Raw genomic sequence first — 54,684 nt, 5'->3', positions numbered from 1 at the left:
ATTTAAAGGACAAAACGACAAGATTATATGGATATTAGTGTTGTTGTTGGGTGGCCCGTTAGGGGCGATTATATACCGTTTTGTCGGGCGTGGTCAAAAGAGGGCTTGCGCATGAGAAACATTGCGGCAACATTTCTTTTTTTGGCGCTCATCGTCTCTTTATCCTCTTTTTCGTTTGCCCAAGACGCTTGCCCTCAATACTTTGCAGGCGGGCAGGCACCTGTTTTGGTCAATCCAAAGATGGCGAACAAGTATCGTGTGCTTTGCAACTCGGGGTTTGCCAACGGCCACTCGGGCTTAACCCGTGGGCCATTGTGGGGTGCCGAGTTACTGAATAAAAATGATCTGGACGAGGGGAGGGGAGTCGCCCGTCACGACAATTTCCGGCCTGACCCACGCCTGCCTTCAGACGAACGGTCTGAGCTCCGAGATTTTCAGCACTCTGGATTTGACCGGGGTCACTGTATAAATAATCGTGATATGATTCCTGAAAACAGGGATGGTACATTTCTCCTTTCTAATATGATGGTTCAGGATCATTCCAACAACACCGGTCTCTGGAGTGCTATTGAGTCAGCAACTCGCTACGAGGCCAAACGGCGTGGGCAACTATATGTCATTACGGGCCCTCTTTTCCGTGGGCAACTTCGGGCACTAAAGGGCAGAGTGATTATCCCTTCAGACATCTTCAAATGTCTATACGACCAACAAAGGCAGCAAGCCGGATGCTATGTCACACCCAATGCACCTGGTGATCAGTATAATGTGGCCAGTGTGGCCGAAGTTGAACAGGCGGCGGGGATCAACCTGTTTCCTGCAATGCCAGTGCAAGTGAAAGCGCAAGCCATAAAACTCTCAGCTCCCAAAATGAGGCATTAAAATGACAGCTGATGGAAACCACATTGATGCCGAGCAATCTGAGTCTGCTTGTGGCGATTCAAAGAAAATAGAAACAGAATCTGAAAAACTTCAATACATTCTTTACAGTCTTAGACTTACTCAAGTGAGCTTTGCCCAACACCTTGGTATTTCGCAGACCTATGTTAGCGCGTTACTCCGGGGTAGTCGGCAGCTAAGCAAAAAACTAACAAAAAAAATGTTCATTGTTTTGCAGATCAATCCGGATTGGTGGAATAGCAACACCGGTGATCCGTTTCTTTATGATGTGCCTGACGTACCTGCAATAAGAAAACTGATACATGCGCCTATTGAGCCGAGGGTTCGACTTACAAATGAATTGACAAAAATATTTATAGAAGAAACCGATAACTGCTCATTCGAAGAAGAGATTGCTGCCTTTACGCTGGTGGCCAAATATCTCCGGACACTTAAAACTAGAGGCATATTGAAGGTTGCTTATGAAGAAAATTTTGATGAACTAATGTACAAAAACACAAGAGAGGACACTAAATGACTCCATATACAAACGAATCTGAAGTAATCCAGATCAACGGCCTCTCAATCGAAAATAGACTTGATCGAGTCTCATTTTACGGCTCAATCGACCTGACTAAAGACAGTATCGGCCTTGACCATGCCCGCAAGATAAAAGGGATTATTGATGCTGTCCTTACGACACTGGAAAAAGAAGATAAGAATGGTGCTTTACCAGGTGAAATCGAAACAGAGCCGACGATTGCCGTAGAAAATCCTTTTGTGGAGCCCTGTTAAGGTAGTAATAAGGCAATATAACATGGCAAGCAAACTAGCAGTAGCGACATACAATCCCCAATCAGCAGAAGTTATCCCGGCTTTGCGAGAGGATTTTCTTCAAAATGCGGCCGACTGGTTTGGTAAAGATGTAGCCAATGGCGATGCGTGTGCAGACACCATTAAAACCTATCTTTATAAACTACGTCTCTATTTTAACTGGTGCTCAGGCCGCGGTCTTTCTCCATTTGACGCTACCAGGGATGACATTAAATCATATCGACAGGTCCTGATATATGGCGGGACAATGCCAGACGGGACGCAGCTGGAAAAGCAGCAAAGATCAACAATACAATCAAAATTGGCGATCATCCGGGCCTTCTACGCCAGTGCTCTTTCACGAGGCCTGGTCAAAGAAAATCCAGCAGCAAAAATACTGGCACCACGTAATCGGTCTGCACAAAAGTCCATTAAGCATTACTCTCCTACAGAGGTAGACCAATTAAAATCCGTTTTGCCTCAAGGAACAACTGCCCAAGAACTCAGGGATTTTTCAATTTTTATGTTGTGCATGGTAGAAGGGGTGAGGCGCGTGTCAGTATCTAAGGCAAATGTCGAGGATATAGAACAGGCCGTTGATGGCCCGCGTATTCTTGTCCACGGCAAAGGCAAGGATTACCACATTTACCCGTCAGCAGAAACCATGCAAGTGATCAATCAGTACCTGGACGTAAGCGGACTCTCATCAAAAAAGGGGACTACTGAAACGCCACTTTTTATGTCTTTTCACAAAGGGGGGCAGGATAGATCGGCCAGGATCTCACGTAATGGTGTGAGTGATGTTGTGAACCGCTATCTCATGAAGGCAGGTATCAAAACGCAAGGCCGGTCAGTTCACGCTCTTCGGCATACATGCGGCTTTTATGTGTATCAACTCACCAAGGACGTGAAAATGGTTCAGCAGGTTCTTGGTCATTCAACTTTGGCAACCGCAGCGATTTACAGTCATACAGAAGATATGGCTGCAACAAGAATAACAGGCCGGATAGCGGCATTCAAAAACCTCATGGGTGCTTAAGATTTGGCAAAAGGAGATTTTACTTCTATGGACACGGCACAATACTCAACTACTGCAACGAGCGTAGCGTCCCTGTCAAGCTTCTACCGGCAGGTCTATGGCAAGATGACTTTTGGTCTTTTCCTTACAGCTTTTGCCGCATGGTTTACCGCAAGCTCGCCAGCTCTTCAGCAGTTGGTGTTTGGTAGCAAGATGACTTTCTATGTTCTCATCTTCGCAGAAATTGGCTTGGTGATTTGGCTGAGTGCCGCCCTGCGCTCTCTCACTGGCACACAAGCGATGATCCTATTCACTTTATACTCCGCACTGAATGGGGTGACTCTTTCAGTTATCCTTCTGGCCTACACAGGGCCATCAATATTCATGACGTTCGTGGTGACGGCTAGCATGTTCGGGACAATGAGTCTTTATGGCTTGTTAACAAAGAAAGATCTGTCCTCTTGGGGGAGTTTCTTTTTTATGGGTCTCATAGGTGTGCTGATAGCATCTGTTGTAAATATCTTCCTAAAAAGCCCAGCGGTTTATTGGGTCAGTACACTTATTGGTGTCATGGTGTTCACCGGACTTGCAGCCTACGACAATTTCAAGTTGAAGTTAATGGCTACCGCTGCCGGCGAAGACGAAAGGGCTATTTCTGCCGCATCAACTGCTGGAGCTCTTCAGCTCTATCTGGACTTTATCAATCTGTTTCTAATGCTGCTGCGCATCCTTGGTGTGGGGAACAAAAAATGAAACCCTTTTTTGCTTACACTTTGTTGTTCTTGGCTTCTTTATTCGCCTGCCATACTCCGAGCGAGGCGTCAGAGGCCTCCGCAACTACGCTTTACTGTAATATTGACTCAAAAGGAGGGGTGTTCCATTATGACACCCGTGGGGCACTATATGAAGGGTTTGGTAAAAATTTTGGTACGAATTGCTTCACGCATGCCCTGGAAGAGGTTAAGTTCAATTGCGCAAGCTATCCAGCCGACTTTGTAGTGCGTGAGTCAAAGATTGCAGAAGTAACGGTCGGCTTTTTACGCGATAACCAAAAATTCGACCCAAAAACAATTGTTTTTTGCCAAATAAATTCTGAGATGGCTGATTTGTGGAAGCGCACGTACAACAATGAGCTTCCTACCACGTTACGAAAACTTGAGGACGGCTCATATTCATCCTCGACTCGTCATGGGCAGGTATTTATTTTCGTACACCAAACTGGCGGACTCAAATAAATAATGGAAAGCTATAGCCCCCCAATACTTGTAGTAGTGTCTGACGACTTAGTCCGGACGGAACTCGCCGCCTGGATCCAAAGTGGATATGCAGGCGCGGTGTACTCTGAGCCAACCGGGCAAGCAGCTCTCCACTCGCTGACTCATTTGTACGACGTAGGAATTGTGGCGGCTGAAGAATCGGCCTTAATGCCGAATGGTAGCCATGTATTGAGTGCCATTCAGCAAATATATCCTGATTTCAGGAGGGTGTTACTGCTATATGATGGCTCTAAACACGAGCAAGCGCTTGCGCTACTAAACGGTAGAGAAATTCACGACGTTGTTTTTGAACCAAAGTCTCGGGCTGACGTGTTAAAAATGTTGGACAGACAAGCCCCGATCCGTCGTGAGCTTGAAAACAGACGAATTGAAATTATAAATGCGGCCTCCCAGCTTAATATGGTTGCTCTGTCACCGTCTCAGCTTAACATGATGTTGGATATGCACCTCAAAAACTCTACGTCCCCAGGTGTACCTCGAAACATTCAAAAACTGACAAGACATATCCGCACTCTTTGGGATACAGAACGTCGTCGCCTTGCGGCAGACATCCATGATGAACTTGGCCAGCGACTTACCGCAATACAATTAGGGATATCATCTCTAATGTATCAACCCATACCGACTGACTGTATTAAAGAGTTGTATCTGGTTCAGGAACAAATTAGCGAAATGCACAAATCTGTCCGCAATATTTTAAACGGATTACGTTCAGAAAGCCTTGAAACGCTTGGTCTTATACCTGCTCTGAGACAACTAGCTACTAACGTCGCCAAATTGTCACAGATAAAATGCAATTTCATCTGCAATGTTGATGAAATTAGTATTAAAGACCAAGATGTTCTGGATAGCATCTACCGCATTGTTCAAGAGTCCCTTACAAATGCCATAAAACATTCGTGCGCAGAGAATGTCAAAGTTGAACTTTCATGCCCGCTTGATGGGCATTATATGCAGGTTACTGTTGCTGACGACGGAGTGGGGGCCAACCTAGAAAACATCGACTTTACTCCTGGGTACGGAATACTTGGGATGAGGGAACGCGCAGAGTCTTTTGGCGGGAAGTTTGACATCACCTCAACTCAGGGGTATGGGACAACGGTTATTCTTATTTGTCCGCTGTCTATTTAAAAGGAGATTACCTGCAATGCAAAAACTGCCCATGTTGGATGGCAACAATGCCAAGATTAACACCGTCTCGCCAAGAATTCTTTTTGTGGATGATCACTCCATCGTCCGTCACGGGGTTTCAGTCCTTTTGAATGGGGCATTTGGGAACCACATACAAAAATCCGAAGCAGGGTCAGGACTTGAGGCAATTGAAATCCTCAAACAGAAGCAATTCGACTTACTTATTGTTGATATATCAATGCCGGGTATGAATGGGCTTGAGTTGCTGGCAGAAATAAAGAGTAAAAAACTTTCTGACGCACCAGTCATTATCTATTCAATGTACACGGAGGAACAATTTGCAGTGCAGGCATTCTCTCTTGGAGCCGCGGGGTATGTGGCAAAACATGCTGCATCAAAGGAACTTGTAGGCGCTGTCAAAAAAGTTTTGAATGGCGGCAGATATGTAAGCGAAACTCTTTCTCAACTCCTTCTGGACCATTTGACTGGAATTCCGGCGCAACCAAGACAGCTGGTCCAACAACCTTCATCTCCACAGTCAACCCAGCCACTCCCTGCAGCGGCAAATAAACCAGAACCCCAAGCATCTGCCATTCATAAGCTTTCAAAAAAAGAGATTGAGGTGCTACTCCTTTTTACTCAAGGCCTTACACCAAAAGAGATAGGGGAAAAACTTGGGCGAAGCGAAAAAACCGTAAGTGCCCATAAACTATCAGCCGTCAACAAGCTCGGTGTTGACGATTTTTCAGATGTTTTGAGCATTGTGAAACAAGCTAAACGCGATGGACTTATTTAAGCTATAGGATTTTTTCAGTTTATGGGGCCAAAACAGGCCTAAAAATGAAATTTTCTGCGTCTTTATTACTGCACATAATAAACAAAATGTGAAGTAATGCTTGACGACTAACAGCTTAATATGATAAATAATAAATACAGTTGTTTGTATACAACTGGGGGCTGAAATAAGTAGATTGTGCTTGTTGATGAAGTCGAGAAAGGGTTTCCGATATGTTTAGTGGCTTGCCGAGAAAAACGGTATGCGAAGAAACAGGTTCTGTACTTAGCCAGGACAACGGGTTCCAGAGAGAGATAAGCGTACCTGTTTACGCGGTGCCCGGTCTTTTAGAAGCAGTAAAGCTGGCATACCGCAAACATCATTTGGATGATGATATGGTAGGTTGGAGTGAACTTAGTGATAAGCTGTGCAATGCCCTTTGCAATGCAATGGGTGACGCAGGGTTTCAGATATGGCTTGAGATACAAGGCAAATCGCCTGGTGGTGCAGAAGTATCGTCGATAGCTCCTGTCGGATCCCAATACCGGCTGTTGACTGCTGGTGATATTATCGAATCCAGCGATGAATTCCTCTCCGACGATTGCGAAACATGGGTTTCTGCCCATGATCAGGTTATGGCTGGCAGGAATATAAAATATGACGCCAGTCGTGATGTGCCAATGCGTAGGAAATGTCACGATTCAGGCAATCAGCAGACAATGCCTGGTGACGGGGACTCGGCCTCTTGTGATTCTGGGATGCTCAATCTGGAGCCAGAATATACTGCCGGGATATGCAAGGTGGGTGGCGTTGATTCTTACGTTGTTGGGAAACTCGGCACCACGGAGATTCTGGCGATTACCGGCCAGGTTGGCGATAGTGAATACGGTGAAAAGTCAAAATCTGATGCTATCCGTATTGCGGCGATCTGGAATGCCTGCAGAGGGACAAGCATCGAGAGCATTTTGAAACATGGACTGGCGACCCCCTCGCAGACTCCAGCAAACGGAGCAGGTGATGCTGGCGCAGAGGCGGGAGAGCTTTGCTGCCCAGACCCTACCCCGCTTTTGTCGGTTTTGGCCGGGAGGGAGCCTACTGCTGAAGATCAGCTTAATCTTCTCCGTGTGGCTACTGCAGCTGCTGTGTGTGGTCTCTATGAGAACTATAAAGAAGATGTCCTTGCAAGATTCACAATAGAGGAGCTGCAGGCTGTTGTTGATATGACCGCTGCTTTTAGGGACTTTACCGTTGAGCATATTTACCATGTTGCATTGTTCGGGAGATAACAATGATCAAGCATGCATCCATTTGGCGGGTGCATAGCACATTGGTTATCCTTTTGGGGTGCCAACGCGGAAAGAGGAGATCATGAGCGATACAAACCAAAAATCACCGATAAAATCAGGCTGGCGGGGGAACATTAATGGAGCCCTGGAAAATACTGACGGTTCGGGCGTTGAGGTGTCCGAAATTACATTAAAACTCGACCGAGTAACAGCGTGGGCATTATGCAACCATCTGACGGACAGGGCTATTAAGGATGCAAATTCCGTCGAAGGTGCGCAGATTGAAGCCTTATCAACATTAGGTGCCGCGCTGGGTCGGCTGATAGATCACCACTCCGCCAACAATGGTGGCCGTGATTTGGTGAAATGACAACGGTTTGAATTGAGTCTAAATAGGCTTGGATGGTTGGTTATGGTCTATATATGGCCCAAGACCCTAAGTAGTGCTGTTGTCGTGCCTTCTGCGCATGCAGGTTGGATTATTTTCTCTAACCTTTATCATCAGATGCATATAGAGAAAAAAATACGGGGAACCCATGGAATACCGTAAATCAGACTGGCGAACAAGGTCCTGCCTGACTGCTGGTCAAAAGGGCACCCTCAAGGAGTCTCACGAGTACGGCGACGCCCTGGTCGCGGTCCGGTACCGGTATGACGCAAGCTCCGGGCGGCGGATCAAGACGGTGGAGATTGTTGTGGAGGAGAAAGCTGTCCCGCCAAAGATAGAAGGGGTCGGATTGCGCCCCAAGCGGTACCCATGCCGGGATTTTACGCCGCACTATAAGTCTATCCAGACCTGCTCAAACTGCGGCTGGCCACGGCAGGACCATAGAGGAGAGAAGGGGAAACCATGAAAAGCTTGAGTAAACTAGAGGCTGCTATTGCCGGTGGATGGGTTGTTGGCATGACTATTTTGGTTGGCTGGTTTTTAATTGACGGCTATCAGACTATAGCACCACTGATGTTAATGCCAACGCTTCCGCTGTCGATTGCCAAATTGTCTCTTTGGCCATTGTGGGCAAAAGGTACATTTATTGTTTTGGCTATATATGGCTTTGCGGGAACGATTTTGGGATTACTGCTTTCTAGTTGTAAAACGTCATGACTGGATTGCGGCTGGCCACGACAGGACCATAAGAATCAGGTAAAAATAGAAAAACTGGAGGTTTCCCCATGACATTTAAAGGATGGTTGTTTTCTTTTTTGGTCACATTGGTTGCAACGCCGCTGATTAACGGCTTTGTTATGAGCGTTCTATGGAAGTGGTTTCTTGTTCCGAAGTTTGGTTTCCCGGTTATTAACTGGGCAATGACTGCCGGGATTTCGCTGATTTTCCAATTTGTCAAAGGGGTTAATATTTCAGGAGACAATGCTCCAAAGACTGACGCTGAAGGCTTTATCTTGGTATTTTTGAGGCTGATCGTCGCGCCACTACTAGGTCTGTTGATTGGGTATGTTTTGAAAAGCTATGCAGTTTAATGGGGGGACGATGAAACACGTCATTTGGGTTGTTTATATGATTTTTTGCCTTCTGATTTTCGGGCTGCCGTTGTTCCTCCGTACAGCGCATATCGAAAAAGTCGCCGGTTTTCCGGAGGCCTGTCCTGCAGGTTACTCGTTTGACATAACTCGCAGCGCATGTGTCCCTTTGGACCCGCCTTCAAGCACGGCGCCAAACGGTGCCGCATTGTGCGATGATGGCCGGATACTGTTGGGCAGGTCTGAGTGCGGGGCCAGCACTCTCCGCTGGCTCAGTTGTCCGGCAGGCACCAAGATCCATATTGAAGAAAAGTCATTGCCAACGGTCTCAGATGCTCTGGTGATCCCTCCGATCGGCAAGTACGGCAAGCGGTATGTCTGGTGCGAGATAAAATATGAAACTGAGCAAGTATACAGCGGAGGCAAATCCCATGCAAACTAACCTCTCTGGTAAGCTCCGGTTTTTATAGGCATAATGTGGATCTATTTTGGTGGTGGCGTAGGGTATGCCGCATTGGCTACGCCGAGGTTTGGTGTCATGGCGTGGCTCCTTTCAGCCATTATGACTGCAGGCGGTGCATTTTTGTGCTGGATAACGAGAAAAGGACGGTAGATGAAATGAATATGACAATGGGCCGTTGGATGGCTGCGGGCGTGATCGGTTGTACTGCATTATTGGCACCAGTGTTTTTAGGTGCGGCTTATGGGCTGTGGGCTAAGACTGACCCGCGGATAGGCAGCGCCATTATCTTCATCGGCATATCCTGGACCTGTTTTTGTGGATGGAAGGCGGGTAAAGCCCATCTTAAAAATGTAGAGGAAACTGTCAATGAATAACGATTACCCGGCCACAATCTATCCACCAGCCAATCAGCGTAGTTACAACAACGGTGCGAGATATGACTACAAACCTCAACCAGGAGATATGGTGAGGGTGCTTGCAGTGCTGAAGGATGATTTGTATGCGTGCGATGAGAGGATTAAGCAGGGATGGGTTATCCAAATAGAGAATTCCCCTGCTGTACAAACTGCTACATCTGCAAGGGCTGACTTCTACAGATTCACATTTGCAATTCCAGAGAATGAGAGCACAGGCAATATTGCTAAATTCTTCTGTGTCGAACCAGTATAGTTTATTGAGGGGAAACCTATGAATAGCAACCGCAATCAACGCTTTTTAACAATCTGCCGGCAACTTTTTAGCAGCTGCATGGTGATGGGAATGGCCATCGGCGTCTTGACCCATGCTGGGCGGATATTTCCTTTTTTAAACACAGTGAGGACTTTGTGAACGAGACTAACCACATTCCAATCACGTCGGCATTCAGAACGGTCGAAGATAACAACCGGGTTGCAACGCAGTCGTCACCAAGCCTGCACTTTCCTTCCCTTGGCATGCGCCGGAAACGGACATATTGGAATGCCGCCAAGCCAGTGCAACCAACGATAATCTCCCGGTCGGACTCGGACACTGTTCAACAGGATTGGTACTTCTCTTGTAGCGATAGCAGTATCTTCCTGTCCGGGTACCGGCGCTACGAGCGGGACGCTGGCGGCAACTGGTTCATCGCGGCCCGCTGGTACCCGGATGCGCATGCCTTGGACAATCTGATCCCGATCGAGGAAGTGCCATTCCCGGACGATGTGGTGAAGGAAGCTATCGAGAAGGGATATGGACAAGCCATGCCGGAAGGGTTTGAGGTGTTCAGGCGGGGGCAACATGTGTTGGTGATGGTGTCTCCTGAGAGACACATATACCAAGAAGTCTTGCAGGAAGGGGAAGATACGGCTACCGGAGGCCGTCACTTCAAGGAAGCGTGGTTTCCTAGAGGGAAGCTCCCGACGTTTATTCTGGGGAATAAAGCAGATTGACTTTTTACTCTGATGGGGGACTCCTTGTGAAAACTGTAATTATGACCGTGCTCCTTTGTGTAGTAATTTTGACCAGTGTGACTGGCTATGCTCAACCTGCGAAGGAAAATGAATATGGCATTTTTGGTGTGACAATTAAAAAGACAGACAAAATACTAACCAAAAAGGTTGTCCGTGCTGCCAGTGACGCTGCAGAAGCGTTTGGTATCCAAAAACGGCATACCATCTCCGTTGTGCCTGGGGATCATCTTGTCTCAATATTCAACCCTAAGCTACTTACCGAGACTGAGCGCAAGGAGTATGTCAAAAACCGGGACATGGTTTGCCGCGACCAAGGGGGCAAATATATTGCCTGCCCATCACGTGTCCAACCGTCATACATTTTGGTAAAAGGGGTTTTCGACAATGGGTGTATAGCCACCCCTACATGGTCACTGCCTACGTGGTCTGATCCCGCCAGAAAACATCCGGTTAAGCCGAAGCCTGATGGGGTTACAAACATGCACTGCTCTAAATCAGAAGAAGAGTTCCAACGAATATTGCACGTTGTTGTCGGCCTTGATTGAATGATAACCGCCGCACGCTACCTTGAGCTCCACGCCGCTGTTGCCGAAGGCTTTGCCCACGAAATTGAGTGGTCCGAGACCCGCCAGCCGGTGTCAGATCCGCTCCCCTTCTGGTCTGAATACGGCTGGGTGGTGATGAACTCTGGTATGAAGAATCAGATCGCCCGGAAGATATGGGAGAAGGTTCGGCCTCAAGTTCTGGCCGGCGGCAGTGCCCATGATGTGTTTGGGCACAAAGGCAAGGCGTCGGCTATCGACCAGGTATATCGCGATCGTGAGCAGCTGCTGCAGGAGTACCTGCAGGTACCGGACAGCGAGAAGATTGCTTGGTTAAGAACGCTCCCCTGGATAGGGAAGATTACCTGCTGGCACCTGGCCAAGAACTACGGTTTCGATTGCGCCAAGCCCGATCGGCACCTTGTCCGGATTGCCGGCGCTGAAGGTGTCCACGAGATGTGTGCCCGGCTGGCCCGGGAGACCGGGTACCGGATTGCTACTGTGGATTATGTGCTCTGGCGGGCGGCGAATTTGGGAATGATTTGAGATGAATGACAACACCACCGCACTTCCAGTGCCAGTACCTCCAACAACAGATTTCAGCCACGCAATCGAAACTTGGCTTGAGCTGGAGATTGCCAACGGCGATGCTCGCCCTGATACCATCTACAACTACCGCCTCTGGATTGAACAGTGGTTGACATGGTGCCGAGTGGCCGGCGTAAATCCTGCTCACGCTACCCGTCAGCATGTCGAGCTGTACCGGCGTGAGATGGTGGAGGCAAAAGCCAAAGCTGGTACGATCACCAATAAGCTGACCGCTGTTCGGCAGTTTTACCAGTCTGCAGTGAACCGTGGGCTGCTGGAGATTAACCCTGCTGCAGGGGTAAAGCCGCCTGTCGATCGGAAGGTGAAAGAGAAGAAGAAAAACCTCACGCAGAAGGAAGCGCAAAGGCTGCTCTCTGTCCTCCCCTCTTCTCTTAAAGACTCGCCCCATTGGCTCAGGGATCGGTCAATTATTGCGTTAGGGCTACTGGAGGGACTGCGCCGAGTGGAAATCTCTCTGGCCAACGTCGAGGATATTGAGACCTATGAGGTAGAAGGTGAAGAAGAAGGCGACGAATCGGTCATCATGTCACGAATCCTTGTGCATGGTAAGCGCCATGAGCGCTATTGCTATCCCCGGCAGGACACAGTGGATCTGCTAATGAAGTATATTGCGGCACGAGGGCCAATCAAGCAGGAAGAGATAGTGGTTGATGGCGAGCCTGTCATGGTCACCCCTCTTTTCTGTGGTCAAAGCAAGAAAGGCTTGGAAAGTGGCCGGATCACCCGGAGGGGCCTTAATTGGGTCGTGGATGGATATCTGAAGAAAGCAGGGCTGAAGTCCAAGGATATCTCCTGCCATGCGTTACGGCATTCCTGCGGGTACCTGACGTACAAGGAGACCAAGGACATCAGGGCAGTGCAGGATGTGCTGGGCCATGCCAATATCAATACATCGGCGAACTATGCGGCGAGCGATCATAAAGAGAAGCGGTATACTGAGAGGATTAAACTGAAGGCGGAGGAATAATCCATGCAAGACAGGAAGCATCATACAGCGGTAACCGGGCGAACAAGCGATTGTGGCGTGCGGATTAGTAAAGGCGTCGGCCAGAGGTTGAAAGAAATCAGAGAGGCTGTAGGCGAGGATGGGTGGTTTGGCAAAGGGCGGTTTGCCAAAAAACTTGGCATCAGCCGAAAGGTAATCTCCCAAGTAGAGGGTCTTGATCTGGCGCCAACAGAGCACCTGCTTGGGCAACTGGAATACTTCGGGTTTAGGCGGGAGTGGGTATTAAGTGGTTCCGGTGAAATGTGCCAAGACATTAAAACTGCCAAAATGATTGATGCAAGCTCAAATAATCCCGCTCTTTTGGACCAAGTGATACTGGCAGTAGACGAGTACCTTGCCGAATGGCGCGAGCAGCTTATGCCTATCGAGCAAAAGAGAGAGTTGATCCTCGCTCTATATTTTGTCGCTACTGAAAAAAGTTCCGATATTGATAGCGACAATAAGGTGCCTATTCTCAGTATCGGCCGAATCAGTAGCTTGTTTTGCAAACAGACTTCGCAGGCTGCCGACCACCTAAGAGGTTTGCGCGTAGCTGCTGGGGGCCGTGTATGGAAACGTCTTGACGAACACCGGGAGTTAGCGGAACTTATTACTTGTAAAGCCCCGGATCTGCTTAACGAACATCCGTGGATTGCACAGTGGTTCCGTAATCAAGACATTTTCCTGATGGCAGCCGCTGAGTTGAGTCACGTCCCAGGGCAAGATGATGCCGATAGAGACCGAGGCGTAAGAAAGCCCCCTGCCTGGATGAACCCAAGCGTTCTCGATCAGTATTGGCTGACCACCGGTGTCCAGCTTTGCACTAAATGTCATCCAGCCTATGGTTGCGGACATGATCATGGCTGGTTGGTGCATGACACCGGCACATGCTCTGTCTGCGGAGAGACTGGTGAGGTGGTTAACTGTCGGCTGGCAAACTTGGCGCAGAAACTTGGTATCCCAGATGAAGACGTATGGCGGCATCTGCCACGGCTGATCAGAAAAAAGAACCTTTCTGAGGTGGAAGAAAAATACATGGCGTTTGCGAGTTTGAGAGAACAGGACGGGGACATTGCCTCTCCCTGACCTCGCCCTCTACGCCGCCCTTGCCTACATCTATCAATGGTCCTCCCGGGCCGGGTCGTTCTGGATGATCATGGCCCGGCTGCCGGCGACGCTGGTTCACGAGCTGAGCCACCTGATCACCGCTCTGCTCCTCTCTGGGAGGCCAACCGGTTTTTCTCTCTGGCCAAAGCGTAATGGTGACGCTTGGCAGCTCGGCTCTGTCTCCTGTTCCAACGCAACATGGTACAACACCTTTCCAGTGGCGATGTCCCCTATCCTGCTCAACCTCCCTCTCGCCTGGTGGCTGCATGGCCAGTCCGGTATCTGGTTTAAGGTTGCGGCGTTTGCCTTTCTCGCCGGCTCGATCCCCTCTTGGCAGGATCTGAAGGTTGCTCTTTCGAGTCTGGTTGGTGCTGCGGCATGGTTGGCTGTGATTATTGGCGCAGTGAGTCACCGCGAAGCAGTCCAGCTGGCAGCCTATAATATTTTGAATCTTCTCCGCTGATTTATCCTTGCAATTCGCGGAACAATACTCCATTATTACATACATGATTCAGCGTATCCTTACACCGCAGCTCGACAGAGCTCTTGAATATTCCCCTGCAGTTGCCTTGCTTGGCCCACGTCAGGTTGGTAAGACCACCTTGGCGCTTGAGGTTGGCAAGAAGCACGATGCAATCTACCTGGATCTGGAGTCGGAACAGGATCGGGCTAAGCTCAGTCAACCAGAGCTGTACCTTGCCGACCACCAGGATAAACTCGTGATCTTGGACGAGATCCATCGTGCCCCCGGCCTATTTCCCGTGTTGCGTGGGCTGATCGATCAAGGGCGCCGTGCGGGGCGCAAAGCCGGGCAATACCTGTTGCTGGGATCAGCGTCGCTTGATCTGTTGAAGCAATCCGGCGAAACGCTGGCTGGTCGGATTACCTACCTTGAATTAACACCATTTCGGGTGCTTGAAGTTAGTCCTCAGTCTCTGGAACAGCTCTGGATACGCGGCGGCTACCCGGAAAGCCTGCTGGCCGTAGATGATGCCCGCAGTCTTCGTTGGCGGCAGGATTTCATCAGGACCTATCTGGAGCGGGACATACCTCAGTTTGGGCCACGTATAGCAGCTGAGACGCTGCGCCGCTTCTGGGGGATGTTGGCACACCATCAGGGCGGCCTGCTCAATACCGCCCAGTTTGCTCGCAACCTGGGGGTTGACGCAAAAACAGCCGCCAGTTATCTGGATCTGCTTGTTGATCTGCTGCTGGTTCGGCGTTTGCAGCCGTGGCATGCAAATTTGGGCAAGCGTCTGATCAAGGCCCCCAAGGTGTATGTCCGGGATAGTGGGCTTGTTCATGCACTCTTAATGATCCCTGACAAGGAAACCCTGTTGGCACATCCTGTCATCGGTCAGAGTTGGGAGTGCTTCGTGATCGAGAACTTGCTGGCCGCTGCATCAGAGCAGGTAACCGGGTATTTCTATCGCACCAGCGGCGGTGCGGAGATTGATTTGCTACTGGTCTGGCCCAATGGTGCCAAGTGGGCTATTGAGATCAAGCGCAGTCTCTCTCCAAAAGTCGGGCGAGGGTTCCACTCTGCCTGCGAGGACCTGCAGCCGGAACGAAAATTTGTGGTGTATGCTGGTAGTGAGCGATATCGGCTGAACGGTGAGGTAGAAGCAATATCGTTATTGGATCTATCAACACTACTACGAGAAGGCTGTTGCTGAAAGGAATTGTCATGAGAAAATTGCTATCAAAGAACGGCTACGAGGTTTGGGCTCAACGCGATGGGACTGCAGGTGTCATCGAGCTTTTCACCGATCCAGAGGGCGTTGGATATGTTGGGTGTGCGGATAACGATCAAGAGGCTCTAGCTGTTGCTGAAAGCTGGATCGCTGAACAGGTGGCACTATGAATCCAATAACCCCAGAAGAATACGCCAAGGCTGTTGCTCACTGCGTCGAGATTGCCCAACAGGGTACCGGCGGCGGCAGGGTGATGGCGCAGGTTCTGCTGTCTGCCTACAACGGCGATCACTTTCAGCTCGATATCACCGATCTCTGTTCACTCGATAGTTCCAACTACCCTTTCGCTGTAACGGTGATCAGGGGGCGCTATGAAGTCCGACGCGAACCGCAGGAGGTGATCCCCAACGGCAGTGAGATATTCAGGGAACTGTGGGGTCAGTGGAAGCGGCTGGAGCTGGTTGAGCGGGCGAAAAGGTCCTGCCCTGATTGCGACGGGGGGCGGATCTATAAGGACGATAATGATGAGGTCGGAGTTGAGTGCTCCAGGTGCGGGGGCGCGGGACGAATCTGCGCGTGTGGGAGGCAGTAGTGGAATCGTATTATTCGATATCCCTGAAGGTTACTCAACTTGCCCCAGAGAAGATGTTCCGCCAGATCGAGAAGGGGGAACTCTTTCTGAGTCCCCACGGCCTGCTTGCAGGCTTCAACAAGATGGCCTGCCTGGATAGCCGGGAGTTGGCGAAGAAGTTCCTTGATGCGTACATGCCTAAGCTACGGAAACGGTACGGTGCTGATGTCGTGGTCAGTGTGGACGTGTGGAAACAAAAGAAGTTATCAAGGCACGAGATAGCCAGGATTAAGAGGGATAGCGATCTGGCCAGAAAAAGGCTGGAGACCGGAATACTGGCAGCAAACCAGAGTCCGGTCTCTACGGTGAACAGCGAGGGATAAATATGCCAACTAAGAAAGCAGTCATACTATTTTCCTGTGTTTTTTTCCTGATTTTTACAATTGGCTTTTATCTCGACAAAAAAGATGAGGAAGCTCAAAAGTCAGAGGAAATGGGTGCGACGGTACCTATTACTTCGCAGGACAGGATACTTCCGGATAGGAATGGCAATCCAGTGAACGTAGTTTTGCCAAATGGGACTGTAATGAAGATTTACTTGAAAGACGGTAAACTTTTCAGACACCCGCTCTAAAGAGATTTTGCCACCAACGACTTATGATTAGAACCAAGGAAATTGATGCCGGTTACCTGGAGAATACATACAGCGATCACCAAAGACCGGGCCGGCGAAGTTTGCGCCTTTCTGTCTGGACTGGGGGATAAAGTACAATTGGTTGCTGGCCATACAGACTTCAACTCGTTGCCCTACCCTCCGGGCGAAGATGAAATAACTGGCGTTGCCCTCACGACAATCCAGGACGCCACTTTTGTCCTAATGACAGTAGACAAGGAGTTTGCCAAGCTTTGGCAGTTCCCTCGCCTGCTATATTTCAGCCGGGAGCGCTACAAGGTGTCGTATTGGATGCCGATGATCGAGGAAAAGGTGCCGGTCCTGAACAGAGGATGTCTGTTTGTCCCGGCCGGGGCCATAAAGTTCATCAAGGCGACGTTGCCGGGCTTGGATCTGGAATCCAAGAAGGCTGGATTGTTTGTTCGCCCGGACTCAGGCCTCAAGCTCTTTACCGGCTTCGTGCTCAACATAACCCCGACCGATAGCTGGGAGGAGATCTACCGGGCTATCTATCAGGAAGCCCACCCTTCAGACAGGACAATGGTCTGTATCTCATTGGCCAGAGGCCTTGAGCCGGTCGAATGGCGCTTCTGGATCGTCAACCGTAAGGTTGTGGCCAGCTCGCCGTATTCATGGGATGACTCTATGCCTTGGTCGGCACCACCAGAAGGTGCGGTCACGGTGGCAGAGGCGATGGCCGCCAACCCTTGGCAGCCGGATCTGGCCTTTGTGGTGGACGTTGTGCAGACGAAGGATGATCAGAAGTTTTGGGTTAACGAGATCAACGCTGCTTCAACTTCAGGCATATACAACGTGCCGCTTGAAAATCTTCTGCCTGCTTTGCGGGACATAGCAATTCAAGAGGCCACTGGTGAGGTCGAGTTCTCTGAGGCCTGCCGACTTTCGCCGGATGAGTGGTTGTACTGAGTGGCGAATAAACTCAACGTGGTTTGGTGAGGAGATTATATGACCGACAAAGGTTATTCAGGTTCTGTTTTTCATTTTACCCTTACTGAGGTGGCGAAGCATAACGCTGCCATCCGGAAGTTATGGGTGGACTGGAAAAGCAAAAGATCTAATGGGATTTAAACGCTTGAGTAATCTTCCTGTAAATCGCCAAAAGATTAAAGACGATCTTCTGTCTGGGGCCATAACGGCCAAGCAGGCCGGTGAAGCTCTATCGAATCTGCCTCCTATCTGGCAGTCGGCCAAGTGGAAGAAGAAGCGCGATGAGATTATTGGAAATGTCTGCGCTAAATGCGGGATGTCCGAAGGTGTCATGGTTGCGCAGCACCATTGGCATCCCAGGAAGATCCGAGACATCATGTATTGCTTGGCGCAAGACGCAGGTGTCCTGCTAGAGTTTTTTATTGAGGAAGAACGACGATGTGCAGGGTTTGAGGCTGAAGCTGACATTTTGAGGGAATGTTGTCCTAAGTGCAAATCCGTAAGTGTGACTTACCGCAAAAAGGCCCAGACGTGGATATGCCATGGCTCGACAGGGAGTGTGATGTCACGTCGAGGTTTGCGTGTTTGTGGTCATGTCTTTGAAAAACCGGAAGAGATAATGGCCCCGAGCAAACAAGCCAAACGGGTCCACGCGGAGCAAAAACGGCAGGTTTACGACAAAGCGAAGGCAAGGTGGTGGGCTGAGGTTGAAGTCCGATTTGCTCGCCAGGCCGTTTTGATTAGTCTTGATGAAAGCGAGCGGTATTTGAGTCTGGTTGATGTGAAGACTTATTGCAAAAAATGTGCGTTCAAAGAAGACAAGTTTGGGTGGCAGGAGGAGTTGCGGGAGATGATTACCTCCGATCCAGAGGTTGCTAAACTGCTCGCTATTAAGGAGATGTACTTCCAGACCTTGAAGCAAATAGGCAACGAGAGTCACAGCTGATTATTGCGGCACTTTCGATTTGTCTATGATTGTTTTTGCTCTATTGTTTTTTCTTTTGCTGGTTTCTTGCAGTGGCTGAGGACAAAAAATTGTTCACGGCATGATTTGAGCGTATTAACGATAAATATATGCTCGGTTATATATACAGTCGGAGGGATGATTCTGGTCTGTATGGGTATTCTGATGTCAATCGGCATTGAAATTTGACCCACCATCGGCGTCCAAAATTGGCCCACCTCAGCGGTTAGTTTTAGTCTGAATTTCTGGTTTTGATTCTCCAGCTTTCATTCCCTGTTTCGACGATTTCGCAGTGATGGGTAACCCTGTCCAGAACAGTTGAGTACAGTCTTAGAAGGGAAGCAAAAGGGAATCAGGCATCATGCAGTAATCCTTTCCGGGAAAGGTATTTCATGGATTTTTTTGGCATCACTCCAGCCTTGCATAAAATCTTCTGTTTGAGCAGCAAACACCCCGTTGCCTTTCATGTAAATATTAACCCCTGCTAAAAAATTTGAGTATCCTCGAGCATATTCAGAAGTCCAATCAGGATGCATACCCTTGATTTGCTGCACCAATTGGTTTTCTGATTGTAGAATTTCCTCATCTGCAGATATCGCGGTAAACTCTTCTACGTGCTTTGCAGGGGATTTCCCTGACTCCCATGATTTGTAAAGCTCAGAATATGATGCCATGGCCATAAATGCTTTCTCCGGATCTGTCTCGCCTAAAGAGACAACAGCATTTTTAACCTGCTCAAGCCAGCCAGGGTATTCTACTGTCGATCCAGCAATAAAAACCCCGCTATACTCCTCAGCCAGGCAGCGCAAAACCGGTTGACCGAGCTCTACCCTCATATAAAGCTTGTGTACTTCTTTTGAGATAGACTTGACAGCGTACATTTGTGTTGAAAATTGTTTAGGAAGTGGCGCAATGCTGTAATCAGGTCTTACAACAATTGTTATGCTAACCATCCAACCCAACTCAACGGCCATGTCGCAGAGCATCACCACATCCTCTGGAGAGTGTGCTACTTGACAGTGGTATCCAAGATGCTTGGCTGCGTATTTTGAAATATCAAGCCAGCCCCTAAGGGTTTTACTATCCCAATCCTTGGCTATTTTTGCAAAATCGTCCACAACAGCAGAGTGCTGATTTACAAGGAATTTTGCATTGTCTTCCAGATACAGTACGTTTGACATATGCCCTCGTTTGTTTTTCTTATTTATATCTCACAAACAAATTCAACCGAAAACGTGTCTTGCAGATATGGAGAAGCGACAAACTTCCAGTTTATGACGTACTAACTCCTTTGCAGCAACCATTGAGGCGGCCGCACTCATTGGGTTTGCAATCGACAATCTTGCCCCCGACAGCACCGCAAAACTTTTTCCCGTATGACGATGATCTTTCTTCCGCTCTTTTTCTTGCTTTGGCCAGGACATCACATGGACTCATCTTTTCTTCCTCCGTAAGGGATATAAAATCTGTAAAGCTCAATCAATGTTTGTCTTGCAGGAAAATACCTTGTAACTGCTTACATACGTTTTCAACTCTGGGCCAGAGCAATCCGCCGGCAAACAAACCCAATCCGAGACAGAGTGTTATCCATATAGCTATAGCCATTCCGGGAGAGTTAGTGTTTAAAACCAACGGCTTTATCAAAGCCCCTATGGAGTTAACACCCCAAACGCCCGCCGCACCCCCCTGCCCTTTCGGGCTAAGCCCGTAAACCATATAAAACGCGCTAAGTGCGAAACCTACCCCTATGCTGCGTACTACCTGGTTCATTTTGCTTACCTCCAAGCCCGCAATACACTTCCCTCTACTAAGTATATGTCCGCCCCCTGTGGCACAAAACCATACATTCAAAAAACTAAAGGCACACAAATGCGCTGAGTTTGGCTCAGGGGACACAGAAGAAAGATAAGGCCGCTTGAGCATGAACCCAAACGGCCTTATTGCGGAATATCCCTTAGTGCATAAACTTACATTTTTCCAGACCTGTCTTGTTTCTCTTTTGCGGACTGCTCCGCAGAAGACTGCTTGTAAACACTCATCAGACCTTTACTTATGTACCTGACCTCCATGTCAAAAGACAGGTGGGGCGCGTCTATTTGGCCTAAACCCAACATTCGTGCAACCAAGCGCAAAGTAGCACTAAATATTCTTTACAACATAACGGTATTACTTACTTATTCCTCGCCAGTGCATACATTTTTTGCTGAAGGTTACTCGTTCAAGCCGCAAGCGGCAGCCGAGCCTCCATATCCAGCTCAAATCGCCCATAGGGGTTTATATGCAGGGTAATTAGAGGACTCAGCGCTGCCAGGTCACGCGGTGTCATCCGTTCCACCCATCCCGGTTCTTTCAGCACCTGCTGAATCATCAAGGTATTTATGTAGACCATGCTCGCTTGCAGCAAGTGCAGACAAAGCAGGCCCATCTCCTGGTGATCCTTTCGGTTCGTCGAAATCTCACCCCGTTTGCCGTAGTAAATGAAGCCATTGGTGCTGTTCCAACTCTCAACCACGTTAAGGCCCTCGTGGATCTCTCGCCGCAGTTCTTCTGAATTCAGGTACCGGCAAAGGAAGATGGTCTTGATGGCTTTCCCCAACTCACCCAACGCCTTATAGGCAGGGTGCTGACTGTTGTTTCGACAAAACCGCCGTAAAAGGCTCTCCGCATCGGCCATTCCCATTTTCAGGGCAACGGCGTGCTTTACCATGGTATCCAGTTGCTCTTCGATCAGTTCCCAGTTGATCGCCTTGTTTGCTATCACCGCGTTGATGTTCGGAAAACTCTGACCACTCTCTGCCTTGTACAGTTTCTGCCGGTTGATCCCTTTGAGCCGAGGCATCAGGTCGAACCCCAGCAGTCGGCAGAACGCGAAGGCCACCGCATTCTGTCCGTGGCTGTCCACAAACTGGCGGTCAACCTCCATTTCGGTGCAATGCCGGAGTACCCCCTGGATCATTGCCGCGGCTTCCGATGATGAAACCCTTTTGAACTGCGAGTAGATACAGGTTGCATTCTTCTCGACGTGCCAGTAAACCATGACCCCCCGACCGCCATAGCGCAGATGCCATTCAGTCAGGAGGTTCTGATCCCAGGCCCCGAACTGTTTTGAATCTGCGGCGCAGGCTGTCGTGGCATCCCCCCATATCCCCGGTTGCCGTACCGCCAGGGTGGCGTTCACCACCTGGGCGATGGACTGGCGCAATCCTTCGCTTGAAATGAACCGGCGGCGAACGTAGAGCAGGTCCTTATAGTCATCGTCCGGCAGCGACTCCATACTCTTGATGCCGGTATTGGTACCCATTCCGAACAGGGAAAGTAAGAGTCTGCGTTGAAGGGTGGCCTTGTCCATGTGGCTGCGTTCGGTGCCGCTTTGTATGAACCGGGTAAAGTCAGTCCTCAGGTCAGTTTCTTTCAACATATCGAGCAGGCTGGTTCCGGACCAGCGATGGGTAATCTCCCGCTTGAGCGTTGCCAGGTTCTCCGGTTCGGCTTGTGGTTCGAAGGGGGTAATCGATATTTTGTGGCCATCCTTCTTGGAGACGATCTTCACCTTGGGGTTAGAAGATATGCCTTCGTCAAGGGTTTTCAGGTGGTTGGTCAACTCCTCCCGCAGAGAGGCGGTGAACGTCTTTGCGTCCATCGGGATATCCAGTTCCGCGAAATAGTATTCCTTGCGATCCTCAAAATCCTGAGGCAGGTCCTCTTCCGGATTGCGGTACCGCCGGCTGCCCACCACCCAGATTTCCCGGCAGCGAAGTTGCTCGCGTAGCGTCTTCAGGACGCAAATCTCGTAGGCGATCCGGTGAACCTTTCCGTCCTCTACGACCAGCGGCATCCAGTTTGCCGGTACGATACCTTTCAGTGGGATCTCAACACCTTCCGGAAAGAAGGGCTTCCTGAGTTCCATCTGTGATTTTATCAATACAAGAGCCTGCAACACCGGTTGGTGCTGGGCGTTTGTGCTGCAAAATTCCAGATTGTCCAGCAGATCCGGCAGCATTCTCCGGTAGTGATGATTGTAAGAGCGCTGCAAAGCTGTCTTGACCTTACCAGTATATCCCGACCCGGCCTCTACCTCCTGGATCAGGGTGAGAAGCAGATCACCTCTTCAACGACACCCTGGGGAGCTTCTACCGAAGCCTTGGCAATCCGATAGAGTTTTGCCATCTTGCTGGGAGCCTTCTGAAGGGCGTCGCCCAGGCTATCGTCGATGCGCTTTTCAGCTTTCTTGCCCATCTTGTGGACGGTTTCAACCAGCAGGTCTACCAGGTGATCGGTAAGCTCCTCTTCCCGGCGGTGGAGGAAGGTCGCCATCAGCGTCAAGCGGAGAGGGGCCATATGGCGCCTCAGTTCGAACGGTTCTTCTACGGTAGCCCGTTTGGCGTACCGCTCCAGGAGTTTTGGATGGACCGCCTTGAAAAGTTCGGCTGGCAACCCGATGTCTCTCACGGAATTCAAGCGGGCAACCGCCTCTTTGATGCTTTCCAAGCCGGCCTTGCCTGGGTCGCTCTTGATGTTCTGCCAGGCGGTCCATTCCCCATCGGCCGAGGGCTGAAGCTGCAAGAGTTTGTTCATGCGATCGGTCATTCTTGCATTGAAATTTCCCCCTATAGAATTACAGAACCGCATTTCATGATCGGCAATCGCGGACTGGATCATTCTGTTGATCTGGTCCATGGTAGGAGGTTCAATGTGGAGGTGCCGATATCGTTCTAACACTGCTTCCTGAAGACGGTCCGGCCGGTGTTCATTGTTGAGGAGGTCGGCTGTCAGCCAACGCTGTATCGCCTTTGCATCGTGGAGGGACGCCTTTCGGAAACTGAAGAACTCGCGAATTTCATTGCGGTGATATGTGGTAACGCGTCCACTCCACGGATACTCTCGCCATTCTTTGATTGACAACTCAAGCTGGTCTGCAACAAAACGGATGCCATCTCGTGGTACTTCACGAGGGCCATCGGGGAATCGCCCCGTTATGTGAAAATATTTCATCAGCACTGCAAAGCCCAGCCGAGTTGGGCCAGTCTTATTCTTGAGCAGCTTCCACTCCTCGGCTGACAAGGTCCACCGCTGCTTCAGCTCTTTCCTTTTCCAGTTGAGTTTCATCCCGTCTCCTGACGTCATCGCGAATAAACCAATTGTCACTTAATCAACATCGTGACATTTTGCAAGACATAGTTTAAAGTACTGATAAAGTGACAACATAAACACGCAAAACTAGCAACATCTTGTCGTTTTCAGAAGACGGCTGCACTGAACGTCAGAAGCCGACTGCACTATAGCAGCGGAGGGGTTGGATCCATCAGGCAACGACGGGCTGCTGCCGGCCATCAGCGGACGCAGGGAGGACTTTCCGCAACCGGCCGTTCGATGCGGCACCGATGGCCTTCGCGCAGGGGTAGTGAATCCGCCAGGATTGACTTGCGCTGCCCTACCTCTCACTAGTGAGGGGCGGCAGCGCATCAAGCGGTGAGCGCACTCCGGCACCGCCAACTTTCAGCACATGCGTGTAAATCATCGTCGTAGAGACGTCGGAATGGCCGAGCAGATCCTGCACGGTTCGAATGTCGTAACCGCTGCGGAGCAAGGCCGTCGCGAACGAGTGGCGGAGGGTGTGCGGTGTGGCGGGCTTCGTGATGCCTGCTTGTTCTACGGCACGTTTGAAGGCGCGCTGAAAGGTCTGGTCATACATGTGATGGCGACGCACGACACCGCTCCGTGGATCGGTCGAATGCGTGTGCTGCGCAAAAACCCAGAACCACGGCCAGGAATGCCCGGCGCGCGGATACTTCCGCTCAAGGGCGTCGGGAAGCGCAACGCCGCTGCGGCCCTCGGCCTGGTCCTTCAGCCACCATGCCCGTGCACGCGACAGCTGCTCGCGCAGGCTGGGTGCCAAGCTCTCGGGTAACATCAAGGCCCGATCCTTGGAGCCCTTGCCCTCCCGCACGATGATCGTGCCGTGATCGAAATCCAGATCCTTGACCCGCAGTTGCAAACCCTCACTGATCCGCATGCCCGTTCCATACAGAAGCTGGGCGAACAAACGATGCTCGCCTTCCAGAAAACCGAGGATGCGAACCACTTCATCCGGGGTCAGCACCACCGGCAAGCGCCGCGACGGCCGAGGTCTTCCGATCTCCTGAAGCCAGGGCAGATCCGTGCACAGCACCTTGCCGTAGAAGAACAGCAAGGCCGCCAATGCCTGACGATGCGTGGAGACCGAAACCTTGCGCTCGTTCGCCAGCCAGGACAGAAATGCCTCGACTTCGCTGCTGCCCAAGGTTGTGCAGCGCTGGGTTTGCCGTTTCTCTGGGCTTCGCCTGGTGGCGTTACGCTGGTTTGTGGTCTTTTTGGCCTCTGGCCCTTGTGTAGCAAGCGCGAGCAGCTATTTTTTTCGTAGTGCTGTGCCGCCTCGGTGGCACCGTGCCTTTTCGCAGTTAGCGCCCGTCGCCAAGTTACGGTTATCCGTTTTGGCTTCTGGCTCTAACATTTCGGTCAAGCCGACCCGCATTCTGCGGTCGGCTTACCTCGCCCGTTAGATGCACTAAGCACATAATTGCTCACAGCCAAACTATCAGGTCAAGTCTGCTTTTATTATTTTTAAGCGTGCATAATAAGCCCTACACAAATTGGGAGATATATCATGAAAGGCTGGCTTTTTCTTGTTATCGCAATAGTTGGCGAAGTAATCGCAACATCCGCATTAAAATCTAGCGAGGGCTTTACTAAGCTTGCCCCTTCCGCCGTTGTCATAATCGGTTATGGCATCGCATTTTATTTTCTTTCTCTGGTTCTGAAATCCATCCCTGTCGGTGTTGCTTATGCAGTCTGGTCGGGACTCGGCGTCGTCATAATTACAGCCATTGCCTGGTTGCTTCATGGGCAAAAGCTTGATGCGTGGGGCTTTGTAGGTATGGGGCTCATAATTGCTGCCTTTTTGCTCGCCCGATCCCCATCGTGGAAGTCGCTGCGGAGGCCGACGCCATGGTGACGGTGTTCGGCATTCTGAATCTCACCGAGGACTCCTTCTTCGATGAGAGCCGGCGGCTAGACCCCGCCGGCGCTGTCACCGCGGCGATCGAAATGCTGCGAGTCGGATCAGACGTCGTGGATGTCGGACCGGCCGCCAGCCATCCGGACGCGAGGCCTGTATCGCCGGCCGATGAGATCAGACGTATTGCGCCGCTCTTAGACGCCCTGTCCGATCAGATGCACCGTGTTTCAATCGACAGCTTCCAACCGGAAACCCAGCGCTATGCGCTCAAGCGCGGCGTGGGCTACCTGAACGATATCCAAGGATTTCCTGACCCTGCGCTCTATCCCGATATTGCTGAGGCGGACTGCAGGCTGGTGGTTATGCACTCAGCGCAGCGGGATGGCATCGCCACCCGCACCGGTCACCTTCGACCCGAAGACGCGCTCGACGAGATTGTGCGGTTCTTCGAGGCGCGGGTTTCCGCCTTGCGACGGAGCGGGGTCGCTGCCGACCGGCTCATCCTCGATCCGGGGATGGGATTTTTCTTGAGCCCCGCACCGGAAACATCGCTGCACGTGCTGTCGAACCTTCAAAAGCTGAAGTCGGCGTTGGGGCTTCCGCTATTGGTCTCGGTGTCGCGGAAATCCTTCTTGGGCGCCACCGTTGGCCTTCCTGTAAAGGATCTGGGTCCAGCGAGCCTTGCGGCGGAACTTCACGCGATCGGCAATGGCGCTGACTACGTCCGCACCCACGCGCCTGGAGATCTGCGAAGCGCAATCACCTTCTCGGAAACCCTCGCGAAATTTCGCAGTCGCGACGCCAGAGACCGAGGGTTAGATCATGCCTAGCATTCACCTTCCGGCCGCCCGCTAGCGGACCCTGGTCAGGTTCCGCGAAGGTGGGCGCAGACATGCTGGGCTCGTCAGGATCAAACTGCACTATGAGGCGGCGGTTCATACCGCGCCAGGGGAGCGAATGGACAGCGAGGAGCCTCCGAACGTTCGGGTCGCCTGCTCGGGTGATATCGACGAGGTTGTGCGGCTGAACACCAGGCTTGAAGAACTTTATGCGCAGTGGGAAGAGCTGTCGGGGTTGATTTTTTAACACTTCCCGGCACACCTTACGCATAGCACACCTTCGGCAGGTGTGTCATGCAAAACGCTATTGCGCCATACAGCCCGCGCAACCCCCGATTATCCGACTATTACCGCTGTGTTGAGGATTATTACGAGGAGCTTGAGCGGGTATATGAGGAGCGGTATCAGACCCGTTTCGGGTATCTTCGGACTGAAATCAGGTCAACCATCTTCCGTTACCTCGACTGCGGATGTTTGCAAAACGGCTTTGCCCGTGTAAAGTGTAACGACTGCGGCCATGAATACCTGGTTGCCTTTTCTTGCAAGCGCCGCCACTTCTGCCCTTCATGCCATCAGAAACGTGTGGTGGAATTTGGTGAATGGTTTCTGGAAGACCTTGCCGTCACTGTCCCCCATCGTCACATCATCTTCTCCATCCCCAAGCTCATCCGCCGCTGCTTCCTGTTTGATCGCAAACTGCTTGCAGCCTTAAGCCGCATAGCTTGGGAGACCCTGAAAGAGTACACTTCGACTTCGCTCAGTGCAGGCGGCTCCCTTCCCGGCTGTGCCTGCTCCATCCAGACCTTCGGCGACTTCTTAGGCTTCAATCCCCACTGCCACATCATCATATCCGATGGAACCTTTGATGAAGATGGCAACTTCAGAATCACCCCGTATTACGACGCCCACGCCCTGGAACAACTCTTCCGGCACAAGCTGCTCAAGATGCTGCTTGCCAAGGGGGCCATCAGCCAGTGGCATATTGACCTGCTCATGTCGTGGCAACACAGCGGTTTCAACGTCCATATTTGCGAGCAGATAACTGCGGATGATCGCAACGCCCTGGAGTCCCTTGCTCACTACATAATCCGCTGCCAGTTTTCCCAAGAGCGGATGAGCTACCTTGAACAGAGTGGCACCGTCATCTACCGCTCCAAAGACGGTCATACCACCAAGAGCTTCAGCGCCCTTGATTGGCTTGCACATATCATCAGCCACATCCCCCGGCATGGCGAGCAGATGGTGAGGTATTACGGCTACTACAGCAACGCCGCCCGTGGCAAGCGTAGGAAGTATGGGATGGATGACAAGACACCTGAAATAGCCGGACAAGAACAGGACACAGGCTATCGCAAGAAATGCCGAGCCAACTGGGCCCGGCTTATACAGAAGATATACGAGACGGACCCGCTCAGCTGCCCCCACTGCAAAGGCACAATGCGGATACTGGCGTTTATTGAAGAAGAGGTGGTGATCCGCAAGATACTGGATCATCTCGGATTGTGGGATGTACCGAAGCGGCAGCCAAAACAGGGCAGGGGGCCGCCGGTAGAGCCTGCCCTGAGCGTAGTCGAAGGGATAGATGTAGAACCGCAGCTTGTGTACGCCGACAGTCAGGTGATTGAATATGAAGAGGCGTACTACGAGCCGGAATATCTGTGAAGCCGGATAACAGGGCATTGCAGCAGGGATGGTTTGTGTTGAAAATGGTTTAAATGAGGTATTTTGAGGTTCAGGTAGTGGTTGTTGCAGGCGATAATGCTTATGAGTCCGTCAGCAGGTCAAAAACTCCTCAGTTGGTTCTCTGTTTCCCCTCAAAATCTGGTGAAATCCTCCCAAATAGCGTTGACGGTCACTTGGTTTGGATGGTATCGTTGCAGCCTCGAAAAAGCAAATTCCTATCCCCCTACCGGGAACTGGGGGTGCAGGTACGCTACCTGCACTCCGACATTGACACCATCGAGCGGATGCAGATCCTGCGTTCGCTGCGTCTGGGTGAATTTGACGTACTGGTGGGGATCAACCTGCTGCGGGAGGGACTGGATCTACCGGAGGTCTCACTGGTGGCAATTCTGGATGCAGACAAGGAAGGATTCCTGCGTTCCGCCCGCTCCCTGATCCAGACCTGCGGCCGGGCTGCCCGGAATGTGGATGGCAGGGTGCTGATGTATGCCGATCAGGTGACCCGCTCCATGCAGGCCTGCCTTGATGAAACTGAACGCCGCCGCACCAAACAGCTGGCCTACAACCAGGAACACGGCATTACCCCGGAGACCGTCAAGAAGGGGATGCGCAGCATACTTGAATCAATTGCTGAAAAGGATTATGTCACCCCGCCGGTGGTGGCTGATGTTCAGGAACTCTACGGCATAGAATTGAGAGAGATTCCCAAGCTGATCAAGAAGATGCGCAAGGAGATGCTGTCTGCCGCCAAAGAGCTGGACTTTGAGAAGGCGGCAGAACTGAGGGACCGGATCAGGCAGTTGGAGGATACGGAACTGAAGCTGCGCTAACCAACCAAGGCAAGGAGGAACCACCATGGAAACACCAAGACATCTGCATATCCTGTGGACCAACGACAACCCGATTACTGCCGAGAAGATGGTCTTCATGTACGCACTAAACGGTCTCAAGCATAACTGGTGGGACAAGATCACCATCATTATCTGGGGTGCCACTACCGCACTGACGGCTGCAGATGCCACAATTCAGGAACAGCTGAAAGGATTGGTGGAGGGGGGCGTTACCATCTCGGCCTGCAAGGCCTGTTCAAATGAGTTGGGAGTGACTGATGCGCTGCGGGACCTGGGATTTGAGGTCAAGTACTGGGGACCGGGGCTGACCGAGATCCTGCAGTCCGGTTCACCCTTGCTGAGTGTGTAATCATGTGTTTCACGCATGAGTGACTGCCGTCTGCAGATTACGGGAGGCCGACCGCTGCCCGGAACTCCTCCAACTGCTGCTTTAGCCGCTCAAACCCGGCCGGTGCACCACTGATATCACCGGTCTTGGCATCGGCCTCAATGGCTGCTGCGGTCTCCCGCATCTGCATGGCACCGATATTGGCAGACGATCCTTTGATGGCGTGGGAACTGGTCCGCACCTTATCCGGGTTTCCTTCTGCAATCGCCTCTTCCAGGGCAACCATGTTTGGCTCAACCCCCTTAAAGAAGAGTCCCACAAAACGGGGGATCAGCGCCTCAGCTCCGCCCAGCCGCTCCAGCAGATCCGCCTTGGCATAGACCGGGATTGCATCTTCAGCAGCAGACACGGGAGCTGGCGCAGCAACTGTCTCCGGCATCTGCTCTGTAACAACAGAACCACAGTAACGTTGCAGCATCTCCAGCATCTGGGCCGGCTTAACCGGCTTGGACAGATAATCATCCATGCCGGCAGCCAGACACTTGTCACGATCATCCTTACCGGCATAGGCGGTCATGGCAACAATCGGTGTGCGCCCTACGCCCCGTTCCTGCTCCAGCCCCCTGATGGCGGTGGCTGCCTGCAGGCCATCCATCTCAGGCATCTGTACATCCATCAGCACGATGTCGAACTGCCCGGAAGCATAGGCATTCAACGCCTCTTGGCCATTGGTAGCTTCGGTTATACGGTGATCGTAACGCTCCAATACCGCCTTGGCAAGTTCGCGGTTTACCTCTACATCGTCAGCCAGCAATACGGCCAGCCCTTTATGTGGTTCCTGGGACAGCGCAACCGGAGTATCTTCCCCTTCAATCACCACATCCTCAGCAACCGGTGCCAGCACAGCCGTAAAAATAAATCTGCTCCCCTGTCCAGGTTCACTTTCCACCCAGATCTGGCCCCCCATCAGCTCTGCCAGGCGGCGACAGATGGTCAAGCCCAGACCAGTACCGCCAAACTTTTTGGTAGTGGTAACATCAGCCTGTTCAAAGGTTTCAAAGATGCGGGCCTGCGCTTCAACGGGAATACCGACCCCTTGGTCAGACACGCAAAACCGTACCAGTAGCCCGGCATCCAACTGCTGTTCAATCCCTGCGGAAACCGTGATCACACCTTTTTCACTGAACTTCAGCGCGTTACCCACCAGATTGAGCAGAATCTGACGCAGCTTATAGATATCGCCATCCAGACGCTCAGGTAGTGCAGCATCCACCTGAATCATCAGCTGCAATCCCTTCTGCTCTGCCTTCAGCCCCAGAGAGTACAGGCCTTGCTCAAGATTTTTTCTTAGCAGGAACGGCGCACAGCACAGCTCCAGTTTGCCTGCCTCAATCTTGGAAAAATCAAGAATATCGTTAATGATTACCATCAGGTTTTCGGCTGAATCCCTGATTGCCAGCAGCTGCTCCGTGTAAAGTGTAACGACTGCGGCCATGAATACCTGGTTGCCTTTTCTTGCAAGCGCCGCCACTTCTGCCCTTCATGCCATCAGAAACGTGTGGTGGAATTTGGTGAATGGTTTCTGGAAGACCTTGCCGTCACTGTCCCCCATCGTCACATCATCTTCTCCATCCCCAAGCTCATCCGCCGCTGCTTCCTGTTTGATCGCAAACTGCTTGCAGCCTTAAGCCGCATAGCTTGGGAGACCCTGAAAGAGTACACTTCGACTTCGCTCAGTGCAGGCGGCTCCCTTCCCGGCTGTGCCTGCTCCATCCGGTTTAAATGAGGTATTTTGAGGTTCAGGTAGTGGTTGTTGCAGGCGATAATGCTTATGAGTCCGTCAGCAGGTCAAAAACTCCTCAGTTGGTTCTCTGTTTCCCCTCAAAATCTGGTGAAATCCTCCCAAATAGCGTTGACGGTCACTTGGTTTGGATGGTATCGTTGCAGCCTCGAAAAAGCAAATTCCTATCCCCGATTTCCCCCTGCCGAACCCGGCTATTATGGCGGAGATGATGCTGGACGGGGTATTGTCAGGGTACCGGGCGGATCACCCCTGAAACGACGATAACTCTGCGCCCACGCTGTTTTTTTTGCTACATCACTTAACAGCGTTAATTTAAATGTTGTTCGTTATGGAGAATAAACATGAATAAGAGTAAAAGTACTTTCAGTGTGATTGAGGGGGGTAAAACCATCCATGCCAAGGGGGGCGGCACAGGCACCGTCATGAACGCTGCAGAACTGGAAAAAGTTACCAGAGGGGCAGCATCACTGCTGGCGGGGCAGCAGCAGGAAGATGGACACTGGATCTTTGACCTGGAGGCGGATGTGACCATCCCGGCGGAGTACGTCATGCTGCAGCGCTTTATCGGCCGGGAGATCGATCCGGAGATTTCCGAGCGTCTGGCCGCCTACATACAGGATCGCCAGTTGCCGGACGGTGGGTGGCCGCTGCATACGGTTGACGGCAATGTCAACATCAGTGCCAGCGTTAAGGCCTATTTTGCCCTCAAGCTGCTGGGGTATGACAAAGACGATCCCCATATGCTCAAGGCGCGCCAGCTGATTCTCTCCCTCGGCGGGGCGGCCAAGTGCAATGTATTCACCCGCATCACCCTGGCTATCTTCGGCCAGATCCCATGGCACACAGCACCGGCTATGCCGATCGAGATCATGCTGCTGCCGCGCTGGTTTTTCTTTCACTTGAACAAGGTAGCCTACTGGTCACGGACTGTAATTGTGCCGCTGCTGATCCTCTATGCCACACAGCCGATCTGCCGTCTGCGATACAACGAGGGGATTACTGAGTTGTTCGCCTCTCCGCCAGACATGCTGGTCCATCTGGATACGTTCCGTCACCACGCCTGGCGCAAAAACGTCTTCATTGCCCTTGACCGAGTGCTGAAACGTACCATGCATTTGATACCCGGCCGGATTAAACAACATGCCCTGGCCGAGGCTGAACGCTGGACACGGGCCAGAATGCAGGGAGACGGCGGTATTGGCGCCATCTACCCGGCCATGGCCAATGCGGTCATGGCCCTAAAAACGCTGGGGTGCCGCGATGACGATGCCGATTACCTGCGCGGTCTGAAGGCGGTCGATAACCTGATGGTGCACCGCAAGCTGAAGACAAACACCATCCCTATGGATGATGGCAGCAGCGGCATTGCCATAGATTGCTCTTCAGCAGCTCCGGAATTATACCCAACATACCTGACTGATACTGCCGGCAACATGGAATTCAGTTTCTGTCAGCCCTGCAACTCCCCTATCTGGGACACCTGCATGAGTCTGTCGGCTCTGTGTGAGGCAGGTTATGCCGACAACAAGGGAGTGACGGATAGGAGCATCAAATGGCTGTTCAGCCAGCAGATTACCACACCGGGAGACTGGTCGGAAAAATGTCCGGGGCTGGAGTCGGGAGGGTGGGCCTTCCAGTATGAAAATAGCCGCTATCCCGATGTGGATGATACAGCCAAAGTACTGATGAGCCTGTTCCGTGCCGGGGCGTTGGAAAAACCGGAATACCGTGAAAAGATTGAACGAGCGATCAGGTGGGTACAGGGGATGCAAAGCGCGGACGGCGGTTGGGGGGCTTTTGATGTGGATAATGACTACTTCTACCTGAACGATATCCCCTTTGCCGACCACGGGGCCCTGCTGGATCCCAGCACCGCCGATCTGACCGGCAGATGCATCGAGATGATGGGGATGCTGGGGCACGGCCCTGATTACCCACCGATTGCCCGCGGCATTGCCTATCTGAAGAAGAAGCAGGAGCAGTTTGGCGGCTGGTTCGGACGCTGGGGTGTCAATTACATCTACGGCACATGGTCGGTACTTTCCGGGCTGCACCAGGCAGGTGAGAACATGGATGCCCCGTACGTGAGAAAAGCGGTGGAGTGGCTGATCTCCTGCCAGAACAGCGACGGCGGCTGGGGTGAAACCTGCGCCAGCTATGATGATCCATTCCTGGCCGGAAGCGGCGCCAGCACCGCCTCACAGACATCATGGGCTCTGATGGCGCTGATGGCGGCCGGTGAGTGGCGTCACAGCGCAGTCAGAAGCGGTGTGCGATACCTGACGGAAAGCTACTGCAACGGCTGGGACGAAAAACACTTTACCGGCACCGGTTTCCCGCGGGTATTCTACCTGCGCTACCACGGTTACAGCCTGTTCTTTCCGGTCTGGGCACTAGCGGTCTATTCCAGGTACATAAACGGCAAGGCTACGGTTCAGGAAAATGTACGGGAAAGACAGTTCAGGCAGTCCCTGATGGTGTAGGATCTGGATAGAATAGAAGGAGCTCATAAAGACGGACCTGCACTTACTGCGAGTATAACGTCAATTGACTTCTATCGTTATCTGTGCTATTTCTAAAAAACGATTTGAAATCCATTTATCAAATATTAGGAAATCACCACTTATGTTGTCGAACATTCTCTTCACATTTAAGCTTACCATCGGCCTAATTGAAATCGTGCCGACTCGTCATAACGCACATATTTCACCTATGTCGGAGGGAGATGCTTAGTTTTTTCGACCAAGTCAATCAAAAACCCCACCGGCACAAGCCAGTGGGGTTTTTTTTGTTTAATCTCTGAGGGTAAATTCCCCGCCCCTTGGGGCGATTCAAGCATCAACTAAGGTCGCAGATACCCCGTTGCTTGTGGCGGGGTGATTCATTTTGAGTTTGCAGTTGTCAACAGGAGTGATTTGCGGCAGCTCTTCCGCAAGATGCATTAATTCCATTAAGCTTTCAAGATGGCATTAATCCATGGCCAATTTGAGAGGCTCTTCATGCTCGGTTTATCTGATGCCATTTGATTTAAGCCGTGCTCTGCCTGTTCAGTTGCAGCATCCAAGGAATCGAATACACGATTTGCAAAGTAGTTTCGGCGTAGTACGTTCCAGATCTGTTCGGCTGGGTTCAGTTCCGGTGAATATGGCGGCAGCAGTACAAGAGAAACGTTTTCAGGGATTTTGAGATCCTTGCTTTTATGTGAGGATGCCCCATCCAGCACCATAACAATGAAGTCATCAGGATGCGATTCACTGACCTGCTTCAGAAAACGGCTCATGTTTTCTGTGTTCATCTTTTCGCAGGTCATGTAATCAAGACTGCCATCCCAAGGGCTTATGGCGGCGTACTCATACCGATATTCACGGATCAGAGCTAAATTCACTACTGGTCGGTGCAATCACCCCGTATTACGACGCCCACGCCCTGGAACAACTCTTCCGGCACAAGCTGCTCAAGATGCTGCTTGCCAAGGGGGCCATCAGCCAGTGGCATATTGACCTGCTCATGTCGTGGCAACACAGCGGTTTCAACGTCCATATTTGCGAGCAGATAACTGCGGATGATCGCAACGCCCTGGAGTCCCTTGCTCACTACATAATCCGCTGCCAGTTTTCCCAAGAGCGGATGAGCTACCTTGAACAGAGTGGCACCGTCATCTACCGCTCCAAAGACGGTCATACCACCAAGAGCTTCAGCGCCCTTGATTGGCTTGCACATATCATCAGCCACATCCCCCGGCATGGCGAGCAGATGGTGAGGTATTACGGCTACTACAGCAACGCCGCCCGTGGCAAGCGTAGGAAGTATGGGATGGATGACAAGACACCTGAAATAGCCGGACAAGAACAGGACACAGGCTATCGCAAGAAATGCCGAGCCAACTGGGCCCGGCTTATACAGAAGATATACGAGACGGACCCGCTCAGCTGCCCCCACTGCAAAGGCACAATGCGGATACTGGCGTTTATTGAAGAAGAGGTGGTGATCCGCAAGATACTGGATCATCTCGGATTGTGGGATGTACCGAAGCGGCAGCCAAAACAGGGCAGGGGGCCGCCGGTAGAGCCTGCCCTGAGCGTAGTCGAAGGGATAGATGTAGAACCGCAGCTTGTGTACGCCGACAGTCAGGTGATTGAATATGAAGAGGCGTACTACGAGCCGGAATATCTGTGAAGCCGGATAACAGGGCATTGCAGCAGGGATGGTTTGTGTTGAAAATGGTTTAAATGAGGTATTTTGAGGTTCAGGTAGTGGTTGTTGCAGGCGATAATGCTTATGAGTCCGTCAGCAGGTCAAAAACTCCTCAGTTGGTTCTCTGTTTCCCCTCAAAATCTGGTGAAATCCTCCCAAATAGCGTTGACGGTCACTTGGTTTGGATGGTATCGTTGCAGCCTCGAAAAAGCAAATTCCTATCCCCGATTGCAGCGGCTTGAAGACACCAGAAAACTAAAAACAAGGAGATGTACACTATGCAGGGATCAACCGACCATCCCCACGGCCTGATGCGGCGTAAAGACCGGGAAATTACCGACCGGACAGAGATTGATGAGATCATCAAGGCAACCAATCTGATGCACATCGCGCTGGTTGATGGCGATATGCCGTTTCTGGTGCCGGTTTTTTATGCCTTTGACGGCACAGCACTCTATTTTCACTCAGCCCAGGCCGGTTCAAAAATTGAGATTTTAAAGCGTAACAATAATGTCTGTTTTGAGATCAGCATTGATAACGGCTTTATTGAAAGTGAAGAACCCTGTGATTTTGAAGCAAAACACCGCACGGTAATCGGCATCGGCAAGGCGGTTTTTGTCGAGGACACAGCGGATAAAATTAAGGCACTTGACCTGATTGTGGCGCACTTTACCAAGAAGAAGTTCGAGTACCCGAAAACGAATCTGGACCGTACAGCGGTTATCCGTATTGATATTGTATCGATCAAAGGCAAGAAGCACGGTATCTGATTTTGGCACCTGACCTCAAGGCAACCGCTTCTCCTTTTGTTTGGCGCAAGCGAGAAGTCAGGGGAGCGCAACTTAAAAATACTATTTCTAATTTATGCCAGCATTGTCCGGTTAGGAACTTGCATTCGGCGGGTGCCCTGTTGATTGTTGAAAAAGGGGAACGGGTTGCTCTGGTGGGGCATAACGGGGCCGGTAAATCAACCCTGATGGCGGTGCTGGCCGGTGGCGAGTATCAGGAGGGTAGCCTGAAGCCGGGCCATAATGTGGTGGCTGATTATTTTGCCCAGGATCAGGCCAATGTGCTGGATGCCACCAGAACCGCCTATGATGAGCTGTACAGTGACTGCCCCTACGAGATGGTACCCAAGCTGCGGGATATCCTGGGGGCGTTCCTGTTCTCCGGTGATGACATCCATAAAAAGGTCGGGGTGCTGTCCGGTGGTGAACGTAACCGTCTGGCCCTGGCCAAGATGCTGCTGCGTCCCTCCAACCTGCTGCTGATGGATGAGCCCACCAACCACCTGGACCTGTTCAGCAAAGAGGTGCTGCTGGATGCCCTGAAGGGCTTTGACGGCACCGTGGTGTTTGTCTCCCACGACCGCTACTTTGTGAACGGGCTGGCAACGCGGATTGTAGAGGTTGGCGAAGGTAAGCTGATCGATTATTACGGTGATTATGAGTATTACCTGGAAAAAAAGGCTGGTGAACTGGATACACCTCCAACTTCAGGCCGCACGGCCAAGCAGGCAGTAGAGACTACAGCAGCAATAACCGGCGTTAGTGATCTGCCCCCCCAGAATAAGGAAGACCGCCTTAAAGATCGTGAAGAACAGAAACGCCGTAAAAAGGAAGAACAGGCACGGGAGAAGCAGCAGCAGTCGATTGAGAAGGAGATCGCCGCGGTTGAGCAAAAAATTGCTGAGCTCGAAGCAGAGATGAACCGGCCTGGCTTCTTTGATGATCCTGAGCAGGGCCTGGCTGCCGGTGAACAGCATACGGCACTGAACACCAGGCTTGAAGAACTTTATGCGCAGTGGGAAGAGCTGTCGGGGTTGATTTTTTAACACTTCCCGGCACACCTTACGCATAGCACACCTTCGGCAGGTGTGTCATGCAAAACGCTATTGCGCCATACAGCCCGCGCAACCCCCGATTATCCGACTATTACCGCTGTGTTGAGGATTATTACGAGGAGCTTGAGCGGGTATATGAGGAGCGGTATCAGACCCGTTTCGGGTATCTTCGGACTGAAATCAGGTCAACCATCTTCCGTTACCTCGACTGCGGATGTTTGCAAAACGGCTTTGCCCGTGTAAAGTGTAACGACTGCGGCCATGAATACCTGGTTGCCTTTTCTTGCAAGCGCCGCCACTTCTGCCCTTCATGCCATCAGAAACGTGTGGTGGAATTTGGTGAATGGTTTCTGGAAGACCTTGCCGTCACTGTCCCCCATCGTCACATCATCTTCTCCATCCCCAAGCTCATCCGCCGCTGCTTCCTGTTTGATCGCAAACTGCTTGCAGCCTTAAGCCGCATAGCTTGGGAGACCCTGAAAGAGTACACTTCGACTTCGCTCAGTGCAGGCGGCTCCCTTCCCGGCTGTGCCTGCTCCATCCAGACCTTCGGCGACTTCTTAGGCTTCAATCCCCACTGCCACATCATCATATCCGATGGAACCTTTGATGAAGATGGCAACTTCAGAATCACCCCGTATTACGACGCCCACGCCCTGGAACAACTCTTCCGGCACAAGCTGCTCAAGATGCTGCTTGCCAAGGGGGCCATCAGCCAGTGGCATATTGACCTGCTCATGTCGTGGCAACACAGCGGTTTCAACGTCCATATTTGCGAGCAGATAACTGCGGATGATCGCAACGCCCTGGAGTCCCTTGCTCACTACATAATCCGCTGCCAGTTTTCCCAAGAGCGGATGAGCTACCTTGAACAGAGTGGCACCGTCATCTACCGCTCCAAAGACGGTCATACCACCAAGAGCTTCAGCGCCCTTGATTGGCTTGCACATATCATCAGCCACATCCCCCGGCATGGCGAGCAGATGGTGAGGTATTACGGCTACTACAGCAACGCCGCCCGTGGCAAGCGTAGGAAGTATGGGATGGATGACAAGACACCTGAAATAGCCGGACAAGAACAGGACACAGGCTATCGCAAGAAATGCCGAGCCAACTGGGCCCGGCTTATACAGAAGATATACGAGACGGACCCGCTCAGCTGCCCCCACTGCAAAGGCACAATGCGGATACTGGCGTTTATTGAAGAAGAGGTGGTGATCCGCAAGATACTGGATCATCTCGGATTGTGGGATGTACCGAAGCGGCAGCCAAAACAGGGCAGGGGGCCGCCGGTAGAGCCTGCCCTGAGCGTAGTCGAAGGGATAGATGTAGAACCGCAGCTTGTGTACGCCGACAGTCAGGTGATTGAATATGAAGAGGCGTACTACGAGCCGGAATATCTGTGAAGCCGGATAACAGGGCATTGCAGCAGGGATGGTTTGTGTTGAAAATGGTTTAAATGAGGTATTTTGAGGTTCAGGTAGTGGTTGTTGCAGGCGATAATGCTTATGAGTCCGTCAGCAGGTCAAAAACTCCTCAGTTGGTTCTCTGTTTCCCCTCAAAATCTGGTGAAATCCTCCCAAATAGCGTTGACGGTCACTTGGTTTGGATGGTATCGTTGCAGCCTCGAAAAAGCAAATTCCTATCCCCGAATGGCCAACGAATGCCTGGAGAAAGTACGAAAGGAAATTCGCGGGAGTCTAACTGATAAACAGCGCAGAGGCCTGATGCATGACCGGTTCATTCTTTTGAAGCGAGAAGAGAAGCTTGAAGGACTTGATCGGATTACCTTGGAGTCATGGACAAAGAACTACCCGGCATTAGGTGCTGCCTACCGAGCCAAGGAAGATTTCTTCGGTATCTATGACGCCATGACCGTCCAGGATGCAATGCACCGGTTCAAGACATGGGAATTGAATCTAACCCCAGATATTAAAGATGCCTTCCATCCCTTGACCCGAGCAGTCAATAATTGGATGCCGGAGATCATGGCTTACTTTGATCACCCGGTTACCAATGCCTACACCGAGTCGTTGAACAACCTGATCAGAGTAATGAATAGATTGGGCAGGGGCTACAGTTTTGAAGCGCTTAGAGCGAAGATTCTCTTTACTGAAGGTGTTTGCAAAGTAAGGAAACCCAAGTTTCAGAAACCGGCACGGCAGGAAGAGAAGATGGAATATTTTCATATGACAACTGGCTTCTCCAAAATGACTACGTCAACACGAGAGCCAGAACCTGAAATCAACTACGGAGCCGACATATCAACATTGGTGAGGTTGATTGAAGAAGGACGACTCTGACCTTTCATACATCATGAATTATGGATACCCATTATTTTTAAGCGTGCATAATAAGCCCTACACAAATTGGGAGATATATCATGAAAGGCTGGCTTTTTCTTGTTATCGCAATAGTTGGCGAAGTAATCGCAACATCCGCATTAAAATCTAGCGAGGGCTTTACTAAGCTTGCCCCTTCCGCCGTTGTCATAATCGGTTATGGCATCGCATTTTATTTTCTTTCTCTGGTTCTGAAATCCATCCCTGTCGGTGTTGCTTATGCAGTCTGGTCGGGACTCGGCGTCGTCATAATTACAGCCATTGCCTGGTTGCTTCATGGGCAAAAGCTTGATGCGTGGGGCTTTGTAGGTATGGGGCTCATAATTGCTGCCTTTTTGCTCGCCCGATCCCCATCGTGGAAGTCGCTGCGGAGGCCGACGCCATGGTGACGGTGTTCGGCATTCTGAATCTCACCGAGGACTCCTTCTTCGATGAGAGCCGGCGGCTAGACCCCGCCGGCGCTGTCACCGCGGCGATCGAAATGCTGCGAGTCGGATCAGACGTCGTGGATGTCGGACCGGCCGCCAGCCATCCGGACGCGAGGCCTGTATCGCCGGCCGATGAGATCAGACGTATTGCGCCGCTCTTAGACGCCCTGTCCGATCAGATGCACCGTGTTTCAATCGACAGCTTCCAACCGGAAACCCAGCGCTATGCGCTCAAGCGCGGCGTGGGCTACCTGAACGATATCCAAGGATTTCCTGACCCTGCGCTCTATCCCGATATTGCTGAGGCGGACTGCAGGCTGGTGGTTATGCACTCAGCGCAGCGGGATGGCATCGCCACCCGCACCGGTCACCTTCGACCCGAAGACGCGCTCGACGAGATTGTGCGGTTCTTCGAGGCGCGGGTTTCCGCCTTGCGACGGAGCGGGGTCGCTGCCGACCGGCTCATCCTCGATCCGGGGATGGGATTTTTCTTGAGCCCCGCACCGGAAACATCGCTGCACGTGCTGTCGAACCTTCAAAAGCTGAAGTCGGCGTTGGGGCTTCCGCTATTGGTCTCGGTGTCGCGGAAATCCTTCTTGGGCGCCACCGTTGGCCTTCCTGTAAAGGATCTGGGTCCAGCGAGCCTTGCGGCGGAACTTCACGCGATCGGCAATGGCGCTGACTACGTCCGCACCCACGCGCCTGGAGATCTGCGAAGCGCAATCACCTTCTCGGAAACCCTCGCGAAATTTCGCAGTCGCGACGCCAGAGACCGAGGGTTAGATCATGCCTAGCATTCACCTTCCGGCCGCCCGCTAGCGGACCCTGGTCAGGTTCCGCGAAGGTGGGCGCAGACATGCTGGGCTCGTCAGGATCAAACTGCACTATGAGGCGGCGGTTCATACCGCGCCAGGGGAGCGAATGGACAGCGAGGAGCCTCCGAACGTTCGGGTCGCCTGCTCGGGTGATATCGACGAGGTTGTGCGGCTGATGCACGACGCTGCGGCGTGGATGTCCGCCAAGGGAACGCCCGCCTGGGACGTCGCGCGGATCGACCGGACATTCGCGGAGACCTTCGTCCTGAGATCCGAGCTCCTAGTCGCGAGTTGCAGCGACGGCATCGTCGGCTGTTGCACCTTGTCGGCCGAGGATCCCGAGTTCTGGCCCGACGCCCTCAAGGGGGAGGCCGCATATCTGCACAAGCTCGCGGTGCGACGGACACATGCGGGCCGGGGTGTCAGCTCCGCGCTGATCGAGGCTTGCCGCCATGCCGCGCGAACTACACCTGCAAGACCGCCCGGTTTGCGCGGGAACATGGCGCCCGCTTCATCTATGCATCAAGTGCCGCAACCTATGGTAATGGCGAACTGGGTTTTTCTGATGACGAAGCAATCTTGCCGCGCTTGCGTCCAATGAATATGTACGGCTACTCAAAGCAGCTATTTGACCTCTGGGCCCAGCAGCACGGTCTGTTGAACGAAATGGTGGGGCTCAAGTATTACAACGTCTTTGGTCCCAACGAGCAGCATAAGGGGGAGATGCGTTCGCTGGTGCAGAAGGCCTTTGAACAGATCTCCGAGACCGGTCGGCTCAAACTGTTCAAGTCCCACCGTCCGGACTACGCCGATGGTGAACAGGTACGGGATTTTGTCTATGTCAAGGATGCGGCGGCCATGACCCTGCACTTTCTTGACAACCGCACAGCAGCCGGTATCTTCAATGTGGGTGGCGGCAGTACCGCCAGCTGGAACCGTCTGGCCAAAGCGGTCTTCAACGCCATGGAACTGCCGGTGGCAATTGACTACATCGACATGCCGGAATCGATCCGCAACACCTACCAGTATCACACCTGCGCCGAGACCGAGAAGATCCGACGGACCGGCTACACCGCAGCAACCCTTTCACTGGAGGCAGCAGTCAGCGATTACATCCGCAACTATCTGATTCCAAACAAGCATCTGGGGGATGAGTAGAATTTAAAACAGAGGTTACGAAACACGGAGTAACGGAGCAACAGAGACAGCAACACAAATTGATCAAGCCGCGAGAATATAGCTCCCATCTTGGTAAACCACTTTCTCAACCGTGCCCCGGTAATCATTACCTGATACATGTCATTTACGACGTTTGTCGCCCGACTCAGGCGACAAACGTCAAATAATTATCACGACTTATCAGATTCCAGGTTGCCTCGGGATAACCCATTGTCCACTCCTTCGGCGCACCGGGCCTGGCCTTGCCCCATTTTATCTCGTATCCGTGAAGCTTCCCGTCCCGCTCCTCCACAAGGTCCAGCTCTTTTTTCGTGTAGGTACGCCAGAAATAGTTGTTGGCCGTTTCCCTTAGATACTCCTGACGCTTGAGCCGTTCCATGACCAGATAGTTTTCCCAGAGTTCACCCGGATCATTGCGCAGCTCAAGCGGGTTGAAGTTGTTGATCAGGGCGTTGCGTACGCCGTTATCCACAAAATAGTACCTGCTGTTCTTGGTTACCTCGTTTCTCAGGTTGCGGCTGAAACCTCCAAGTTTTCGGAGGACAAAGGCTTTTTCAAGGAGATCGAGGTAATGATCCGCTGTGTTCTTGCTCATACCGAGACTTGTACCAAGTTCGGAGTAAGACACTTCCTTGCCGATCTGGAAGGCGATGAGCTGGAGCAGTCTGCCGATCTTGGCCGATTGTCTGATTCCCTCAAGCTCCAGGATATCCTTGTACAGGTATGAAGATACAATTTCCTTGAGATACTGCTCACGTTCGCGGTTGTCCTGCAGCAGCACAATTTCGGGGTATGAGCCGTATATCAGGCGATTTTCGAGGCGGCTGTCGGTTTCATGTCGTTGCTCCATGGCCGCCAGTTCCAGCTGTGCCAGCGGATACTGGATTAGTGTATTTTTCCTCCCAGTAAGTGGTTCGCCAATGCTTCTGGCCAAGTCAAAGGACGATGACCCTGTGGCGATGACCCGAATACCGGGAATATGATCAACGATCAGCTTGAGGTTGATGCCGATGTTCTGAACTTTTTGTGCTTCATCTATCACCAACAACCGATTGTTTCCGACGAAGGCCTTCAACTTCTCAATGGATTGAGAAGAGAGATAGCCCTGAATGATAATATCCTCTCCACTTACCAGAAGATACGGTCCCGGTTCCGTTTTCAGGTACTCGTTGAGAAGGGTGGTTTTACCGGTACGCCGGGCGCCATAAATGACGACCACCTTTCCAGGCTTCAATAAGTTTTTAAGGTTTTCCAGTTGTCGCTGTTTGATATACATGATAACTCCGTCAACGAACTGACCGAATTATATATAATTACTAATAAGACGCAAGGGGAAAGTTAGTTCCGGGAAACCGCTATTGCTGTGTAATCCATTGAATTTTGGTGACTTACTACGCAAATACCGGCCAGTTTGCCGAACCTGCGGTTAGGATAGGTGGTCTCAAGCATCGTTTGAAAAAGGATGGCACAATTGGTGAGCAAATTGAACCTGGTTTGTTTAATTTGCACGATGATTTGCACCAGAGCCGGTTACATCAAATGCACCGCCCACCCACCCCGATCAGTGCCGTCAGACCGTACACCAGCCACATCAGTTGCACCGCCTGCAGAATATGCCGTGCCTGCAACGGCTGCAGCGGATCTCCCATAAACGGTCTGGTACTGGGCTGGCCAAAGTAGCTGTTCACTCCTCCCAGTCGCACCTCCAAGGCACCGGCCACCGCCGCCTCAATCTGGCCGCCGTTGGGGCTGGGGTGATTGTGGCGATCCCGTCGGAAGATCCGCAAGGCATTCCCCGGATGTAACCTTAGCAGCAGGGCTGCGGGGATAACCAGCAAGGCAGTCAGCCGGGCAGGCAGCAGATTGGCCAGGTCATCCAACCGGGCGGATGCCCAGCCAAACTGCAAATAACGCTCGTTTTTATAGCCAAAGGTGGAATCCAGGGTGCTGATCGCCTTGTAGGCCAGCGCCCCCAGCGGCCCGCCCAGACAGGCGAACAGCAGCGGCGCCGTACAGCCATCCACCGTGTTTTCCGCCACCGACTCCACCGCTGCTCGGGTCACCTCACCTTCATCCAGCTGCTCCGTGTCCCGCCCTACCAGCCAGCTTACCCGCTGCCGCGCTTCTGCCAGATCACCAGCTTGCAAAGGCCGGTAAACAGCCAGGGCATGGTCATGCAGGGAGCGGGTTGCAAAGCAGGTATAGAGCAGCAGGATTGCTATGATATCTCCTGCCAGTGGATGCAGCAGAGCAGCTCCCTTTAACAGCCCAAAACCGATCAGGGTCGTACTGCCCACCACCCAGACAACGGCAACAATACCAGCCAGTTTTGGATTGGCAATCAGACGGCGCAGCGATGCTTCAGAACGCTGGGCCAGCCAGCCGATCCCCTGCACCGGATGGGGCAGCCAGCGCGGGTCGCCCAGCAGCAGGTCCAGCAGGATTGCCAGTAGTATTTGTTGGTAGAGAGGAATCACAGACTGTTAATAGCACGCGGATAACACGGATTGAACGGATTTTCGCAGATCATACAGAATCAGCGCCTTGTATTTATTGTCGCTATGTACTAAGTTATGTACATATTCATCAGGAGGTACCAGCAATGAATGCCCTGACCTATACCTATACGCGCCAGCATTTTGCAGAGGTCATGAAATCAGTAAATGAAGACCACGTTCCCGTGGTGGTGACCAGCCAGCGCGGCAAACCGGTTGTCATCCTTTCCCTCGACGATTTCCACGCTTATGAAGAAACCGCCTATCTGCTCCGTAATCCCCAAGGGGCCAAACGGTTGCTTGAATCTGTGGAGGAACTGCGTGCAGGCGGAGGGCAGACCAGAGACCTGACGGAATGATGATAAAATTCTCAACCGCAGCATGGGAGGACTATCTCTACTGGCAGACTACCGACAAGGCGATGCTGAAACGGATCAATCAACTTATCCGGGATATCCAGCGAGAACCGTTTGCCGGTATCGGCAAGCCGGAACCGCTCAAACATCAATTGGCCGGTTTCTGGTCACGCAGAATAGACAGCTGCCACCGCTTGGTCTATGCGGTTGAAGGTGATACGCTCCTGATTGCACAGTGTAGAGATCATTATTGAATAGCAGTTACTTGATACAGTGTATAAACCGTTTTCTGCTTCTAAATCAGCACACCGCCGCCAGAATCCCCCATGATAAACGCCGCACATTCTGCTGCGTGCGACATTGAGATCAAGTGACCCCCGTCAATCAGAAGATCAACCGTCTTCGGAGGCGGGATCACCAAGTCATGACTTCCGTGAAGCCGTATGACCTTGGTTGTACTCGGACCAAGCCCCTCCCAGTTGAAAATGGCAACACACATAGCCCGGACGAATCCGGGCTCGGCGCTGGTGAACATCTGTGCCAATTCCATCGGGATCTTACCTGCCAAAATCCGTAGCCAGTCAAGCGGGGCAATCTGAGCCAACGGGTGAAGGGCCGTAAGCAGCGTGCTGATTTCTTCTTTACGGGCTGCGCTGCCAATCAAATACAGGCGGGAGATGTCCCGGATCTTGCTAATCTCGCAGGCGACCATTCCCCCGAGGGATGCGCCAATCAAGACATCTCCATCGTTGATATGGTATGAGTCGCACATGGAGTGAGCAACCTCGCTCAAACTCTGCTCCCCGGCATAACGCACCCAGTCATGCGCTACAAATCCAGGAATGCTTGTCCAAGGTGCTGGGTACATTCTATGGTCGGCGCCCATACCGGGCAATGCATGGATCATAAAGTTACCGGTTAACGGGGCTGAGGCACCACCGGCTTGACCGGTGTTGCCGATGGTTGGAACTCACTCTTTCTCCATGGCACACCTTACGCATAACACATCTCTGGCAGGTGTGTCATGCAAAACTCCGTTGCGCCATACAGCCCGCGCAATCCCCGGTTATCCGACTATTACCGCTGTGTTGAGGATTATTTCGAGGAGCTGGAGCGGGTACACGAGGAGCGGTATCAGTCCCGTTTCGGGTATCTGAGACCTGAAATCAGGTTAACGATCTTTCGTTACCTAGACTGCGGCTGTCTGCACAATGGTTTCGCCCGTGTGAAGTGCGATGACTGCGGTCACGAATATCTGGTCGCTTTTTCCTGCAAGCGCCGTCACTTCTGCCCGTCATGCCATCAGAAACGGGTGGTGGAGTTCGGCGAATGGTTTCTCGATGATCTTGCCGTCACCGTACCACATCGTCACATTGTCTTCTCCATCCCCAAGCTGATCCGCCGCTGTTTCCTGTTTGATCGCACACTTCTTGCCGATCTAAGCCGCACCGCCTGGGAGACGCTGAGAGAGTACATGACAGGCACAGACAACTCCATGCCCGGCTGCGCCTGCTCCATCCAGACCTTCGGCGACTTCCTCGGTTTCAACCCTCACTGCCACATCATAATATCCGATGGCACCTTTGACGAGCATGGCATCTTCCACATCACTCCGTATTACGATTTCCACGCACTGGAACAGCTCTTCCGGCACAAGGTCTTGAAGATGCTGCTGGATAAGGGTGCCATCACCCAGTGGCACATTGATCTGCTCATGTCCTGGCATCACAGCGGCTTCAACGTACATATCTGCGAGCCGATAGCGGCTGATGACCGCGACGCCTTGGAGAAGCTGGCCCATTACATCATCCGCTGCCAGTTCTCGCAGGAGCGGATGACCTACATTGAACAGAGCGGCACGGTCATCTACCGCTCAAAAGACGGCCACACGACCAAAAGCTTCAGCGCCCTTGACTGGCTGGCTATGATCATCAGCCACATTCCGCGGCATGGCGAGCAGATGGTGCGCTACTACGGCTACTACAGCAACGCCGCCAGAGGCAAGCGCAGGAAGCTAGGGATGGACGACAACGACACACCGCAGATTGTCGAACAAGAGGCCGACACACCATATCGCAAAAAGTGCCGTGCCAACTGGGCCAGGCTGATCCAGAAGGTCTACGAGACCGATCCGTTGACCTGCCCGAACTGCAAAGGTGTCATGCGGATACTGGCGTTTATCGAAGAAGAGCCGGTGATCCGCAGGATTCTGGATCATCTGGGGTTGTGGGATGTCCCGAAGCGGCAACCGCAATGTGGCAGGGGGCCGCCGGTAATAGTGGAAGCTGAACCAGCGCTGGTGTACGCCGACAGCCAGATTATTGAGTATGAAGAGGCGTACTTCATCCCGGAATACCTGTGAAGCCGGATAATACGGGGCGTTGCAGCAGGAATGGTGTGTGTTGAAAATGGCGAAAATGTGGTTTTTTGCTGGTCAGGCGGCGGCAATTGCAAACAATGATGCAGATTGAACCGTCATCAGGCCAGAATCTCCCCGGATAGTTCCCGATTTCCCCCCAAAAGTCCCGATAATCCATTGACGTAATCCCATTTCCAGTGGTATACAGTCTGCATCGAAAAAGCAAATTCCTATTCCTTATACAGTCTGCATCGAAAAAGCAAATTCCTATTCCTCTAAATCCTCCGGAGTTGGCGTATCGGGACCGGCGATTTTTAATCGCCGACGAATCATGAAAAAAGAATGAATCATCGTTCCAACATTGTATTCTATGTGGCCTATGTGCCTATGTGGTGAGAATTGACCATACGATCGGCACTACTGGAATCAAAAAGGCAGAAAAGGACAAGTAACGAATCCAACGTCGGATTTAGATGTTCCTTTTTCACCTGCCCATACAGGATCGATCTTTCGGGATATGATCCCCAAACAGTCATAATCCTTTTCGAAAAAAGTAACAGAAATTTTGCATCTTTATCGTTGTAAAATTCACAGCTATGACAACAAAATCGATTGGTATTACTTTCCTGGCAATTATACTGCTTTCGGGTTGCAAAACAAAAGCTTACGAGTACACCAAAGTTGCTGGTTTTGCCCAGGGAACCACCTATCATATTACCTACGAGAACAAAAAAGGCAAGGATTACAAAGCCGATATCGATAAAATGCTGAACGATTTTAATAAATCGCTCTCGGTATGGGATTCTGCGTCGATTATTTCGCGGATCAACCGCAACGAACCAACCGTGGAAACCGACGACTGGTTCGAAGCATCCTATAAGAAATCGGTCGAAATCAACCGGCTTTCTGACGGCGCCTTCGACATTACGGTGGGTCCTGTTGTTCGCGCCTGGGGATTCAGCAACCTGCCTTATGCCAAACACGATTCAACCTATATCGACAGCCTGAAACAATTTGTCGGCATGGATAAGATCCAGCTGAAGAAGCATCATCTCATCAAGTCGATGCCGGGTGTTCAGCTCGATATGAACGGGCTGGCGCAGGGATATTCGGTCGATGTGGTTTGCCGCTTCTTCGACCACAAGGGGATCAAGAATTACATGGTCGAAATTGGGGGCGAAGTTCGGGCAAAAGGGAAAAATGGTTCCGGCAAACTGTGGAAGATTGGCGTGGATAAACCGGTCGACGATAACATGGATCCGGGAAAAATGCTTGAAGCAGTGATTGAACTGGATAACAAATCGGTTTCTACCTCAGGGAATTACCGTAAGTTTTACATCGAGAATGGCGTTAAGTATTCTCACACCATCGATCCCAAAACAGGCCGTCCGGCACACAATACCTTACTCAGCGCGACCGTGGTTGCCCCCGATTGCATTACCGCCGATGCATTGGCTACCGCTTTCATGGTCATGGGGGTTGAAAAAGGGAAGGAGTTCCTCAAAAAACTTCCGGATGTTGACGTGCTTTTTATCTACAGCGATTCTCAGGGAAACATGAAGGTTTACACATCGGAAGGGATGAACAAAATGGTGGTCGAAATTGCCAAATAGGTATTATTGGTTGCAATAAAGGTTGTACGCCCGGATATACCCGAGCACTTCCGGTGGCAATAAGTGGCCAACCTCTCTCTTTTCCGCAATGGCCTGGCGGATTTCAGTTGATGAAATATCCATTAGCGGAGAATTTACCAGCGTAAAATTTCCGGAAAAATGGCCGTCATCAATCACGAACCCCGGCCGGGGATAGATCAAGAAAGCATATTCGCCTACCAGCTTCTCATATTCCTTCCATTTCGGCAGATGTACATAATTATCGGCGCCAATAATGATAACAAATTCGTCGTCAGGATATTGTTCCTTCAAAAAAGTGAGGGTATCAATGGTGTAGGAAGGTTTTGGCAGATGAAGTTCCACATCGCAGGCCCTGAATTGAGCCTCCTCTTTAATGGCAAGGCAAACCATGGCATAACGGCTTGCATCATCGAGCAGGTTTTCACTCTTTTTGAACGGATTTTGGGGTGAAACCACAAACCAGAGCTCATCGATCCCTCCGTTTTCAACCATGTAGCGGGCAATAGCCAAATGACCATTGTGTACCGGGTTAAACGATCCAAAAAAGAGCCCGGCTTTCATTGGTTAGCTGGCTAGAAAATCGGTCACAATCTTTTCGGCCTCCTTCAATGCCTCTTCCAGCACATTGTTAATGAGGATGACATCAAAACGCGGGGCAAAAGTCATTTCGTAGTTCGCTTTGGCAAGCCGTGTGGCAATCACCTCTTCACAATCGGTCGAACGGCCAACCAATCTTTTCTTCAGCTCTTCGGCCGAAGGTGGCTGCACAAAAACCGACAAGGCCTCATCGCCGTAATATTTCTTGATATTGCATCCGCCAACCACATCGACATCGAAAATGACATGCCCGCCTTGCAGCCTGATGCGTTCCACCTCACTTTTCAACGTACCGTAATAAATCCCGGGGTACACTTCTTCGTACTCCAAAAACTCTTCGTGATCGACCCGGCGTTTAAATTCTTCCGAAGAGATGAAATAGTAATCTTTCCCATCGACTTCGGCACCCCGAATAGGGCGGCTGGTGGCTGAAACCGAAAATTCGAGCCCCAGGTTTTTACTCAACAAATGTTTTACAATGGTTGTTTTCCCGGCTCCCGACGGAGCAGAAAATATAATCAGCTTCCCTTTCATTGGCATTACAAAATATTCAGCAATTGCTCTTTGATTTTTTCAAGCTCGTCTTTCATTTTGATTACAAGCTTCTGTATTTCCGAATGGTTTGCCTTTGATCCGAGTGTGTTGATCTCGCGCCCGATCTCCTGAGCAATGAAAGCAAGTTTTTTACCCGATGGATAGGGCTCGTTGATGGTTTCGATAAAATAGGTGCAGTGGTTTTCCAGCCGAACCTTCTCTTCGTTGATATCGAGCTTTTCGAGATAGAAAATCAGTTCCTGCTCAAAGCGGTTGGGGTCGGCCTGCACATTGTCCGATAAATTGCTCAACGCATCGCTCAATCGGGTTTTGATCCGTTCAATCCGCTCGCTTTCGTAAGGTTCTATCTGATTCTTTAACTTTACAATCAAATCAATATGGCTGACAATATCGGCTTCAAGAGCATTCCCTTCCTGTACCCTGAAGCTATTCAGCATGTCGATGGCTGCATTGATCCTGGAAACAATCATTTTCCATTCCTCTTCATCGAGTTCTTCGTGATCGACTTTTACCGCATCGGGAAGGCGCAAGATACTGGTAATGGCCAGTTCCGACATTTCCATGTTCAAATCACGGTAAATTTCGGCAAGCTGGGTATAATAGGCATTGACAATGGGTTTATTGATCACCGCATTCGATTCAAGCCCCAGTTGTTCACAATAAAGACTGAAATCAACTTTGCCACGCTCCAGCTTTTCGGCAATGATTTTCCGTACCTCAATATCCTTTTCCCTGTAAATACCGGGAAAGCGACTGTTTATGTCGAGTTGTTTACTGTTCAGTGACTTAATTTCTATGGTAATTTTCTTTGAAGGAAGTTCACATTCGGCTTTACCGTAGCCTGTCATCGATTTTATCATGGTCAAATAAATTTTGCGCCTAAGTTAGCGATTAATTGAAGCGTTTTTCAATGTTGACGGGATAAATTGACCGAATTCGGTTTCAACAATGGGAAATAACCGGTGTGCCGCATGTCGTACACTTTCCGTCCGAATCAATTGCGTTAAGTTTTACCCGATAATACGTTCGCTCAATCAGCATGGTTTTACAGGTTGGACAATAGGTGTTGCTGTGAATCTCTGTTGCCAGATTGCCGATATACACATGGTTTAGTTTCTTTTTGGCTACATCATAAAGGTGGAATAAGGTTTCAACCGGAGTAGGGTATTGGTTCAGTTCATATCTGGGAAAAAAGCGGGAAAGGTGTAATACCGTATTTTTACCGGTCTCATTGGCAATCCAGTCACACATTTTCTCAAATTCATCATCCTCGTCATTCAGCGTAGGAATAACCAAATTCGTTATCTCAAGATGCTTCCCGCTTTGGGCAATTTTCTGGATGGTTTCAAGTACCGGCTTCAACGTCGCTTTAGAATATTTCCGGTAGAATTTTTCACTGAAAGCTTTCAGGTCAATATTGAAAGCATCGATATTTTCCAGTAGAATGGAAAGTGGCTCCGCATTCATATACCCATTGCTCACCATCACCGTTTGCTGATTGTTTTGTTTGATCAGTTCGGAAGCTTTAACCATAAATTCAAAATTTACAAACGGCTCATTATAGGTGAATGCAACCCCCAGATTTTTAACCACCGCCATCGATTGATTTGCCAGTTCTTCCGGTGTACTATTTTTAATCGTCACCGGATAATGGTTGTCATATTGAGAAAGCGTGAAGTTCTGGCAAAAAATACAATGCAGATTGCATCCGGTAGTACCTACCGATAAGATCTCCCTTCCCGGGAAGAAATGGTACAAAGGTTTTTTCTCGATGGGATCGGTATTGATCGCAGCCAGTTTTCCGTAAACAGTTGAAATTAACTGCCCGTCACAATTCTTACGGGCATGGCAATTCCCGAAGTACCCGGGCTCGATATGACAATACCGGGGACACAACATGCACTGTACATGATTATCATCGAGCTTGGAATAGAAAAGAGCTTCGTTCATTGGTTAACCTTTTGGCAACTACAAGTTAACCCAACGCATAGGGAAATGCAAGGAATTGAAAACAAAATCTGATGATGAAGGATAAAATAAAAACCCGCCATCGTCCTGATAAACGATGGCGGGCTGAAGCGGAGAGCGAGGGATTCGAACCCCCGGAACCACAGATGCAGTTCAACAGATTTCGAGTCTGCCCCGTTCGACCACTCCGGCAGCTCTCCAATTCGGCTGCAAATATAAAAGTTTTCCTCAAAAATCAACCCCGATTGAAAAAACATTCTTTCACCAAATTTTTCAGCGCTCCCGATTCTCATTTTCTGTTCCGGACTGCTTTTCCCAATCTGAATCCTTTTCTATTTTTGCAGAAAAAAGATATGTCTATCAATATCGACGAAAAAGATCTGAATAAATTCATCCTGATAGGGGACCGGGTATTGGTAAAACCCAAAAATCCGGATACAAAAACCAAAAGTGGGCTTTATCTGCCACCAACCATTCAGGAGAACGAGAACATCCAAAGCGGTTACATCGTGAAAGTTGGTCCGGGTTATCCGCTTCCGGTTTTAAGCGATCAGGAAGACTTCTGGAAGGCATCCAAAGACGAAGTGAAATACATACCCTTACAGGCACAGCCCGGAGATCTCGCCGTATATCTCCAAAAAAGCGGTTATGAAATAGAATTCAACAGCGAAAAGTATATCATCCTCCCTCATTCATCCATTTTGATGATCATCAGGGATGAAAGCATTTTTGAGTAGTCTACATGATCTCTTTAGCTTCCTTTTGAAGATACTGCAATGCGTTTGAAAGAGTGTCGTCGTTGATTGAAGCAAATTCCTGCAGCAAATCGGTCGCATATTCCATATACAGATATCCGGATTCATTGTCAACACGCCGCAGCGCGCTCGCGCCTGCGGCATTTTCGTGGATATTGCAGACCAGCACCCCCACCGGCAGTTCCGACATCAGTACCGCAAGGCGGTTGCGCTCTTCAAGCAGGTCCGCCCTGGCATCATGGATGGTGGCCTCGACCTCCTGCTGCAGTTTTTGATAGGCATCTGCCGAGGCGTTGATTATCCGGGCAAGGTGCGCCACCTCACGGGCGCCGATCTCGGGCACCCGGTGGTTGGGGTTGGCAAGGGCGATCAGCTGGGTTGATTCTGCGACCCTCATGATCGGGATGATGTAGTAGCGGAACAACAGGCTGACCATGCCGCCGATCACCAGAAAAAGCAGAAAAGCCCCCATGATCGGAAACGGGATGATCCTGTCCCGCAACCCCAGCAGAAAAACCTGTTCCTGGGGCGCAAGATTCAGCCAGGAGCCGAGCACACTGGCGAGAATGTCGCCAAAGATGGCGCAGGCCATGCCGAGAATGAAGATCCAGTATTTCAGTGATGGTTTCATATCCGGGAGCATGCTCTACCTCATCAAGGACAACGGTCGGGAAATCGGCTGGCGGCTTTCAAACCGCATCTATACAACCGTGCCGAAAAGTTTGCCTATTCCAGCGGTCAGTCCCATTGCAAGGGCTCCCCAGAAAGCAACACGGATTGCTCCCTTGCCGGCAGGTGCACCACCGACGTATGCAGCCGTTGCCCCCAGGCCGGCCAGCGTGAACAGCGCGGTTACGGACGAGATCGCAATGACCCGGCCTGCAGGAGCAAGCACCACGACGACGATGGGGACAACGGCGCCGACAGTGAATGAAATTGCGGAGGCAAAAGCAGCCTGGACCGGTCGTGCCCGCAATGTCTCAGTGATACCGAGCTCGTCACGGGCGTGGGCCAGGAGCGCATCACCGGACATAAGCTGTTCTGCAACCTGCTGCGCTAACGACTGATCAAGTCCACGCCCTACATAAATTGCCGTCAGTTCCGCAAGTTCGTTTTCCGGCTGCTCCCGCAGCTCACGCCGTTCCCTTTCAATATCGGCAGATTCCGTATCTGCCTGTGATTGAACCGAGACATACTCGCCAGCCGCCATTGACATCGCCCCGGCCACAAGGCCAGCCACGCCGGCAAGCAGAATATTCTTTTGGGAAGCCCCCGAGGCGGCAACACCGACGACAAGACTCGCAACTGAAATTATTCCGTCATTTGCCCCAAGCACGGCTGCCCGAAGCCAACCGACACTCTCTGTCTTATGGGCCTCTCGGTGGGCTTTATACATCATCTTACCTGCACCCCTTCTATCCAGTTTCGCATTGCCGTAACCGTTGCCGGAAGGTTGCTGCCGGTCAGTGCCCTTGAAACCCAATCGGGAACACCTTCTACGTCGGTGACGGTATCATAGACCAGAAGCTGGTACGCATCGTTCAGCTTGATGATCCTCCATGATCCGACATTTACCTTTGTATCGCCACTGACCCGCTCCCAACTGTTTTTCTTTTGAGGATACCACTTTACATCCTCAATTATCTTGATGGTTTTTGAAATCGGTCCAAAGCTGAACTTCAATTCATTGTAGGTCCATTTTTCGTTAGACGAGAGAGGTCTGGTGGCCTTTATTTCATGGCAATCCACCATGCTCGGCATGAATTTCGGTAGATTGGCACATTCCGTTATGCCCTTCCAGGTTTTATCGGTAGTGGCATGAACGATACCAAACCCCGCCACATGAACCCCTGTCAGGTGAGCAGGCGTGGGCCGTTTTTGTACGACAACTGCGCCTGTGACCAGCCTGGTATAGGTTTCCTGCGTGATAGTCTCACTTGCCAGCTCTTTCATTGAATCAGCTGCGATCTCTTTCCACGGCGGTGCCTCTGCCTGTACACCTGACACGGTGGAAAGCAGCACCA

The 54,684-nt window shown here is 51.2% G+C and carries 64 protein-coding genes, 1 tRNA gene and 6 pseudogenes (2 of these 71 only partly in view); 51 read left to right on the top strand and 20 right to left on the bottom strand.

The window, feature by feature from the left end:
* From FY034_RS19100 to FY034_RS18790, 28 genes are all read left to right on the top strand, one after another.
* A protein-coding gene (locus FY034_RS19100) for a PLDc N-terminal domain-containing protein (protein ID WP_416222793.1) crosses the window boundary here: on the top strand, nucleotides 1-115 show its 3' portion. It extends 101 nt beyond the left edge of the window; only the last 115 of its 216 coding nucleotides appear in the window; its start codon lies off the left edge, out of view; it ends in the stop codon at nucleotides 113-115.
* Nucleotides 112-879, top strand: a complete 768-nt coding sequence (locus FY034_RS18920) for a DNA/RNA non-specific endonuclease (protein WP_265555474.1) — start codon at nucleotides 112-114, stop codon at nucleotides 877-879. The genes FY034_RS19100 and FY034_RS18920 overlap by 4 nt, the downstream gene beginning before the upstream one ends.
* A gap of 1 nt (nucleotide 880) precedes the next feature.
* Nucleotides 881-1,414 carry a helix-turn-helix domain-containing protein gene (locus FY034_RS18915; RefSeq protein ID WP_265555472.1) on the top strand — a complete coding sequence of 178 codons (534 nt, stop codon included), beginning with the start codon at nucleotides 881-883 and terminating at the stop codon, nucleotides 1,412-1,414.
* Nucleotides 1,411-1,671, top strand: a complete 261-nt coding sequence (locus tag FY034_RS18910) for a hypothetical protein (RefSeq protein WP_265555470.1) — start codon at nucleotides 1,411-1,413, stop codon at nucleotides 1,669-1,671. The genes FY034_RS18915 and FY034_RS18910 overlap by 4 nt, the downstream gene beginning before the upstream one ends.
* 22 nt (nucleotides 1,672-1,693) lie before the next feature.
* Nucleotides 1,694-2,728: a tyrosine-type recombinase/integrase gene (locus FY034_RS18905; RefSeq protein ID WP_265555467.1), complete on the top strand. Its 1,035-nt coding sequence runs from the start codon at nucleotides 1,694-1,696 to the stop codon at nucleotides 2,726-2,728.
* Between the two features lie 27 nt (nucleotides 2,729-2,755).
* Nucleotides 2,756-3,460: a Bax inhibitor-1/YccA family protein gene (locus FY034_RS18900; RefSeq protein WP_265555466.1), complete on the top strand. Its 705-nt coding sequence runs from the start codon at nucleotides 2,756-2,758 to the stop codon at nucleotides 3,458-3,460.
* The gene (locus tag FY034_RS18895) at nucleotides 3,457-3,942 is read left to right on the top strand and encodes a hypothetical protein (RefSeq protein WP_265555465.1); all 486 of its coding nucleotides are present in this window, start codon (nucleotides 3,457-3,459) and stop codon (nucleotides 3,940-3,942) included. The genes FY034_RS18900 and FY034_RS18895 overlap by 4 nt, the downstream gene beginning before the upstream one ends.
* Nucleotides 3,943-3,945: 3 nt before the next feature.
* Nucleotides 3,946-5,115 carry an ATP-binding protein gene (locus FY034_RS18890; RefSeq protein ID WP_265555463.1) on the top strand — a complete coding sequence of 390 codons (1,170 nt, stop codon included), beginning with the start codon at nucleotides 3,946-3,948 and terminating at the stop codon, nucleotides 5,113-5,115.
* 16 nt (nucleotides 5,116-5,131) lie between these two features.
* Nucleotides 5,132-5,911 (top strand): response regulator transcription factor, encoded by a 780-nt coding sequence (locus tag FY034_RS18885; RefSeq protein WP_265555461.1) that lies wholly within the window; start codon nucleotides 5,132-5,134, stop codon nucleotides 5,909-5,911.
* A gap of 212 nt (nucleotides 5,912-6,123) precedes the next feature.
* Entirely contained in the window at nucleotides 6,124-7,176 is a 1,053-nt protein-coding gene (locus tag FY034_RS18880; RefSeq protein WP_265555459.1) for a hypothetical protein, read from the top strand.
* A gap of 82 nt (nucleotides 7,177-7,258) precedes the next feature.
* Nucleotides 7,259-7,546 (top strand): hypothetical protein, encoded by a 288-nt coding sequence (locus tag FY034_RS18875; protein ID WP_265555457.1) that lies wholly within the window; start codon nucleotides 7,259-7,261, stop codon nucleotides 7,544-7,546.
* Nucleotides 7,547-7,712: 166 nt separating this feature from the next.
* A complete protein-coding gene (locus tag FY034_RS18870) occupies nucleotides 7,713-8,030 on the top strand; it encodes a hypothetical protein (protein WP_265555455.1) in 318 nt (105 codons plus the stop codon).
* On the top strand, nucleotides 8,027-8,281 hold the full coding sequence (locus tag FY034_RS18865; RefSeq protein ID WP_265555454.1) for a hypothetical protein: 255 nt from the start codon (nucleotides 8,027-8,029) through the stop codon (nucleotides 8,279-8,281). Before FY034_RS18870 ends, FY034_RS18865 begins: the two co-directional genes overlap by 4 nt.
* Before the next feature lie 68 nt (nucleotides 8,282-8,349).
* A complete protein-coding gene (locus FY034_RS18860; protein ID WP_265555451.1) occupies nucleotides 8,350-8,655 on the top strand; it encodes a hypothetical protein in 306 nt (101 codons plus the stop codon).
* Between the two features lie 585 nt (nucleotides 8,656-9,240).
* A complete protein-coding gene (locus tag FY034_RS18855; RefSeq protein ID WP_265555449.1) occupies nucleotides 9,241-9,492 on the top strand; it encodes a hypothetical protein in 252 nt (83 codons plus the stop codon).
* Complete coding sequence (locus tag FY034_RS18850) at nucleotides 9,485-9,787, top strand: hypothetical protein (protein WP_265555447.1); 303 nt, start codon at nucleotides 9,485-9,487, stop codon at nucleotides 9,785-9,787. Before FY034_RS18855 ends, FY034_RS18850 begins: the two co-directional genes overlap by 8 nt.
* 155 nt (nucleotides 9,788-9,942) lie before the next feature.
* Nucleotides 9,943-10,527: a hypothetical protein gene (locus FY034_RS18845; protein WP_265555446.1), complete on the top strand. Its 585-nt coding sequence runs from the start codon at nucleotides 9,943-9,945 to the stop codon at nucleotides 10,525-10,527.
* A 26-nt stretch (nucleotides 10,528-10,553) separates the two neighbouring features.
* Complete coding sequence (locus tag FY034_RS18840) at nucleotides 10,554-11,093, top strand: hypothetical protein (RefSeq protein WP_265555443.1); 540 nt, start codon at nucleotides 10,554-10,556, stop codon at nucleotides 11,091-11,093.
* Nucleotides 11,094-11,636, top strand: coding sequence for a hypothetical protein (locus FY034_RS18835; RefSeq protein WP_265555441.1), 543 nt, complete (start codon nucleotides 11,094-11,096; stop codon nucleotides 11,634-11,636). It begins immediately after the preceding gene.
* 1 nt (nucleotide 11,637) lies between these two features.
* A complete protein-coding gene (locus FY034_RS18830) occupies nucleotides 11,638-12,666 on the top strand; it encodes a tyrosine-type recombinase/integrase (RefSeq protein WP_265555440.1) in 1,029 nt (342 codons plus the stop codon).
* A 3-nt stretch (nucleotides 12,667-12,669) separates the two neighbouring features.
* Nucleotides 12,670-13,770 (top strand): helix-turn-helix domain-containing protein, encoded by a 1,101-nt coding sequence (locus FY034_RS18825; protein ID WP_265555437.1) that lies wholly within the window; start codon nucleotides 12,670-12,672, stop codon nucleotides 13,768-13,770.
* Entirely contained in the window at nucleotides 13,757-14,254 is a 498-nt protein-coding gene (locus FY034_RS18820; RefSeq protein ID WP_265555435.1) for a M50 family metallopeptidase, read from the top strand. The genes FY034_RS18825 and FY034_RS18820 overlap by 14 nt, the downstream gene beginning before the upstream one ends.
* Nucleotides 14,255-14,297: 43 nt before the next feature.
* Nucleotides 14,298-15,467 (top strand): ATP-binding protein, encoded by a 1,170-nt coding sequence (locus tag FY034_RS18815; RefSeq protein WP_265555434.1) that lies wholly within the window; start codon nucleotides 14,298-14,300, stop codon nucleotides 15,465-15,467.
* An 11-nt stretch (nucleotides 15,468-15,478) separates the two neighbouring features.
* Nucleotides 15,479-15,655, top strand: coding sequence for a hypothetical protein (locus FY034_RS18810; protein ID WP_265555433.1), 177 nt, complete (start codon nucleotides 15,479-15,481; stop codon nucleotides 15,653-15,655).
* Nucleotides 15,652-16,077 carry a hypothetical protein gene (locus FY034_RS18805; protein ID WP_265555431.1) on the top strand — a complete coding sequence of 142 codons (426 nt, stop codon included), beginning with the start codon at nucleotides 15,652-15,654 and terminating at the stop codon, nucleotides 16,075-16,077. Before FY034_RS18810 ends, FY034_RS18805 begins: the two co-directional genes overlap by 4 nt.
* Complete coding sequence (locus FY034_RS18800; RefSeq protein ID WP_265555430.1) at nucleotides 16,077-16,439, top strand: hypothetical protein; 363 nt, start codon at nucleotides 16,077-16,079, stop codon at nucleotides 16,437-16,439. The genes FY034_RS18805 and FY034_RS18800 overlap by 1 nt, the downstream gene beginning before the upstream one ends.
* Nucleotides 16,440-16,735: 296 nt before the next feature.
* Nucleotides 16,736-17,656 (top strand): ATP-grasp domain-containing protein, encoded by a 921-nt coding sequence (locus tag FY034_RS18795; protein WP_265555428.1) that lies wholly within the window; start codon nucleotides 16,736-16,738, stop codon nucleotides 17,654-17,656.
* Nucleotides 17,657-17,807: 151 nt separating this feature from the next.
* Nucleotides 17,808-18,623, top strand: a complete 816-nt coding sequence (locus FY034_RS18790) for a hypothetical protein (protein ID WP_265555427.1) — start codon at nucleotides 17,808-17,810, stop codon at nucleotides 18,621-18,623.
* Nucleotides 18,624-18,873: 250 nt separating this feature from the next.
* Here FY034_RS18790 and FY034_RS18785 read toward each other — a convergent pair.
* The 7 genes and pseudogenes from FY034_RS18785 to intI1 form a co-directional block, all read right to left on the bottom strand.
* A pseudogene (locus FY034_RS18785) lies at nucleotides 18,874-18,957 on the bottom strand (ATP-binding protein); the annotation flags it as partial.
* A 43-nt stretch (nucleotides 18,958-19,000) separates the two neighbouring features.
* Nucleotides 19,001-19,822, bottom strand: a complete 822-nt coding sequence (locus tag FY034_RS18780; RefSeq protein WP_265555425.1) for a hypothetical protein — start codon at nucleotides 19,820-19,822, stop codon at nucleotides 19,001-19,003.
* Between the two features lie 42 nt (nucleotides 19,823-19,864).
* Nucleotides 19,865-20,065 carry a hypothetical protein gene (locus tag FY034_RS18775; RefSeq protein WP_265555423.1) on the bottom strand — a complete coding sequence of 67 codons (201 nt, stop codon included), beginning with the start codon at nucleotides 20,063-20,065 and terminating at the stop codon, nucleotides 19,865-19,867.
* 55 nt (nucleotides 20,066-20,120) lie between these two features.
* Nucleotides 20,121-20,411 carry a hypothetical protein gene (locus FY034_RS18770; protein WP_265555421.1) on the bottom strand — a complete coding sequence of 97 codons (291 nt, stop codon included), beginning with the start codon at nucleotides 20,409-20,411 and terminating at the stop codon, nucleotides 20,121-20,123.
* Between the two features lie 448 nt (nucleotides 20,412-20,859).
* A complete protein-coding gene (locus FY034_RS19095; RefSeq protein WP_416222792.1) occupies nucleotides 20,860-22,641 on the bottom strand; it encodes a Tn3 family transposase in 1,782 nt (593 codons plus the stop codon).
* 83 nt (nucleotides 22,642-22,724) lie between these two features.
* Nucleotides 22,725-23,747, bottom strand: a complete 1,023-nt coding sequence (locus FY034_RS19090) for a DUF4158 domain-containing protein (protein ID WP_416222791.1) — start codon at nucleotides 23,745-23,747, stop codon at nucleotides 22,725-22,727.
* Between the two features lie 325 nt (nucleotides 23,748-24,072).
* Nucleotides 24,073-24,924: pseudogene (intI1, locus tag FY034_RS18760) on the bottom strand (class 1 integron integrase IntI1); the annotation flags it as partial.
* Between intI1 and FY034_RS19010 the strand changes: the two are divergent.
* The 7 genes and pseudogenes from FY034_RS19010 (at nucleotide 24,854) to FY034_RS18725 (ending at nucleotide 29,357) form a co-directional block, all read left to right on the top strand.
* Nucleotides 24,854-25,180, top strand: a complete 327-nt coding sequence (locus FY034_RS19010; RefSeq protein ID WP_322573250.1) for a DUF1010 domain-containing protein — start codon at nucleotides 24,854-24,856, stop codon at nucleotides 25,178-25,180. The pseudogene intI1 and the gene FY034_RS19010 sit on opposite strands and share 71 nt — an antisense overlap.
* Before the next feature lie 104 nt (nucleotides 25,181-25,284).
* Nucleotides 25,285-25,632 carry a quaternary ammonium compound efflux SMR transporter QacE delta 1 gene (locus FY034_RS18750; RefSeq protein WP_000679427.1) on the top strand — a complete coding sequence of 116 codons (348 nt, stop codon included), beginning with the start codon at nucleotides 25,285-25,287 and terminating at the stop codon, nucleotides 25,630-25,632.
* A complete protein-coding gene (gene sul1 / locus FY034_RS18745) occupies nucleotides 25,626-26,465 on the top strand; it encodes a sulfonamide-resistant dihydropteroate synthase Sul1 (protein ID WP_000259031.1) in 840 nt (279 codons plus the stop codon). The genes FY034_RS18750 and sul1 (FY034_RS18745) overlap by 7 nt, the downstream gene beginning before the upstream one ends.
* Before the next feature lie 127 nt (nucleotides 26,466-26,592).
* Nucleotides 26,593-26,721: a hypothetical protein gene (locus tag FY034_RS19085; RefSeq protein ID WP_265555745.1), complete on the top strand. Its 129-nt coding sequence runs from the start codon at nucleotides 26,593-26,595 to the stop codon at nucleotides 26,719-26,721.
* A gap of 47 nt (nucleotides 26,722-26,768) precedes the next feature.
* On the top strand, nucleotides 26,769-28,136 hold the full coding sequence (locus tag FY034_RS18735) for a transposase (protein WP_265555413.1): 1,368 nt from the start codon (nucleotides 26,769-26,771) through the stop codon (nucleotides 28,134-28,136).
* Between the two features lie 242 nt (nucleotides 28,137-28,378).
* Nucleotides 28,379-28,987, top strand: a pseudogene (locus FY034_RS18730) (helicase-related protein); the annotation flags it as partial.
* 25 nt (nucleotides 28,988-29,012) lie between these two features.
* Nucleotides 29,013-29,357: a DsrE family protein gene (locus FY034_RS18725; RefSeq protein ID WP_265555418.1), complete on the top strand. Its 345-nt coding sequence runs from the start codon at nucleotides 29,013-29,015 to the stop codon at nucleotides 29,355-29,357.
* 37 nt (nucleotides 29,358-29,394) lie between these two features.
* Here the strand turns inward: FY034_RS18725 and FY034_RS18720 are convergent, their stop codons facing one another.
* Complete coding sequence (locus FY034_RS18720) at nucleotides 29,395-30,618, bottom strand: ATP-binding protein (RefSeq protein ID WP_265555743.1); 1,224 nt, start codon at nucleotides 30,616-30,618, stop codon at nucleotides 29,395-29,397.
* 183 nt (nucleotides 30,619-30,801) lie between these two features.
* Between FY034_RS18720 and FY034_RS18715 the strand changes: the two are divergent.
* Nucleotides 30,802-31,122: pseudogene (locus tag FY034_RS18715) on the top strand (transposase zinc-binding domain-containing protein); the annotation flags it as partial.
* Between the two features lie 359 nt (nucleotides 31,123-31,481).
* Nucleotides 31,482-33,623 carry a squalene--hopene cyclase gene (gene shc / locus FY034_RS18710; protein WP_265555417.1) on the top strand — a complete coding sequence of 714 codons (2,142 nt, stop codon included), beginning with the start codon at nucleotides 31,482-31,484 and terminating at the stop codon, nucleotides 33,621-33,623.
* 467 nt (nucleotides 33,624-34,090) lie between these two features.
* On the opposite strand, the gene FY034_RS18705 is transcribed toward shc, so the two are convergent.
* Nucleotides 34,091-34,525 carry an IS630 family transposase gene (locus tag FY034_RS18705; RefSeq protein WP_265555416.1) on the bottom strand — a complete coding sequence of 145 codons (435 nt, stop codon included), beginning with the start codon at nucleotides 34,523-34,525 and terminating at the stop codon, nucleotides 34,091-34,093.
* Between FY034_RS18705 and FY034_RS18700 the strand changes: the two genes are divergently transcribed.
* The 9 genes and pseudogenes from FY034_RS18700 to FY034_RS18660 all read left to right on the top strand — a co-directional run.
* Entirely contained in the window at nucleotides 34,426-35,316 is an 891-nt protein-coding gene (locus FY034_RS18700; RefSeq protein WP_322573252.1) for a transposase, read from the top strand. The genes FY034_RS18705 and FY034_RS18700 overlap by 100 nt on opposite strands.
* 296 nt (nucleotides 35,317-35,612) lie before the next feature.
* A complete protein-coding gene (locus FY034_RS18695; RefSeq protein ID WP_322573249.1) occupies nucleotides 35,613-36,104 on the top strand; it encodes a pyridoxamine 5'-phosphate oxidase family protein in 492 nt (163 codons plus the stop codon).
* Nucleotides 36,105-36,235: 131 nt separating this feature from the next.
* Nucleotides 36,236-37,168: pseudogene (locus FY034_RS18690) on the top strand (ATP-binding cassette domain-containing protein); the annotation flags it as partial.
* 47 nt (nucleotides 37,169-37,215) lie between these two features.
* Entirely contained in the window at nucleotides 37,216-38,583 is a 1,368-nt protein-coding gene (locus tag FY034_RS18685; RefSeq protein WP_265555413.1) for a transposase, read from the top strand.
* Nucleotides 38,584-38,685: 102 nt separating this feature from the next.
* Nucleotides 38,686-39,480 carry a transposase gene (locus tag FY034_RS18680; protein WP_265555411.1) on the top strand — a complete coding sequence of 265 codons (795 nt, stop codon included), beginning with the start codon at nucleotides 38,686-38,688 and terminating at the stop codon, nucleotides 39,478-39,480.
* A gap of 80 nt (nucleotides 39,481-39,560) precedes the next feature.
* A complete protein-coding gene (locus FY034_RS18675; protein WP_000679427.1) occupies nucleotides 39,561-39,908 on the top strand; it encodes a quaternary ammonium compound efflux SMR transporter QacE delta 1 in 348 nt (115 codons plus the stop codon).
* On the top strand, nucleotides 39,902-40,741 hold the full coding sequence (gene sul1 / locus FY034_RS18670; RefSeq protein WP_000259031.1) for a sulfonamide-resistant dihydropteroate synthase Sul1: 840 nt from the start codon (nucleotides 39,902-39,904) through the stop codon (nucleotides 40,739-40,741). The genes FY034_RS18675 and sul1 (FY034_RS18670) overlap by 7 nt, the downstream gene beginning before the upstream one ends.
* 127 nt (nucleotides 40,742-40,868) lie before the next feature.
* Nucleotides 40,869-41,363 carry a GNAT family N-acetyltransferase gene (locus FY034_RS18665; protein ID WP_322573248.1) on the top strand — a complete coding sequence of 165 codons (495 nt, stop codon included), beginning with the start codon at nucleotides 40,869-40,871 and terminating at the stop codon, nucleotides 41,361-41,363.
* Nucleotides 41,264-41,920 (top strand): annotated as a pseudogene (locus FY034_RS18660) (NAD-dependent epimerase/dehydratase family protein); the annotation flags it as partial. The gene FY034_RS18665 and the pseudogene FY034_RS18660, both read left to right, overlap by 100 nt.
* Nucleotides 41,921-42,086: 166 nt before the next feature.
* On the opposite strand, the gene FY034_RS18655 reads toward FY034_RS18660, so the two are convergent.
* Together FY034_RS18655 and cbiB are read right to left on the bottom strand one after the other, a co-directional pair.
* On the bottom strand, nucleotides 42,087-43,217 hold the full coding sequence (locus tag FY034_RS18655) for an ATP-binding protein (protein ID WP_265555404.1): 1,131 nt from the start codon (nucleotides 43,215-43,217) through the stop codon (nucleotides 42,087-42,089).
* A 259-nt stretch (nucleotides 43,218-43,476) separates the two neighbouring features.
* Nucleotides 43,477-44,418: an adenosylcobinamide-phosphate synthase CbiB gene (gene cbiB / locus FY034_RS18650; RefSeq protein ID WP_265555403.1), complete on the bottom strand. Its 942-nt coding sequence runs from the start codon at nucleotides 44,416-44,418 to the stop codon at nucleotides 43,477-43,479.
* Between the two features lie 125 nt (nucleotides 44,419-44,543).
* On the opposite strand from cbiB, the gene FY034_RS18645 reads away from it, so the two are divergent.
* Nucleotides 44,544-44,795, top strand: a complete 252-nt coding sequence (locus FY034_RS18645) for a type II toxin-antitoxin system Phd/YefM family antitoxin (protein WP_265555334.1) — start codon at nucleotides 44,544-44,546, stop codon at nucleotides 44,793-44,795.
* Nucleotides 44,792-45,046, top strand: coding sequence for a Txe/YoeB family addiction module toxin (locus FY034_RS18640; protein ID WP_265552565.1), 255 nt, complete (start codon nucleotides 44,792-44,794; stop codon nucleotides 45,044-45,046). The genes FY034_RS18645 and FY034_RS18640 overlap by 4 nt, the downstream gene beginning before the upstream one ends.
* A gap of 41 nt (nucleotides 45,047-45,087) precedes the next feature.
* On the opposite strand, the gene FY034_RS18635 is transcribed toward FY034_RS18640, so the two are convergent.
* Nucleotides 45,088-45,678 carry a hypothetical protein gene (locus tag FY034_RS18635; protein WP_416222796.1) on the bottom strand — a complete coding sequence of 197 codons (591 nt, stop codon included), beginning with the start codon at nucleotides 45,676-45,678 and terminating at the stop codon, nucleotides 45,088-45,090.
* A gap of 138 nt (nucleotides 45,679-45,816) precedes the next feature.
* On the opposite strand from FY034_RS18635, the gene FY034_RS18630 reads away from it, so the two are divergent.
* Nucleotides 45,817-47,154 carry a transposase gene (locus tag FY034_RS18630; RefSeq protein WP_224963446.1) on the top strand — a complete coding sequence of 446 codons (1,338 nt, stop codon included), beginning with the start codon at nucleotides 45,817-45,819 and terminating at the stop codon, nucleotides 47,152-47,154.
* Nucleotides 47,155-47,747: 593 nt separating this feature from the next.
* The gene (locus tag FY034_RS18625) at nucleotides 47,748-48,764 is read left to right on the top strand and encodes an FAD:protein FMN transferase (protein ID WP_265555400.1); all 1,017 of its coding nucleotides are present in this window, start codon (nucleotides 47,748-47,750) and stop codon (nucleotides 48,762-48,764) included.
* A 3-nt stretch (nucleotides 48,765-48,767) separates the two neighbouring features.
* Here the strand turns inward: FY034_RS18625 and nadD are convergent, their stop codons facing one another.
* The 5 genes from nadD to FY034_RS18600 form a co-directional block, all read right to left on the bottom strand.
* A complete protein-coding gene (nadD, locus tag FY034_RS18620; RefSeq protein WP_265555398.1) occupies nucleotides 48,768-49,346 on the bottom strand; it encodes a nicotinate (nicotinamide) nucleotide adenylyltransferase in 579 nt (192 codons plus the stop codon).
* 3 nt (nucleotides 49,347-49,349) lie between these two features.
* Nucleotides 49,350-49,916, bottom strand: coding sequence for a guanylate kinase (gmk, locus tag FY034_RS18615; protein WP_265555395.1), 567 nt, complete (start codon nucleotides 49,914-49,916; stop codon nucleotides 49,350-49,352).
* Nucleotides 49,917-49,921: 5 nt separating this feature from the next.
* Nucleotides 49,922-50,785, bottom strand: coding sequence for a YicC/YloC family endoribonuclease (locus FY034_RS18610; RefSeq protein ID WP_265555394.1), 864 nt, complete (start codon nucleotides 50,783-50,785; stop codon nucleotides 49,922-49,924).
* A gap of 94 nt (nucleotides 50,786-50,879) precedes the next feature.
* The gene (gene amrS, locus FY034_RS18605; protein WP_265555392.1) at nucleotides 50,880-51,887 is read right to left on the bottom strand and encodes an AmmeMemoRadiSam system radical SAM enzyme; all 1,008 of its coding nucleotides are present in this window, start codon (nucleotides 51,885-51,887) and stop codon (nucleotides 50,880-50,882) included.
* Nucleotides 51,888-52,016: 129 nt separating this feature from the next.
* Nucleotides 52,017-52,105 (bottom strand) — tRNA-Ser (locus FY034_RS18600).
* A 153-nt stretch (nucleotides 52,106-52,258) separates the two neighbouring features.
* Between FY034_RS18600 and FY034_RS18595 the strand changes: the two genes are divergently transcribed.
* Nucleotides 52,259-52,642: a co-chaperone GroES gene (locus tag FY034_RS18595; RefSeq protein ID WP_265555390.1), complete on the top strand. Its 384-nt coding sequence runs from the start codon at nucleotides 52,259-52,261 to the stop codon at nucleotides 52,640-52,642.
* Nucleotide 52,643: 1 nt separating this feature from the next.
* Here FY034_RS18595 and FY034_RS18590 read toward each other — a convergent pair whose 3' ends face one another.
* The 3 genes from FY034_RS18590 to FY034_RS18580 form a co-directional block, all read right to left on the bottom strand.
* Complete coding sequence (locus FY034_RS18590; protein WP_265555389.1) at nucleotides 52,644-53,291, bottom strand: hypothetical protein; 648 nt, start codon at nucleotides 53,289-53,291, stop codon at nucleotides 52,644-52,646.
* A gap of 69 nt (nucleotides 53,292-53,360) precedes the next feature.
* Nucleotides 53,361-54,056 carry a VIT1/CCC1 transporter family protein gene (locus FY034_RS18585; RefSeq protein ID WP_265555739.1) on the bottom strand — a complete coding sequence of 232 codons (696 nt, stop codon included), beginning with the start codon at nucleotides 54,054-54,056 and terminating at the stop codon, nucleotides 53,361-53,363.
* On the bottom strand, nucleotides 54,056-54,684 hold the 3' portion of the coding sequence (locus FY034_RS18580) for a hypothetical protein (RefSeq protein WP_265555387.1). The gene runs 4 nt beyond the window's last position; 629 of the gene's 633 nt are visible here — the last part of the coding sequence; the start codon falls outside the window, past its right edge; it ends in the stop codon at nucleotides 54,056-54,058. The genes FY034_RS18585 and FY034_RS18580 overlap by 1 nt, the downstream gene beginning before the upstream one ends.

Source organism: Trichlorobacter lovleyi (genome assembly GCF_015239775.1).
In the GTDB taxonomy this organism is placed as follows: Bacteria; Desulfobacterota; Desulfuromonadia; order Geobacterales; family Pseudopelobacteraceae; genus Trichlorobacter; species Trichlorobacter lovleyi_B.
Note: the sequence above shows the minus strand (reverse complement) of the source record. Positions and strands in the feature narration are given on the sequence as shown.

What these genes read in the sequence shown, in the direction of transcription:
- FY034_RS18595 (WP_265555390.1), top strand. Translation starts at nt 52,259, where the DNA reads ATGTCTATCAATATCGACGAAAAAGATCTGAATAAATTCATCCTGATA.
- FY034_RS18780 (WP_265555425.1), bottom strand. Translation starts at nt 19,822, where the DNA reads ATGTCAAACGTACTGTATCTGGAAGACAATGCAAAATTCCTTGTAAAT.
- FY034_RS18895 (WP_265555465.1), top strand. Translation starts at nt 3,457, where the DNA reads ATGAAACCCTTTTTTGCTTACACTTTGTTGTTCTTGGCTTCTTTATTC.
- FY034_RS18680 (WP_265555411.1), top strand. Translation starts at nt 38,686, where the DNA reads ATGAGTCCGTCAGCAGGTCAAAAACTCCTCAGTTGGTTCTCTGTTTCC.
- amrS (WP_265555392.1), bottom strand. Translation starts at nt 51,887, where the DNA reads ATGAACGAAGCTCTTTTCTATTCCAAGCTCGATGATAATCATGTACAG.
- FY034_RS18640 (WP_265552565.1), top strand. Translation starts at nt 44,792, where the DNA reads ATGATGATAAAATTCTCAACCGCAGCATGGGAGGACTATCTCTACTGG.
- FY034_RS18795 (WP_265555428.1), top strand. Translation starts at nt 16,736, where the DNA reads ATGCCGGTTACCTGGAGAATACATACAGCGATCACCAAAGACCGGGCC.
- FY034_RS18815 (WP_265555434.1), top strand. Translation starts at nt 14,298, where the DNA reads ATGATTCAGCGTATCCTTACACCGCAGCTCGACAGAGCTCTTGAATAT.
- shc (WP_265555417.1), top strand. Translation starts at nt 31,482, where the DNA reads ATGAATAAGAGTAAAAGTACTTTCAGTGTGATTGAGGGGGGTAAAACC.
- FY034_RS18810 (WP_265555433.1), top strand. Translation starts at nt 15,479, where the DNA reads ATGAGAAAATTGCTATCAAAGAACGGCTACGAGGTTTGGGCTCAACGC.
- FY034_RS18790 (WP_265555427.1), top strand. Translation starts at nt 17,808, where the DNA reads ATGGGATTTAAACGCTTGAGTAATCTTCCTGTAAATCGCCAAAAGATT.
- FY034_RS18885 (WP_265555461.1), top strand. Translation starts at nt 5,132, where the DNA reads ATGCAAAAACTGCCCATGTTGGATGGCAACAATGCCAAGATTAACACC.
- FY034_RS18735 (WP_265555413.1), top strand. Translation starts at nt 26,769, where the DNA reads ATGCAAAACGCTATTGCGCCATACAGCCCGCGCAACCCCCGATTATCC.
- FY034_RS18905 (WP_265555467.1), top strand. Translation starts at nt 1,694, where the DNA reads ATGGCAAGCAAACTAGCAGTAGCGACATACAATCCCCAATCAGCAGAA.
- FY034_RS18850 (WP_265555447.1), top strand. Translation starts at nt 9,485, where the DNA reads ATGAATAACGATTACCCGGCCACAATCTATCCACCAGCCAATCAGCGT.
- FY034_RS18920 (WP_265555474.1), top strand. Translation starts at nt 112, where the DNA reads ATGAGAAACATTGCGGCAACATTTCTTTTTTTGGCGCTCATCGTCTCT.
- FY034_RS18645 (WP_265555334.1), top strand. Translation starts at nt 44,544, where the DNA reads ATGAATGCCCTGACCTATACCTATACGCGCCAGCATTTTGCAGAGGTC.
- FY034_RS18875 (WP_265555457.1), top strand. Translation starts at nt 7,259, where the DNA reads ATGAGCGATACAAACCAAAAATCACCGATAAAATCAGGCTGGCGGGGG.
- FY034_RS19090 (WP_416222791.1), bottom strand. Translation starts at nt 23,747, where the DNA reads ATGAAACTCAACTGGAAAAGGAAAGAGCTGAAGCAGCGGTGGACCTTG.
- FY034_RS18835 (WP_265555441.1), top strand. Translation starts at nt 11,094, where the DNA reads ATGATAACCGCCGCACGCTACCTTGAGCTCCACGCCGCTGTTGCCGAA.
- FY034_RS18590 (WP_265555389.1), bottom strand. Translation starts at nt 53,291, where the DNA reads ATGAAACCATCACTGAAATACTGGATCTTCATTCTCGGCATGGCCTGC.
- FY034_RS18725 (WP_265555418.1), top strand. Translation starts at nt 29,013, where the DNA reads ATGGAAACACCAAGACATCTGCATATCCTGTGGACCAACGACAACCCG.
- FY034_RS18675 (WP_000679427.1), top strand. Translation starts at nt 39,561, where the DNA reads ATGAAAGGCTGGCTTTTTCTTGTTATCGCAATAGTTGGCGAAGTAATC.
- FY034_RS18720 (WP_265555743.1), bottom strand. Translation starts at nt 30,618, where the DNA reads ATGATTCAGGTGGATGCTGCACTACCTGAGCGTCTGGATGGCGATATC.
- FY034_RS19085 (WP_265555745.1), top strand. Translation starts at nt 26,593, where the DNA reads ATGGACAGCGAGGAGCCTCCGAACGTTCGGGTCGCCTGCTCGGGTGAT.
- FY034_RS18830 (WP_265555440.1), top strand. Translation starts at nt 11,638, where the DNA reads ATGAATGACAACACCACCGCACTTCCAGTGCCAGTACCTCCAACAACA.
- FY034_RS18585 (WP_265555739.1), bottom strand. Translation starts at nt 54,056, where the DNA reads ATGTATAAAGCCCACCGAGAGGCCCATAAGACAGAGAGTGTCGGTTGG.
- FY034_RS18865 (WP_265555454.1), top strand. Translation starts at nt 8,027, where the DNA reads ATGAAAAGCTTGAGTAAACTAGAGGCTGCTATTGCCGGTGGATGGGTT.
- FY034_RS18685 (WP_265555413.1), top strand. Translation starts at nt 37,216, where the DNA reads ATGCAAAACGCTATTGCGCCATACAGCCCGCGCAACCCCCGATTATCC.
- FY034_RS18910 (WP_265555470.1), top strand. Translation starts at nt 1,411, where the DNA reads ATGACTCCATATACAAACGAATCTGAAGTAATCCAGATCAACGGCCTC.
- FY034_RS18695 (WP_322573249.1), top strand. Translation starts at nt 35,613, where the DNA reads ATGCAGGGATCAACCGACCATCCCCACGGCCTGATGCGGCGTAAAGAC.
- FY034_RS18900 (WP_265555466.1), top strand. Translation starts at nt 2,756, where the DNA reads ATGGACACGGCACAATACTCAACTACTGCAACGAGCGTAGCGTCCCTG.
- FY034_RS18655 (WP_265555404.1), bottom strand. Translation starts at nt 43,217, where the DNA reads ATGTATATCAAACAGCGACAACTGGAAAACCTTAAAAACTTATTGAAG.
- FY034_RS18860 (WP_265555451.1), top strand. Translation starts at nt 8,350, where the DNA reads ATGACATTTAAAGGATGGTTGTTTTCTTTTTTGGTCACATTGGTTGCA.
- FY034_RS18665 (WP_322573248.1), top strand. Translation starts at nt 40,869, where the DNA reads ATGGACAGCGAGGAGCCTCCGAACGTTCGGGTCGCCTGCTCGGGTGAT.
- FY034_RS18625 (WP_265555400.1), top strand. Translation starts at nt 47,748, where the DNA reads ATGACAACAAAATCGATTGGTATTACTTTCCTGGCAATTATACTGCTT.
- FY034_RS18770 (WP_265555421.1), bottom strand. Translation starts at nt 20,411, where the DNA reads ATGAACCAGGTAGTACGCAGCATAGGGGTAGGTTTCGCACTTAGCGCG.
- FY034_RS19095 (WP_416222792.1), bottom strand. Translation starts at nt 22,641, where the DNA reads ATGCTGCCGGATCTGCTGGACAATCTGGAATTTTGCAGCACAAACGCC.
- FY034_RS18825 (WP_265555437.1), top strand. Translation starts at nt 12,670, where the DNA reads ATGCAAGACAGGAAGCATCATACAGCGGTAACCGGGCGAACAAGCGAT.
- gmk (WP_265555395.1), bottom strand. Translation starts at nt 49,916, where the DNA reads ATGAAAGGGAAGCTGATTATATTTTCTGCTCCGTCGGGAGCCGGGAAA.
- FY034_RS18880 (WP_265555459.1), top strand. Translation starts at nt 6,124, where the DNA reads ATGTTTAGTGGCTTGCCGAGAAAAACGGTATGCGAAGAAACAGGTTCT.
- FY034_RS18805 (WP_265555431.1), top strand. Translation starts at nt 15,652, where the DNA reads ATGAATCCAATAACCCCAGAAGAATACGCCAAGGCTGTTGCTCACTGC.
- FY034_RS18890 (WP_265555463.1), top strand. Translation starts at nt 3,946, where the DNA reads ATGGAAAGCTATAGCCCCCCAATACTTGTAGTAGTGTCTGACGACTTA.
- FY034_RS18750 (WP_000679427.1), top strand. Translation starts at nt 25,285, where the DNA reads ATGAAAGGCTGGCTTTTTCTTGTTATCGCAATAGTTGGCGAAGTAATC.
- sul1 (WP_000259031.1), top strand. Translation starts at nt 25,626, where the DNA reads ATGGTGACGGTGTTCGGCATTCTGAATCTCACCGAGGACTCCTTCTTC.
- sul1 (WP_000259031.1), top strand. Translation starts at nt 39,902, where the DNA reads ATGGTGACGGTGTTCGGCATTCTGAATCTCACCGAGGACTCCTTCTTC.
- nadD (WP_265555398.1), bottom strand. Translation starts at nt 49,346, where the DNA reads ATGAAAGCCGGGCTCTTTTTTGGATCGTTTAACCCGGTACACAATGGT.
- FY034_RS18775 (WP_265555423.1), bottom strand. Translation starts at nt 20,065, where the DNA reads ATGTCCTGGCCAAAGCAAGAAAAAGAGCGGAAGAAAGATCATCGTCAT.
- FY034_RS18870 (WP_265555455.1), top strand. Translation starts at nt 7,713, where the DNA reads ATGGAATACCGTAAATCAGACTGGCGAACAAGGTCCTGCCTGACTGCT.
- FY034_RS18610 (WP_265555394.1), bottom strand. Translation starts at nt 50,785, where the DNA reads ATGACAGGCTACGGTAAAGCCGAATGTGAACTTCCTTCAAAGAAAATT.
- FY034_RS18630 (WP_224963446.1), top strand. Translation starts at nt 45,817, where the DNA reads ATGCAAAACTCCGTTGCGCCATACAGCCCGCGCAATCCCCGGTTATCC.
- FY034_RS18915 (WP_265555472.1), top strand. Translation starts at nt 881, where the DNA reads ATGACAGCTGATGGAAACCACATTGATGCCGAGCAATCTGAGTCTGCT.
- FY034_RS18635 (WP_416222796.1), bottom strand. Translation starts at nt 45,678, where the DNA reads ATGGGCGCCGACCATAGAATGTACCCAGCACCTTGGACAAGCATTCCT.